Origin of the sequence: Hymenobacter sp. BT559 (assembly GCF_017571525.1) — a bacterium.
Classification (GTDB): domain Bacteria; phylum Bacteroidota; class Bacteroidia; order Cytophagales; family Hymenobacteraceae; genus Hymenobacter; species Hymenobacter ginsengisoli.
On the sequence record NZ_JAGETY010000016.1, the window covers coordinates 1 to 57671 of the forward strand.

43 protein-coding genes and 1 pseudogene (1 of these 44 running past the window's edge) are annotated in these 57671 nt (G+C 56.1%); 20 read left to right on the forward strand and 24 right to left on the reverse strand.

Features of this window, described 5'->3' with window-relative positions; genetic code table 11:
- The 5 genes and pseudogenes from J4D99_RS18475 to J4D99_RS18495 form a co-directional block, all read left to right on the forward strand.
- A pseudogene (locus tag J4D99_RS18475) lies at positions 1-418 on the forward strand (hypothetical protein); the annotation flags it as partial.
- Between the two features lie 433 nt (positions 419-851).
- Positions 852-3377 (forward strand): TonB-dependent receptor, encoded by a 2526-nt coding sequence (locus J4D99_RS18480; protein WP_208133223.1) that lies wholly within the window; start codon positions 852-854, stop codon positions 3375-3377.
- A 94-nt stretch (positions 3378-3471) separates the two neighbouring features.
- Positions 3472-4608 (forward strand): redoxin domain-containing protein, encoded by a 1137-nt coding sequence (locus J4D99_RS18485; protein ID WP_208133224.1) that lies wholly within the window; start codon positions 3472-3474, stop codon positions 4606-4608.
- A gap of 275 nt (positions 4609-4883) precedes the next feature.
- Complete coding sequence (locus J4D99_RS18490; RefSeq protein WP_208133225.1) at positions 4884-5726, forward strand: alpha/beta hydrolase; 843 nt, start codon at positions 4884-4886, stop codon at positions 5724-5726.
- A 208-nt stretch (positions 5727-5934) separates the two neighbouring features.
- Positions 5935-6270 (forward strand): hypothetical protein, encoded by a 336-nt coding sequence (locus J4D99_RS18495; RefSeq protein WP_208133226.1) that lies wholly within the window; start codon positions 5935-5937, stop codon positions 6268-6270.
- A gap of 859 nt (positions 6271-7129) precedes the next feature.
- Here J4D99_RS18495 and J4D99_RS18500 read toward each other — a convergent pair.
- Positions 7130-8506 carry a hypothetical protein gene (locus tag J4D99_RS18500; protein WP_208133227.1) on the reverse strand — a complete coding sequence of 459 codons (1377 nt, stop codon included), beginning with the start codon at positions 8504-8506 and terminating at the stop codon, positions 7130-7132.
- A 342-nt stretch (positions 8507-8848) separates the two neighbouring features.
- Positions 8849-12769, reverse strand: coding sequence for a PIN domain-containing protein (locus J4D99_RS18505; protein WP_208133228.1), 3921 nt, complete (start codon positions 12767-12769; stop codon positions 8849-8851).
- Between the two features lie 290 nt (positions 12770-13059).
- Here J4D99_RS18505 and J4D99_RS18510 point away from each other — a divergent pair, with 290 nt between their 5' ends.
- The 5 genes from J4D99_RS18510 to J4D99_RS18530 all read left to right on the forward strand — a co-directional run bounded on the left by J4D99_RS18510 (position 13060) and on the right by J4D99_RS18530 (position 18984).
- Positions 13060-13980: a hypothetical protein gene (locus J4D99_RS18510; RefSeq protein WP_208133229.1), complete on the forward strand. Its 921-nt coding sequence runs from the start codon at positions 13060-13062 to the stop codon at positions 13978-13980.
- A complete protein-coding gene (locus J4D99_RS18515) occupies positions 13980-14450 on the forward strand; it encodes a hypothetical protein (RefSeq protein WP_208133230.1) in 471 nt (156 codons plus the stop codon). Before J4D99_RS18510 ends, J4D99_RS18515 begins: the two co-directional genes overlap by 1 nt.
- Positions 14428-16485, forward strand: a complete 2058-nt coding sequence (locus J4D99_RS18520; RefSeq protein ID WP_208133231.1) for a hypothetical protein — start codon at positions 14428-14430, stop codon at positions 16483-16485. Before J4D99_RS18515 ends, J4D99_RS18520 begins: the two co-directional genes overlap by 23 nt.
- Positions 16486-16828: 343 nt before the next feature.
- Positions 16829-18229: an AAA family ATPase gene (locus tag J4D99_RS18525; protein WP_208133232.1), complete on the forward strand. Its 1401-nt coding sequence runs from the start codon at positions 16829-16831 to the stop codon at positions 18227-18229.
- Positions 18226-18984: an HNH endonuclease family protein gene (locus tag J4D99_RS18530; RefSeq protein WP_208133233.1), complete on the forward strand. Its 759-nt coding sequence runs from the start codon at positions 18226-18228 to the stop codon at positions 18982-18984. Before J4D99_RS18525 ends, J4D99_RS18530 begins: the two co-directional genes overlap by 4 nt.
- Here J4D99_RS18530 and yhhC read toward each other — a convergent pair.
- Genes yhhC through yhhA form a run of 3 tightly spaced genes read right to left on the reverse strand, consistent with a single transcriptional unit; the run spans position 18947 to position 21727 of the window.
- Positions 18947-20401, reverse strand: coding sequence for a cyclophane-containing peptide 2OG-Fe(II) oxygenase YhhC (gene yhhC, locus J4D99_RS18535; RefSeq protein WP_208133234.1), 1455 nt, complete (start codon positions 20399-20401; stop codon positions 18947-18949). The two genes, J4D99_RS18530 and yhhC, sit on opposite strands and share 38 nt — an antisense overlap.
- Before the next feature lie 5 nt (positions 20402-20406).
- A complete protein-coding gene (yhhB, locus tag J4D99_RS18540) occupies positions 20407-21543 on the reverse strand; it encodes a cyclophane-forming radical SAM/SPASM peptide maturase YhhB (RefSeq protein ID WP_208133235.1) in 1137 nt (378 codons plus the stop codon).
- Positions 21533-21727 carry a YhhA family cyclophane-containing RiPP gene (gene yhhA, locus J4D99_RS22250; protein WP_370551474.1) on the reverse strand — a complete coding sequence of 65 codons (195 nt, stop codon included), beginning with the start codon at positions 21725-21727 and terminating at the stop codon, positions 21533-21535. The genes yhhB and yhhA overlap by 11 nt, the downstream gene beginning before the upstream one ends.
- A gap of 943 nt (positions 21728-22670) precedes the next feature.
- On the opposite strand from yhhA, the gene J4D99_RS18545 reads away from it, so the two are divergent.
- The 3 genes from J4D99_RS18545 to J4D99_RS18555 all read left to right on the forward strand — a co-directional run bounded on the left by J4D99_RS18545 (position 22671) and on the right by J4D99_RS18555 (position 25890).
- The gene (locus J4D99_RS18545) at positions 22671-23693 is read left to right on the forward strand and encodes a T6SS phospholipase effector Tle1-like catalytic domain-containing protein (RefSeq protein WP_208133236.1); all 1023 of its coding nucleotides are present in this window, start codon (positions 22671-22673) and stop codon (positions 23691-23693) included.
- A gap of 89 nt (positions 23694-23782) precedes the next feature.
- Positions 23783-25045 (forward strand): AAA family ATPase, encoded by a 1263-nt coding sequence (locus J4D99_RS18550; RefSeq protein WP_208133237.1) that lies wholly within the window; start codon positions 23783-23785, stop codon positions 25043-25045.
- 2 nt (positions 25046-25047) lie between these two features.
- The gene (locus J4D99_RS18555; RefSeq protein ID WP_208133238.1) at positions 25048-25890 is read left to right on the forward strand and encodes an HNH endonuclease family protein; all 843 of its coding nucleotides are present in this window, start codon (positions 25048-25050) and stop codon (positions 25888-25890) included.
- A gap of 102 nt (positions 25891-25992) precedes the next feature.
- Here J4D99_RS18555 and J4D99_RS18560 read toward each other — a convergent pair whose 3' ends face one another.
- Both J4D99_RS18560 and J4D99_RS22040 read right to left on the reverse strand, forming a co-directional pair.
- Positions 25993-28017, reverse strand: a complete 2025-nt coding sequence (locus J4D99_RS18560) for a DUF4365 domain-containing protein (protein WP_208133239.1) — start codon at positions 28015-28017, stop codon at positions 25993-25995.
- 86 nt (positions 28018-28103) lie between these two features.
- Positions 28104-28226 carry a hypothetical protein gene (locus J4D99_RS22040; RefSeq protein WP_255555150.1) on the reverse strand — a complete coding sequence of 41 codons (123 nt, stop codon included), beginning with the start codon at positions 28224-28226 and terminating at the stop codon, positions 28104-28106.
- A 192-nt stretch (positions 28227-28418) separates the two neighbouring features.
- Between J4D99_RS22040 and J4D99_RS18565 the strand changes: the two genes are divergently transcribed.
- Entirely contained in the window at positions 28419-29249 is an 831-nt protein-coding gene (locus tag J4D99_RS18565; RefSeq protein WP_208133240.1) for an IS5 family transposase, read from the forward strand.
- Positions 29250-29598: 349 nt separating this feature from the next.
- Here J4D99_RS18565 and J4D99_RS18570 read toward each other — a convergent pair whose 3' ends face one another.
- From J4D99_RS18570 to J4D99_RS18580, 3 genes are all read right to left on the reverse strand, one after another.
- Positions 29599-30447: a hypothetical protein gene (locus J4D99_RS18570; RefSeq protein WP_208133318.1), complete on the reverse strand. Its 849-nt coding sequence runs from the start codon at positions 30445-30447 to the stop codon at positions 29599-29601.
- On the reverse strand, positions 30404-31429 hold the full coding sequence (locus J4D99_RS18575; RefSeq protein ID WP_208133241.1) for a tyrosine-type recombinase/integrase: 1026 nt from the start codon (positions 31427-31429) through the stop codon (positions 30404-30406). Before J4D99_RS18575 ends, J4D99_RS18570 begins: the two co-directional genes overlap by 44 nt.
- A 333-nt stretch (positions 31430-31762) precedes the next feature.
- On the reverse strand, positions 31763-34765 hold the full coding sequence (locus J4D99_RS18580; protein ID WP_208133242.1) for a glycosyltransferase family 117 protein: 3003 nt from the start codon (positions 34763-34765) through the stop codon (positions 31763-31765).
- A 294-nt stretch (positions 34766-35059) separates the two neighbouring features.
- On the opposite strand from J4D99_RS18580, the gene J4D99_RS18585 reads away from it, so the two are divergent.
- Positions 35060-35986: a toxin-antitoxin system YwqK family antitoxin gene (locus tag J4D99_RS18585; protein ID WP_208133243.1), complete on the forward strand. Its 927-nt coding sequence runs from the start codon at positions 35060-35062 to the stop codon at positions 35984-35986.
- A gap of 112 nt (positions 35987-36098) precedes the next feature.
- On the opposite strand, the gene J4D99_RS18590 is transcribed toward J4D99_RS18585, so the two are convergent.
- From J4D99_RS18590 to J4D99_RS18640, 11 genes are all read right to left on the reverse strand, one after another.
- Positions 36099-36308, reverse strand: a complete 210-nt coding sequence (locus J4D99_RS18590) for a heavy-metal-associated domain-containing protein (protein ID WP_208133244.1) — start codon at positions 36306-36308, stop codon at positions 36099-36101.
- A gap of 143 nt (positions 36309-36451) precedes the next feature.
- The gene (locus J4D99_RS18595; protein ID WP_208133245.1) at positions 36452-36790 is read right to left on the reverse strand and encodes a four-helix bundle copper-binding protein; all 339 of its coding nucleotides are present in this window, start codon (positions 36788-36790) and stop codon (positions 36452-36454) included.
- Positions 36791-36967: 177 nt separating this feature from the next.
- Positions 36968-38452: an efflux RND transporter periplasmic adaptor subunit gene (locus tag J4D99_RS18600; protein WP_220235753.1), complete on the reverse strand. Its 1485-nt coding sequence runs from the start codon at positions 38450-38452 to the stop codon at positions 36968-36970.
- Positions 38442-39806 carry a heavy metal-binding domain-containing protein gene (locus tag J4D99_RS18605; protein WP_208133247.1) on the reverse strand — a complete coding sequence of 455 codons (1365 nt, stop codon included), beginning with the start codon at positions 39804-39806 and terminating at the stop codon, positions 38442-38444. Before J4D99_RS18605 ends, J4D99_RS18600 begins: the two co-directional genes overlap by 11 nt.
- Positions 39784-41100, reverse strand: a complete 1317-nt coding sequence (locus tag J4D99_RS18610) for a TolC family protein (protein WP_208133248.1) — start codon at positions 41098-41100, stop codon at positions 39784-39786. The genes J4D99_RS18605 and J4D99_RS18610 overlap by 23 nt, the downstream gene beginning before the upstream one ends.
- A 37-nt stretch (positions 41101-41137) precedes the next feature.
- The gene (locus J4D99_RS18615; protein ID WP_208133249.1) at positions 41138-43030 is read right to left on the reverse strand and encodes an efflux RND transporter permease subunit; all 1893 of its coding nucleotides are present in this window, start codon (positions 43028-43030) and stop codon (positions 41138-41140) included.
- Positions 43023-44384, reverse strand: coding sequence for an efflux RND transporter permease subunit (locus tag J4D99_RS18620; RefSeq protein WP_208133250.1), 1362 nt, complete (start codon positions 44382-44384; stop codon positions 43023-43025). The genes J4D99_RS18615 and J4D99_RS18620 overlap by 8 nt, the downstream gene beginning before the upstream one ends.
- A gap of 160 nt (positions 44385-44544) precedes the next feature.
- Complete coding sequence (locus J4D99_RS18625; protein ID WP_208133251.1) at positions 44545-44937, reverse strand: HYC_CC_PP family protein; 393 nt, start codon at positions 44935-44937, stop codon at positions 44545-44547.
- Positions 44938-45100: 163 nt separating this feature from the next.
- Positions 45101-45694, reverse strand: coding sequence for a helix-turn-helix transcriptional regulator (locus J4D99_RS18630; RefSeq protein ID WP_208133252.1), 594 nt, complete (start codon positions 45692-45694; stop codon positions 45101-45103).
- 71 nt (positions 45695-45765) lie between these two features.
- The gene (locus tag J4D99_RS18635) at positions 45766-46320 is read right to left on the reverse strand and encodes a heavy metal-binding domain-containing protein (protein WP_208133319.1); all 555 of its coding nucleotides are present in this window, start codon (positions 46318-46320) and stop codon (positions 45766-45768) included.
- A 241-nt stretch (positions 46321-46561) separates the two neighbouring features.
- Complete coding sequence (locus J4D99_RS18640; protein ID WP_208133253.1) at positions 46562-47032, reverse strand: hypothetical protein; 471 nt, start codon at positions 47030-47032, stop codon at positions 46562-46564.
- Between the two features lie 349 nt (positions 47033-47381).
- Between J4D99_RS18640 and J4D99_RS18645 the strand changes: the two genes are divergently transcribed.
- The 4 genes from J4D99_RS18645 to J4D99_RS18660 all read left to right on the forward strand — a co-directional run bounded on the left by J4D99_RS18645 (position 47382) and on the right by J4D99_RS18660 (position 52349).
- Entirely contained in the window at positions 47382-49733 is a 2352-nt protein-coding gene (locus J4D99_RS18645) for a heavy metal translocating P-type ATPase (RefSeq protein WP_208133254.1), read from the forward strand.
- A gap of 5 nt (positions 49734-49738) precedes the next feature.
- The gene (locus J4D99_RS18650; RefSeq protein WP_208133255.1) at positions 49739-50116 is read left to right on the forward strand and encodes a cupredoxin domain-containing protein; all 378 of its coding nucleotides are present in this window, start codon (positions 49739-49741) and stop codon (positions 50114-50116) included.
- Entirely contained in the window at positions 50113-50721 is a 609-nt protein-coding gene (locus tag J4D99_RS18655) for a helix-turn-helix domain-containing protein (RefSeq protein ID WP_236018737.1), read from the forward strand. The genes J4D99_RS18650 and J4D99_RS18655 overlap by 4 nt, the downstream gene beginning before the upstream one ends.
- Positions 50722-50828: 107 nt before the next feature.
- Complete coding sequence (locus J4D99_RS18660) at positions 50829-52349, forward strand: hypothetical protein (RefSeq protein ID WP_208133256.1); 1521 nt, start codon at positions 50829-50831, stop codon at positions 52347-52349.
- A 1151-nt stretch (positions 52350-53500) separates the two neighbouring features.
- On the opposite strand, the gene J4D99_RS18670 is transcribed toward J4D99_RS18660, so the two are convergent.
- A complete protein-coding gene (locus tag J4D99_RS18670; RefSeq protein WP_208133257.1) occupies positions 53501-53827 on the reverse strand; it encodes a thioredoxin family protein in 327 nt (108 codons plus the stop codon).
- 408 nt (positions 53828-54235) lie between these two features.
- On the opposite strand from J4D99_RS18670, the gene J4D99_RS18675 reads away from it, so the two are divergent.
- The gene (locus J4D99_RS18675) at positions 54236-55099 is read left to right on the forward strand and encodes a sigma-70 family RNA polymerase sigma factor (protein ID WP_208133258.1); all 864 of its coding nucleotides are present in this window, start codon (positions 54236-54238) and stop codon (positions 55097-55099) included.
- A gap of 74 nt (positions 55100-55173) precedes the next feature.
- Here J4D99_RS18675 and J4D99_RS18680 read toward each other — a convergent pair whose 3' ends face one another.
- Both J4D99_RS18680 and J4D99_RS18685 read right to left on the reverse strand, forming a co-directional pair.
- Entirely contained in the window at positions 55174-56163 is a 990-nt protein-coding gene (locus tag J4D99_RS18680; protein WP_208133259.1) for an IS110 family RNA-guided transposase, read from the reverse strand.
- Between the two features lie 387 nt (positions 56164-56550).
- Positions 56551-57671, reverse strand: partial view of an alpha/beta hydrolase gene (locus tag J4D99_RS18685; RefSeq protein WP_208133260.1) — the 3' portion only. The gene runs 34 nt beyond the window's last position; the window shows 1121 of its 1155 coding nt (coding positions 35-1155); its start codon lies off the right edge, out of view — the gene reads right to left on this strand; it ends in the stop codon at positions 56551-56553.

Sequence of the window (57671 nt, forward strand, 5' to 3'; positions counted from 1 at the left end):
CGTGGCTTTTTATCGCCAACCTAACCATGTCCCTGCGACGATCTACCAGCCTCTAATTCCCAAACACGCTCTTAGAGTCGGCAATCGAGCTAAAGCAGCAGCAGTAGCTAATTTCTGCCTGCATGTGATGCCGAATGCTGCCCTTCCCTATGATTTTTACTCACCGCAACTGGTCCCCGCACTGGTGGCAGGCGGCGAGCGGGCGCGAGCCAACGAAATAATGGATACGACTGCCCGTCAAGCGCAAGAAGTGCTTACCTATGCGGCGACGCATTCGGACGGCAGCATAACAGAAGATACCCAAGCCACTAGTTACCTAAACCTACAAAGCGTCTACCAAGCGGCGGTGCAAGTGGGCGATACGGCACGGGCCGCGCGCGCGCTGGCTGTGCTACGGCCCTACTTGCCCACCCGCTAGAGGGGTTGGGCTAGCAAGAGCGCTGGGCACAACAGATAGGATATTGTAGACTGGTAGTAGAAGGCCACAGCGGGTTCAGAAAGGAGGTCGTCACTCTAGTAGCTGTTGAACCCATTTCTTGACCCTACTAAAACAAGATTTTCCAGCTAGTGGCTGGGGTAGGAGAGGAGCCCTCACTATGGTGCACCTTTCGGAACAGTTGGGCTAGCGTTAGACGCTTTGCTCAACTCGACAAGCCTGTTTGGCAAACGATAGACCCACTTGCCGATTTACAGCGTCCATCTTCTGCTAAAATAGATTTTTAATGGCAACAATATTCAACTGAAAACCTAGTTGATTTCGTCGTGATGGCTACCTTTAGCGGGCCGTAGCGAGCGATTGATAACCAATTGCTTAAGAAGCGCTTCTCGTCATTCTTCCATTTTCCTTTTTCATGAAGCACGTTGTCGCCCTGGCTTACCGGTTACTGCTCTTGGTATTCCTCTCAGTACTCAGCCAGCGGGCGGCCGCACAAGCGTCTGTTACGGGTAGTGGCTCGTTGACGGGTACTGTACTCGACTCGCTTACCCAGCAGCCGGTGCCGTTTGCCACGGTAGTGCTCCTGCCACCGGCGCCTTCCGAAAAAGCCGCGGCGGGGCAATCAGCCGACGAGCAGGGACATTTTGAGTTAACCAAACTAAAAGCCGGTGCTTACCGCTTGCGCATCAGCTTTGTGGGCTATGGCGTGCGTACCCAGGCCGTCACCGTGACCGACGGGCGGCTGGCCCTGGGTCCCCTTCGGCTGCCCGCTACGGCGCAAAAGCTAGGCGAAGCGGTCGTGGTTGGCCAAAAGCCCCTCATGGAAGTCAAGCCGGACCGCCTCGTCTACAACGCCGACCAGGACGTGACCAACGCCGGCGGCACGGCTCAGGATGTGCTGCGCAAGGCCCCCCTACTGGCCATCGACGGCGATGACAACGTGACGATGCGCGGCAACAGCAACTTCAAGGTGCTCATTAACAACAAGCCCTCGCCCACGCTGGCCGCCAATTTAAAGGAAGCGCTCAAGAGTATCCCGGCTGACCAGATTAAATCGGTGGAAGTGATAACTACTCCGCCCGCCAAATATGACGGCGAGGGTACGGCCGGCATCATCAACATTGTGCTGAAGAAAGGGGCTAAGCAAGGCCTCAACGGCACGGTGGGCGCCAACGCCGGTACCCGCGGCAGCAATGGCAACGGCTCGCTCAATTTCCGCCAGGGCAAGTTCAATTTCACCTCCTCGCTCAACGGCGGGCTGAATTACAACAACCACAGCTCGTCGAGCAGCGAGCAGGTGACCTACCGCAGCACCCGCAACGACACCCTGCGCCAGGAGGGCACCGGGAGCAACACGGGCTACTACGGCTCCGGCTCGCTCGGCCTTGACTACGACCCCGCCGAGCACCACAGCTTGTCGCTCAACGGCTCCTTTTTTAGCTACGGCGGCGCTAACCAATCGGCCAACCTGAACCGCTACTCCACGCCGCTACCGGGCTTTGGCGCTCTGTTTCTGCGCGATACGCGCTCGACCTACAACGGCGGTAACGCCGAGGTGACCGGCACCTACACCCGCACCTATAAGCAGGAGCGGCGCGAGTGGAGTACCATCTTGCAGTACGCCTACAACAGCAACCGCAACGGCTATGAGTTCAGCCAGTTCAACAACTCCGACCGGCCGCTCGACCTGAGCCTGGCCAGCTACCGCGAGCGCAGCCTGACGCGCCTGCCGGGCCACGAGTACACGCTGCAAAGCGACTATACCCTACCCCTGGGGGAGAAAAAGACGTTGGAGTTCGGCCTCAAGGGCATCGTGCGCCTCACGGGCTCGCAGGCGCAGGTTGACACGCTGTTTCCGGCCCTGGCCACCGAGTATGCCACTTCGCGCTACCGCGGCACCGCCTTCGACTACCGCCAGGATGTGGAAGCGGCGTATGCCACGTACAACTTCAACGCCACGCCGAAGCTGCACTTAGGTCTAGGCGGGCGCGTGGAGCGCACGGGGCTCTGGGCCGAGTTTGCCAACACCAATACCGGCATCCCGTACCGCAGCTACCTAACCCCGCTACCCAATGCCAACCTGAGCTACGAGCTCAGCAAAACCAGCAGCCTGCGCCTGGCCTACAGCCGCCGCATCAGCCGGCCCTACATCTACTACCTGAATCCCTACGTCAACCGCAGCAACCCCATCAGCTACTCCTACGGCAACCCCAATTTGGACCCCGAGCTGACGCACTCGGTGGAGCTGAGCTACAACAACTTCATCAAAACGACGTCCTTCAACGTGGCGCTCTCGGTGCTGCGCACCGGTAATTCTATCGAGCAAGTCAGCTTTGTGAGCACCCAGCCGCTGCTCCCGGTGCCCGAGGAGATTGTGCCTAGTCCCAACCTAATCCTGACGACCAGCGCCAATGTGGCCAGCAATACCGCCTTTCAGCTCAACGGCTATGTCTCAGCCAAGCCCACGGAGAAGTGGAGCCTCAGCGTGGGAGGTAACGTGCAGTACCTGGTCCTGCGCAGCACAGCCTTGGAGTTGACGCGGAGCGGCTTCGCCGGCAATTACAATATTAATACCTCCTACAAAGCGACCAAGACGCTGACACTGCAGGGCAATCTGTTTCAGAACCTGGCCCGGCCGACGCTGCAGGGGCGCAGCAGCGGCTTTGTCTACTACGGGTTGGGCTTGCGCCAAACCCTGCTCAAGGGCCGAGCTGACCTCTCGTTCAATGCGCAGTACCCCTTCACGGCGCAACGCACGTTTTCGTACGCGACGGCCACGCCTACCTTCTCGCAGGATAGCCGCTTCACTAGCCAGCAGCGCCAGTTTCGGGTCGGCTTCACCTACCGCTTTGGCCAGCAGCAGCAAACTATGCGCCAGCGCAAAAGCATCCGCAACGACGACATCAAGGGTGGTGGAGGCGGCCAGGGCAGTGGGGGGTAGTGCGACCACTGCAGACGGGTATAGTGGCCACTACACTGCAGACGGGTGTGATAGTGGCCCAGCGCGGTTACTTCCTGAACAAAGCCCCTACTACGTGAAACAGCTCATACTCCTGCTAGGGCTTCTACCTGGCTTAGCCGCTGCGCAGCAGCCGTTTAACTACACGATTACGGGCCAGCTCGGGCCGCTACCCGCAACCGCCAGCGTGTACCTGCGCCAGCACGGACGCTTGGTGGATTCCGCCCGGGTGCGCAGCGGCCACTTTGTGCTGCGCGGCACGAGCCAACGCCCGGAGCTAGTACACCTGCTACTAGCCCCCGAGGGAGTACTTGCCGCCGGGTACCGCACTAGCCCGTACCTGCCCGCGGACGCTCGCGAGCTATTGCTGGAGCCTACTCCTCTCGTGCTCACCAGCGCTACGGGGCTGCGACAGGCCAAGCTGCGCGCCGGACCAGTCAACCAGGACTACCAACTCTTTACTGCCCAGTGCGGGGCGCTGACTGAGCAACTGCGCGGGAAGTGGCACCCAGGCGACGGCGTTCACCTAGAAACGCTGGCCAGCTACCAGCGCGAGCGACCATTCTATCAACACGTGATTCGCACGTTCATCCAGCAACATCCTGCTTCCTGGGTTAGTCTGGTGCTGCTGGAGCAGCGGCGCCTCGGCCCCGCCCAGTACGACCAGATTGCTCCGCTCTACGCGGGGCTGAGTCCCACGCTGCGCGCCACGCCAGCCGGGCGCGCCTATGGCCAACTCGTCGACAGTCTGCGCCTGGTGGCCCTGGGTGCCGTGGCCCCCGATCTGACGCTGACCACTTCCACCGGCAAACGCGTTTCCATACGGGACTACCGCGGCCAGTACCTGCTACTCTCGTTTTGGTCCTCGCACTGCGCATGCGGCTTCGAATTGCAGCCCACGCAAGCCGTGCTTCGCCGCTACACCGACCGTCCCTTGGCGGTGCTTAACGTGTCGCTTGATGACCAGGCGCACCGCAAGCAGTGGCTACGGGCGATTACGGACTATCAGCTGCTCGGCACAGCGGCATCCGATTTAGAAGGGCCGAGCGGGCGCGCCGTCCAACGGTATCACCTCGATGCGCCGTTGCAGAACTTCTTGCTGGACCCCACGGGCCATATCGTTGCCATTAATCTCTATGGCGAAGAGCTCGCTGCCGAGTTAACCAAGTGTCTACCCACTGCGCACCCTAAGCCAACGGCAGAGGCCAAGTAAGAGGCGGAAGTAGGATTCTGGGCAAGGTAACGGCCGTACCTCTCTTCTCCCATTTCTAAGAAAAACCACTTTACATAAGGGAGCTACCCGGACAAACCTCGGAAAAGTGGTGGTTTTCGGCCCGCTCGGCCTTTACGCCCGGCGTGGCACTTTTTCGCTAGTGGAAGCTTTACAAATGCTTATAGCCTATTGATGCAACTAGTTATTATAAGCTTCAGTCTATTGGATAGATTCTAGCTTAGCACTTTGGCTGGGTTATTTAATTATTTTTCCCTATGCTACGCATTTGCTTACTTGGATGGCTTCTTTTTCAAACAGGCTCCGCTTGGGCACTTCGACCGGTAGCAAAATGGTGGGCAAAGCCAGATACCCTCGGCTTGAAGTATGAACCGCTTACGTTGACTACCCCAGACCAGTACCAGTTGGCCTCTTGGCTTATTGCGCCTGCTTCAACAGCTACCGACCAGCATACTACCATGGTACTAGCGTGTGGCGATGCCGGCAATATGGCTTCCAACCTATTTGAAGCTAATGCTTTATCAAGGGCTGGTTACCGCGTCCTGCTCTTTGACTATCGTGGCTTTGGGCATAGCCAAGCCTTCCCCATTGACCCGAATAGACTTTACTATCAAGAGTTTGTCACCGACCTGCGTACTGCTTTAGCAGCAGCGCGGCAGCGTTTTCCCCATCAGCGGACAGGTATTATTGGCTACTCCATGGGCACTTTATTGGGTGCGGAAGTTGCGGCTACTACCCGGTGTGATTTTCTGATTACTGACGGCTATGTAGGGAACCCGCAAGCTACTGTAACGCGCATCTTGGCCAAATCTCACCAGGTAGTGACCATACCTGCTGAAGCGGCCGCTTACAGCCAGGCAGCTGCGAGAATAAACTGTCCGTGGTTGCTGATTGCTGGTACGGAAGACCAGAATACCCCGCTCGCTGATTCTATTGCGGCCGTAAAAGCAGCGAAACGCCGGCAGCAGCGGCAACTCCTAACTGTGAAATGCGGCCATTTACGGGCTGCGGAAACCTTAACGGATAAAGAGTACGGAGACCTTTACGCACGTGCTATCAGTCAGTTTCTCGCGGGGGAACAAGTAGTAAGCAAAAGCTAATTCACAGTAATGGCTGCCGTTTCAAGTAGTGCAAACTGCCTTTTGCAGCACGTAAATGGCCGCGGTAGGGGATAGGCTCCAAAATGTGACAGAAAGCTCTGCCAACTAGAGCAGCTTGTCACAGTAGTTAAACGCTGGTTTCTAAAATGACTTGCCAACTGGTGCCGAAAGCAAACAAGGAAGAAGAACGCCTACTTATTTGTTAGCTATGCCCCATCGAACCAAGCGCTTACTGCTGTGTCTACTGCTGCTGCCTACTTTGGCGTTTGCGCATGGCGAAGAGATCCTGCTGACGGTGGCCATTTTAGTGATTTCGCCGATTTTATTCTCGCTGGTGATTCTCTGCATCCCCTTCGTTCCGGCTGAACGAAGCAGGGTAATCGTGGTCTACTTAGTAGCCATTGCCTTAACGTTCTTCTTGACGAGCCTGCTCCCGTATGGGACGTATAACACCTGGATCAACTGGCTGCTCGTACTGGTACCAATTGCAGCAGCAATAGCCGCTTCTCACCGCCTGCGCGCGAAGCGAAACAGAAGCGAGTAATCCTAAGCGAAAGATGAGGTTGGCGTGGTCGCAAAAGCGAATGCCTTGTGTAGCTTGTTGGCTTGCATCCCTTGGCACAAAACGGCTTACCGGAATTACCCATCTTCCTTGCTAATTTGGGACTTTCAGCTATTCTTACCTTCTTCCGCTAGCATGACAAAAGCGCAACGCCACGCCCTGGCCCAAACGCCTATTATCTGGCAGGGCGACCTCGCGGACGATTGTAGCGCCGAATGGGCTGGCTTGTTACTGCGGGCCGAATGGATGGATCGCGAATCGTGGTGGTGGTGCGTCTATGACAGGCAGCAGATAAACGAACCCCAAATTGACAGCGTTAATCACTACGACGCGCGTTGTATTGGAGGGGAGGCCGCTAGAGCCCGCGCGGAACACGCCGCTCGGACGTACCTCTCAGCGGGTGGGTAGGTGCTTAACACATAGCTGATGCACGCTTTTTACACCCGTCTCGACCAGTTTCTTGTGGCAGCTGGGCTAGAGCGTTCTACGCTGGGCCTGGGCTGCTCCGAAGCCGAAATAGTCGCCCAGGAGCAGACGTATGGGGTCCGATTTCCCTTGGCCTACTGGACCCTTATTGGATGGTTTTCGAGAGGGCGTTTCCAGCGCCTAAAGGCACTTTTTTCAAGCGTTTCTAGCTGACCCTTATTGGAGTACCTTCAGGGCATGACAATCGTCTCCCTCTAAACTCGCGTTTTGACCGGTGACAAGGTGAGCTCAATTGCAGAAGTGGCCATGCGCAGATTAATAGAAGCTACTGCGCAGCTTAGGCAAGAAATAGATTTGCTATCCTTCACCGCTGATTAAGTCCTCTAGAGCAGCGAACGTAAATGTTTTGAGTAGTTTATTTGAGTGAAGCTCCAGATGGCTTTTGCGCTGTTAAAAATGACAGAGCAACATTAGTCGGTTTTATGTTGTCGTACAGAATTCTTGATATGACACCCCAGCCCATTACACTCTTCTCAGAGTCAGGTTCGGTCATTAAAATCCCTTGATTATGAAATACAACCAGGGACTTCGGGGTGTAGGCATCATTAGCTTTGACTTTAGCGGTTTCTTTAGTCGTCATCCAACGCGTTTGCAGACCAACATCATTGAACCGCTGAATTAGCCCATTTATATCTAGCGCCATAATAACCTTAACTTTGCCAGTCATAATATCAATAATAAAGTCTGGCTCAAGTGGCTTTGCAAATAAAGGCTGAGATACCTGCTCTATTATAGAGGTCCAATCTATTAAAATATATTCTTTTGTCTTCTCTTTTACTAGTAATTCTATAAGAAATGGACCTTTGGCAATTGCTTCATCACGGTATGCGCCAATATAGAGACAATCTTCTACTAAAAGGTAAGCCCAAGATTGCGTTTTTAGTTGCTTCTGCAGTTGTATTAGCTCGTCGAAGTAACGTTCTGTAAGCGTGGTTGGGGTGCTTACAACTATCGGCTTTTGTGTACCAGGGTCAATTCCTATATCTGTGTTCATTACCTGCACAGCTTGAGACATTCGCGTCTTTTGCCGTTGCATTCGCTCGACCTGTTTAACTGTTTTGGAGTCAAAGCGACTGCTCAAATCAACTTCTTCCAGCGGTTTGTTTTCACGCTCAAGCTCGGCAAAGAACTCTGTTAATTGGTCATTAATATTGCCTTCCTTCAGTTCCATGATGCCGACTGAAGTTAAGTGTTTTATTAATAAGTCACCAATGCCAACATAGCCTGTGATATCAGAGATAAGTGCGAAATCCAGTGGATTCTCATTTATCTTATCTGCAGCGGCAATAGCGTGTTCAATATTAGAGTTTACTAGAAATTTAGTAGTAGCACTGGGTAGTACTAATCGACGGGCTAGGTGCAGTTGCCCGCGCAACAATTGCCATGCAATGCTATCAGCTATATGAGACAACGTGAGTAAGCGATGCTCAATAAGAGCCTTTTGGCCTGTAGCTTCTTTTACTTCTTTCTTTAGTCGCTGAGTTTTGTAAGATTTGAGTTGAGTTTCCACCTCTCGCTGCAATTCCTGATAATATAATATTTCTTCTATCAGAAGCTTTTGAGCAAGCTTAAACCCGTCTTGGCATTTTATTAAAAAGTCGAGCTTCGTTTCTCGCGACCAAGCGGCAAACTCCATAGGTATGCCTGCCTGCTCCATAGCTGTCCTGCCGTGGTCAAACGCGTAGTCAGCAATTTCTCTAAGCTTAGCCCTGTGTTCGTCGCGCGTCTTCATTGGACTAGTATTTTTAATTATTGAGTAGGCTCATCCTACTTTGAAATAGCCCTTGGATTCTCATCTTCTGCTTCTATTTGCTATAATAGTGGCTGCCACTGGGACTAGAACTTGGGCAGCTTGCTGGCGTAGATGCAGTTTTCAATGATTGATTTGGACCGGGGCCAGCAGGCAGTGAGCGGCCAACTCAGCTAAAGGCTGGTGCTTGGTGAGGGTGGCCAGCGCCACCTCAGCCTTATAGCGACGGCGTATATGTTTGGTCATCAATATGCTGAATAAGGTATCCCGCCTTAACTGTCCAATTATCTGGGAGTATTATAGATAAATAATAATCATCACAAATTATTCAGTCGGTTTTTGCTCGGTTCTACGTTGGTAGCGCTCGGCGCGGAGCCACGCATTGCTAAGCAACTCTATTACATCAGCCTGGTAAGCTGGTAAGAAGCAAAAGGCTTGACTAAGGTGCTTTACAACCATGCTAAGGGTAGTTTCGGTTAGCTCTAGGTAGCATAGCCCCAAGGCTAGTGCGAAGCTGCCCGCCTGCTGCTTTTGCATTACTGATAAATTGGGGAGCAGGAAGAGCTCGCGCAAAAAATGCGCTAGCGCCCAAATACGCTCAGGTTGATAGCGTATTTGCAAGCCAGCATTACATAATGCCTGGTGAGCCCGCCCAGTAAAGAGATAGCCTGCGGCAATAAATTCTTGAAGCAGCGTATAGGCTTCTACCTGAATTCCCCAATAGTGCCGGTTTAGTAGCTCCGGGAGTAGGCTGGGCAAGTATTGCGTCGGGTAAAAGGCGCGCAGAAAGGCTTCTACGCTGAGCACTCGGCCGCCGCCCTGCAAAGTGAATTGTAGCAGCGTCGCATCATCCGTCACAACAACTGCCTGATTGTGGGCCACTAGGAAGGCGGCATCTATTACGCCACCCAGTGGAGGCTCAACTAAGCGATTGGGACTGAGCTTAGTTTGACGGACTATATCAAGCTTTTCTTCCACAAACCTCGTTTGGCAATTAGCAACTACCCATTCTAGCAAGTCGCTTAGGTAATCTAGCTGCCGGGCGTGCATCTCGGGCGGGTAGAAGTGCGGGCGTACTTCATCGTCTATTATCTCGATGCTCATTTCTACGGGCTTGCTGCGACGCTTTTCCTGCACTAGTTCCCGCAACTCATCCAGCAGGTGATACGAAACCCACAGGGAGGCTGGCAGCGGCAGCACATACTGCCGCACTAAGGCAAACAGCAGGGGCAGCGACGTCCAATCCAGTACAATGGGCTGCTGGGCTAAATCGGGTATCGTGGGGAACAGCCAGCCTGGTAGTACCCTCACGCCGGGCGAATCGTCGCGACCAGAAATCAGCCAGTGATAGGCCTCCAAGCCGCTGCCATGGTGCAGGGCCGCCGCTAGCTGCGTGAAGGTAGTATCGCCCGATTCATAGGCTACCCGCGTGGCGACGGTGTGCGCCCTGGTTTCCTGTTGCTGCTCGCCCAACACTTCCAGAAAAGTCTGGTTGATTTCTTCCAGTGTGGGAGTAGCCGAACCAAAATCAAATGCTCGTATAGTCATAACTGCCTCATTCTGGCCGATTTCCTGCATAATCTCCCGTACTAGGCCCGTGTAGCAATCTACTATTTCCACTACCTCAATATGCTGGGGCCGGCGGCGCATGGGATGCGGATGGTCGAACTGCTCCCCAGTCTGCTTGCCCAGCAGGCCGCTAACTACCGCATTCGCGCCACTTTTCAAGAGTGGCTCGGTAATGGTTAGCCAGGCTTGCGGCCGGCCATCGACTTGATAACGAACACTTGTACCTACCGCTACAGTCGTAGGTTGAGTTCTTTCTTCCGAATGATGCAGCATTAGGGCTAGGTAACGACTGCGGGCTACAATATTACCCGGCTGGATAGCTAGGGGGTAGGCTAAGCGCAAAGCCAGCGCTGGGTGGCCTTCCTGCATAGCCATAGCAGCGGCTCGCAACTGCTGGTCGGGGGTAAGTGCTTCAGGCTTAGCCAACACCGCCTCTAAAGCAGGCAGCAGTTGCGCGCTACGCTGGAGCCGATACAGCGCTAATAGGTACGTCCAATAAACACCAGTTTCGGCCGAAACCTGGTCCTTTATGGCATCCGTTACTTCCAGAATACGCTCCCAGTCCAGCATCAGGTGCGCCAACTCCACTTCCCAATTGCAAAATTCGGGAAAAAAGCCATGCTGCTGTCTCCATTCTCTTAGGCCGGCCCGGAGGTCCTTACCGTCTTGGTAGAGATGATATTGATTGCGCAAGCGAATGAGCTCGATGCCGGAATGCTGTACGCCTGGGGCTTCGGCGCAGCTGGCTAGTACCCGTGCCGACCGTTCATACTCTGTTAACTGCTGCAACAGGCGCGCTATCTCCAGCCGCATAATGGAAGGTGTGGTTTCGTCCAGCAGGTTTTCGGCCTGCGCCAACCAATCGAGCGCCTGCTCGAGTTGCGTAGGCTCGTCTACTACTGCTGAGCTCCGCAGTAATAACTCCGGTAAACCTGGGGCAACCAGCTGGCGAGCCAGGCACTCTTCGACAAAAGCCAGCCGTTCCACCGCGCCTTCACAATGCCCGGTCAGGTAACGAAGCAGGCGGTCGAAGGTATCGGCGTGCAGTGGCTCGCTACGTAGTAAGTGCCGCGCCAGCGCTGCCTTGGCTAAGGCGAACTCGTTGAGCTGAAGCAGTGCGTGGTAGCGCACGTAGTCTAATTCGGCCGGCGCACCGGGGCCAAGCTCATCGATAATGTGTAGCGACTGCTGATAGTCGCCACTCTGAAACAACGCACACGCCCATTCCCATGCATACTCCTGCTTTTCGGCTAGCGGCAAAGTTGCGTAACGCCGCCCAAATTCAGCTAGCTCTCGAATATCACCGCTCAGCTTGAGGCCAGCGATGCCTTGCACGTAGTAGTGGTACGTGAGCAGAGGAGCCTTTTCAGTGGGTTGCAGTAGAGTAGTGTAGCGTTGAAGCAACTGATGTGCCGCTCGCAGGCGAGCTGACTCGCGTAGTGCCGCCGGCTGGTCGAGCCGCGTCAGCTTAGGTAGCGTGTCAAATTCTATCTGTACCACCATCAACGCCAGGGTTACTTGAAAACGACGGTTTTCGAACGTAAGCGTTGTAGCCGGTGCGTAATCTTCTAGGTCTGCTTTCAGTACAGCTTCTATTTTGCTTAAGTCGAGCGGTTTAGTTACCAGTAGCAAGTCTACCAGCGCCAGCTTGAATTTCTCCTGTCTCCGCACTGGCGCCGGCACTTTCGCCAACCACTCGTCAAATTCAGCCCGGTGCAGAAACGTATTTACAGCGTGAGCAACTCCGTTTAAGGGATTCAATAATTTGATTTTCCCAGTAACTTCCTCCGCTTCACCTATCATGTCTAGGCGAGCATAAGCCAGGGCGGCTTGCTCGGCGTAAAGCGCCATAGTAGGCTCCAGATAATAAGCCTGAAAGAAATAATCATGCGCCGGGTCAACCTCACCCGTTTCTTGCTGAGCACGGCCTAGCAAGTAGTTCAGCCGCGCCTGGACGTTCCCGTTGGCAGCCTGCTGCACCTGGGGGGCTAATCCCTGCAAGATGCGCAGAGTAGTAAAGGGTTTGAACTGCTCTAGCTCGGTTTTTTCGAGCATATCCAGCACTAGGTGAAAGGGGCCGCTCTGCAAGTGAATAAGCTGCTGCTCGGTACGTTGCAACGACTCACTAGACAACGCTACCTGCTGAGCTAGCCCGCCGCTACCAACAACGGCTTGGTGCAACTCGGCAATCTTTAACGAGTCTTCCACTTTAAAGACATGATTATAGATGCCCACGAGCTTCATCTTGTGAATGAGCTCACTGCCGTTTATCAACTGAATAACAATGTTGTGCCTCGCTTCCTGTTTGGATTTCCAGGCCACCCACCACTTATTCTCTTCTAGGTCAAGGTCATCTAACGGGGCACACAGCACCCATTTATTAACCGCAAAGTTGGTAGAAGTAATTGCCCGGTCGAATGATTCGCGAATTTGACTTTTCTGGGATTTGCCCAGTCCGTTCAAGAAAAACTTGCACTGGTAGACGGCAATAGGCTTTACCCCAATATCACCCACATATACATCGATGCCCCCGTCTCCTGGGTTGGCACGAACAACCCGTACTGTTTCTTCGGGGTGTAAAGCTTGCAGTAATGCCTCACAATCCTTTTCAAAAGCGGCACGAGCGCTTTCTACGTTAGAATGTGATTGGACGTAGTCATGCCAGTTTTTTTCCATTACGAGCAAGTTTTATGCTTAAGCGTCTCCACGAGCACAGTTTGGAAGGGCTTGTCTAATGCAGAGTCGTATCGCGGACTGTTTATGTGCACTCAGTCTATTGACAACAGACTTATGTGCTGAGTCCAAGGTAGCGTGAAAAACGGCTTGCTAACGTTTTTAGTTGCACGTCATTATTCCGCGGTACTACCCGATGATTAACCAGGAAAAGCTAGTTCATTGGCTTAGCTTTATGGTTTACTTACTTGTAAATCATTCCGGTCTGGACCGTTCTTTTCTTCCATTTAAGCATGTATAAAACAGACCTAGGTCCTTTTGACGGCAACTCCTGGGAGATGCTTTGCCAGATGTGTTTTAAGCAGAAATATGGGGGAGACGGCTATCAGGAGATGCTAGCATCCCCCGGCGATTTCGGAATAGAAGGCTTTACGGCCACTGGAAAAGTATTTCAGTGCTACTGCCCTAACGATAACTATGACCCCGCGCTGCTGTATGAAAAACAGCGCGATAAAATAACGACCGACCTAGAAAAGCTGGTGGCTTATGAGGAAGAAATTCGGCAGCGGGTAGGCCCCATGCAAATCCGGGAATGGATTTTTGTTACGCCAAACTATAGTTCGAATAACATCCTAAAACATTGCCGTACCAAGCAGAGCGAGTATCGGGCGCGTAAGCGGCCGCTGTTGCACCCCGAGTTCACGGTGCTCGTGCACGACATCCACTTTCTGCACCCCTTCATTCAGCACTGTTTAAATCTGATACATAGCAAGTTGCTCATCACGACTTCTGGGGTGCTTGCTACGGAGGTAGAGAGCTACAAGAGCGGCCAAAGCCAGCTAATTGACCATGCGCTACGCAAAAATCGTATTCGGCTGGCCCAGGCCCCCAATCTGGAGGTTAGACTCGAAAAGCTGACGGCAATGACAATTCAGCAATTTTTAGATGGTAATAACATCTTGACTACCTGGCGCAATGGGTTTCCAACAGCCTATGAACGGTTTGTATCGTTGACCAGCCAACTAGAGGCTGAGGTGATGGAAAAATGCCTGCTGCCGTGCGATGACTACAATAAGTTATATGAGGAAATCAAGGTCATGGTTGCTAACGGCATTGGAACTACTTTTGACAACTTAGATGTCAGCATGGTGCGAAGCTTAGCCTCCCAAGTAATGGCCGACTGGATTTTGCGTTGCCCTATTGACTTTGAATAATGGAGAAAATTGCCTTTTCGCGCCGGCCAGTACCCATTCCGGCCGATTACCGGCCGCTGTACCGAATTGGGCAAATTCTGCTTATCCTGAAGCTCAATTGTCGCGCTAGCACTAGCTCTTTACTCAAGCTGCACCTCTTTCACTGGGGGCTTAAAAATGAGCGCAATCGGGTGGTGCTACAAGAGTTGGTAGCCGGTGGCCGTACTTCCTCGTTGGTTATCTGGGGGTTTGACCCTGCGCTGAATAGAGCCCTGCAATTTGCGGTTTCGGAAGAAGTGTGCTCGCTACGCGACGGTAAATACGTACTGACCGATAAAGGCAGCCGACTGGCCAGTGCATTTTTGTTGGAGGATGTCTACCAGGCCGAGAAGGAGTTTCTGCTTAGCCTAGGCAAAAATGTGTCTGAAAAGGACATTAATATTCTTACCCACACGTGGATTAAGCCCGATGTTGAAAATCAGAGCAATTAAGCTGGTTGTTCATTCCACCAACGACCAGGTATTTGGAGCCGAATACACGTTTGCCAGTGGCCTCAATATCGTGCGGGGCGATAACTCTGCTGGCAAAAGCACCCTGTATCACTCCTTGCTCTATGGCCTGGGAGTGGAGGAATTGCTTGACGGACGCAATGAGAAGGTTTTGCAGTCTGTACTCAAAGAAAGCATTCAGTACGACCAGCAGATTTACGAAGTGCTGGAATCCTATGTCTGCCTGGAAATTGAGTCAAGCAGCATTGTCACGGTAAAGCGGAGCATCAAAAGCCGCAACCGCAATCCCAAGCTGGTAGAAGTTTATTTCGGTGCCTTGCTAACGGGAGCCATGCCCGTAGAGCGCGTAGAGCCTATGTATGTGCACGACAAGGGAGCGGCTTCGGATGCGCTCTACGGGTTTCATGCCTTCCTACAGAAGTTTATGGCTTGGCAACTTCCCGATGTGGTGGGCTCACTGGGTGATACACGAAGCTTGTATATCCAATCCGTTTTTCCCGCTTTCGTGATAGAGCAGAAGCGGGGATGGTCTGACTTTCTAGCCACCATGCCGTACTTCGGCGTGAAAGATTCGGAAAGCCGGGTTATTGAGTTCCTGCTTGGGCTCGATGTCATTGCCAATCGTAAGAAAAAGCAAGAGTTGATTCAAGCTCGTCAAAATATTACAGCCCGGTGGCAACTCGCCCACCAAGACTTGATAGGTACGGCCAAGCGCGGCAATATTGAAGTGCAAGGCTTCGCGGAGTTGCCAGAGATACTTGCTGACAATGCTACAATTGTGTTTAATGCCAGGTACCAGGGGGAGCGTACCAGCGCCACAGCGCTGGTGGGGAAAATGCGGGAAGAACTTGCTTATCTTGCCACCATGCCCATCGAAACGAGTGGCACTAAAGTGGGTGATAATCAGCGATTGTTGAAAGAATTAACTCAGCAGCTGAATGAGTTTTCGCTCAACAATACGGTACTGGCAAATCGTATCACGATGACTAAACTACAGGTTGAACAATACCAAACCCAACTTTTAGAACTGACTGAGGATCTGGAGAAGAACAAGGGCGCTCGCAAAATATATGACTTAGGGGCCACTGAGCAGCTTAGCATTGCCACTAGTCATTGCCCCACCTGCCACCAAGATATCAAAGACACCTTGATGCCGCAGGCTGTGACGCAGACGCCGATGCGCATCGAGGAAAACATTGCGTATCTGGATGCGCAACGCAAGATGATGGAGCTACAACTCTCCATTCAAACCAAGGTGCTGGCCGAGGACGTTGATTTGTATGAAACGCATAGCGAATACGTAGATGAAACCCGGGGCCGCATTCGGACTTTGCAAAGTGAGTTGGTGGCGGATAGTCGCGCCCCGTCAGAGGCTGACATCGAGAAGCGCGTAAAGCTGAAAGCCAATATTGGCTTTTACGTGAAGCTAATTGATGAATTGACAATTAAAGCCAACGCCTTAAACACGCTTTCGGAGGAGTGGAAACAATATTTGGCCGCTGAGCGAGCGTTACCAACTGACTTCTTCTCAGTAAACGATCGCAAAAAGCTGAAGGAATTCGAGAATACTTTTAAGACGTTGCTGAGTCGTTTTGGTTATAGTAGTGCGTTGCTAGCAAATGTGCAGATTTCTCAGGATAAGTACACCCCAGTCATCCAATCAGAAACTGCTCGTTATAGTATCAGTACAGTCCGGTATAACATTCGGTCCGACTCTTCGGCTACTGACCTTGTGCGCGCTATTTGGGCCTATACGTGCTCTTTACGCCGAGTGTCTGACCAATTTGGTAGTAATCATCCCAAATTACTTATGTTTGACGAACCCGCTCAGCATTCTATGTCGGACGAAAACTTTCGTACTTTCTTGCAGGAATTAGCTTCTTATAAAGATGGCCAATCGCTGGTTTTCGCTTCGTTTAATAATTCTGACCAAGAGTTTGAAAGTATTACGCAAGATAATAATTTTTCACTTACTCGGATACAAGGTAAATTAATTAAGCCTGTTGCCGAGCAATGATTTTTTTTTAAGATATGTATTAGATAGCTTATCATAAATAGTTTTTGGCTCTCATATAAATAAAAGTATTTCTCTAACATTAAATTAAATTTATTAATTGGGTTTGGTGCCTTCAATTTATTTTCGGCTTATGGCTAAGATTAAATAAGTGATGTGTCCCACCCATATTTGATTCAGGGCGGTGTCTATGGGCCAGCTAGCTAATCTACACAGCAGAAGTTGTGCCCTTGCACTGTCCGTTTCAACTAGACTTCCCCCAGTCACTAGCAATTTTATCTAGTATATTTCCGCCTATTGGATGTACTAGGTGCCCGCTCCAATTCTTGAAAAACCGCCCTATTTTATGAAAACTATTTCCATTTACATCCAGCAACTGGAAGTAGAAAATATTAAGACGTTTGAGAGTTGCACAACGCTACAGCTTACCCGACCGGAAGGTGACATACCGCAATGGACACTGTTGCTCGGCGACAATGGAATAGGTAAGTCTACTTTGTTGCAACTCATTGCTTGGATGAAACCAGTACTTCCTTACGATGCGGATGACGTACCGGAAGACTTTGTTCCGGCTCCTATGATAAACGATGAGGAAAATGAGGTGCTGGAGCGGCTAGTACATAAAACAACCAAACGACACCAAGTTGCTACAGTTAAAGCCGTATTTGTAGCCAATCAGCATTTGGGCAAAACCTTGCGTACCCCGCTGACGACCTGCGAGACCAAGATGACCATCGAGCTTAATACTGTAGGTAAACTCAAAGAAGTATTGCCAGAGTTCACTTCGGAAAAAGAGAGCATATTTTACCGAGATGAAGTGGCGCTGTATGCATACAGCGCATCTCGTCAACTTGGTCGGCTCAACTTAAATAATCAAAAGTTGCTTGATACCATACCCGGATTCATTCAAGAAAAAACGGAGCTATATGATGCAGAAGAAATTTTGCATACGTTGAACTACGCAGCCCTAGGTGCAAAATCTGATGCGGAAAGGGAAAAGTACGGCCGATTTACAGAGCGAGTGAAATCTATGTTGGCCTCGCTATTACCTGATTGTGAGTTAATAGAAGATATTGAAATTACACCTCCCAATCCCTTAGGCCGTGATACAGAAGGAGGTATTGCCATTAGTACCAAGCATGGCAAGAAAATAGCGTTTAGTGACTTCAGCCTCGGTTATAGAACGGTTACTTCGTGGACTATTGATTTAGCCTGGCGGCTCTTTAGCAAGCACCACCAGCGTTCGGAAAATCCATTAGAGGAGCCCGCAATCGTCTTAATTGATGAAATTGACCTGCACCTGCACCCTTTATGGCAGCGGGAAATCATGGCTAATCTATCCCAGCATTTCCCCAATGTTCAGTTTATCGCTTCTGCCCATAGCCCTCTGATGGTACAAGCAGCGGTTAATTCTAACTATGCAGTGCTCAAATTCAACGACGATGGCGTAAAGATTGAGAATGAACCGGAGGGAATAGACGGCTGGCGCATTGACCAGATTCTGACCAGCGAATTATTTGGGTTAGTGTCCGCTAGGGGGGTAGAGTATGAGGAGTTGCTGGCTCGGCGCAAAGTGCTACTTCAGCAGGCAGACCTTACCGCAGAAGAGCAGGAGGAATTGGATAAAGTCACCCGACGGCTAACCAATCTTCCAACCGGAGAAACAACCAAAGAAATGCAAGACCGTCAACTAATTGCCGATGTCGTGCAGAAAATGAAAGACAATAAGGTTAAGCTCAAGCTATGATTCGCGTTCGTCGACCAGCCACAGTGCCAGCTAAGTTGTTGACTGACGGGGCATTGGAGAATCAAACAAACCTGACGGCATATGCTTCATGCCCGCATGACTATGACAATGGCATTAAAAAGATAAAAATAGAAGGTCGTATTTACAACCACTCCTCCGTTAAACCTGTGCTTAAGCAAGCTCAACACGACAAATGTTGTTATTGCGAGAAGAACCAGCGTGATGCATTTGGAGCAGTTGAGCACTTCCGCCCTAAGAGTGGTTATAAGCCTACCATTAAGAAGAAGCAGAAGTTACAATGGCCAGGTTATTATTGGCTGGGCTATGAGTGGACTAATTTCTATTTTTCCTGCAGTTTATGCAATAACCGGAAGAGCAGTTATTTTCCGCTGGTTGATGAGAAGAAACGGGCAAAGAAGCACACTGACGCTATTGCCAAGGAAAAACCTTGGTTATTGGAGCCAGGAGGCAGTAAAAACCCAAGAAGCCATATTTCCTTTACTAACCAGCTTATCCAGGGTACTACGCCTTATGGGTGGAAAACCATTGAAATATGTGGTCTGGACCGGGAAACTCTGGATGATGACCGTAAGGAGCGCATGGCGCTGATAGAAGCTAATATAATTATCTTTCAAAACCAATACAGTAGTCCTGCAGAAACACAAGCGGCTCGCCGCTTTCTCTTGGATTGCCAAAAGCCAAAAGCTCCTTTCTCGGCTATGGCACAAGATTTTTTACGCCCACTGCTGACATGAGTAGGTTATTCACTAATAAGCTTCCTGCTTCTGTCAGGTCGGGCACGTTCGGAAAGTAGGCCAATGAGCCTAACTCTTCACTGATTGCTTTTTCCCGGCTGGCACTAAAGTCTTGCCCTAGCTCTGGCAACCCATACCGCTGTATTGTCTGATAAAACTCGCGCACAGCAGCAAAAACAAACATTCCGTGCAGCACTCCGCGCACGGGCCTCTTTTCGTCACGCCAAGGTGAATAATACATGCCCTGACTATCCGGCTGTATCATCTCGACCTCCTGTTCCAATAATGTCAGCTTGAGGTGCATGGCTTCGTGCAACAGTGACTCGGCTACCCGCAGCGAGGAGATAAGAGAGGTGTCCTCGCCGACCGATACGAACACGGAGAATGGGATGTCCGGGTGGCTATAGCTAACGTCAATTTCCGGGTCGGGTGAGCGGACTACCTGAATGGTTTTGACCAGCGCCTGCATACAGGCATGTATGGTAGGTGCTCTTGCCAGCAGTTGCCAAGCCGCGTGCAATTTTTCGCCAGCCCGATTGGTGATTAGCTCGTCATAGCTTATGGGTTCCAAGTCATGCTCTTTATAAAAGCTGGCTAGCCGGTCTAGTTCCGGTACTTCCACTAAGGTTAGATCAATACCTGCTGCGAAGCCTTTGGCACCGGTGGTAGTCGGATACAAGCAATTGGCAATGCTATAATGCTCCTCGGTGACACCCGTAGTATCACAAAGCCGCTGCTGGCCCGACTTGGCCAACGCGACGGACAGTTCTGCGTCGCACACCGCAAAAGGAGACGCTAGATAAGCAGTAAATTGTTCTGCTAAGTGCTGCTTAGCACGTTGCTTGAAAGTGTAGACGAGCGTATAGCGTGCAAAATCTCTTACGGTAGAGACAGCGTGGTACGAAGCCGGTGATATCTCAAAGCCAAAGGCAGAATTGCTGGCCGGCAGCACCAGTTGATGCACATCCTGCGCGCTGGCCGAATTAAATAGCATCAGGTAGCCGCCGTGGGCAGGTGTCCAGCCTTCGTTTATTTGGATGATGAGCCGGTGACTTTCAGCGTCTTCGATGAAATCATTGTGCACGCCGATACGCTGGCCATCGGTAAGCTTATGGATGGTCGCGCCTACTAGTTCCAGTGACTCAGTCTGGAACATGGCAGCCATGTCGGCTTCCAATTTGCAAATAGTAGCCGGACTGATTAGCTCACGCAACTGCGGGGGCACGTCCAGATGGAGTAAGCTGAATTCGTACTGCTCGTAGAAATCGGTGCGAGTAAACTCCCAAGTCTGCGTTTCTTCCAGCCACGCCCGCACCTCGTGCTCAAATTCCGGGGTGAACATGGCCGGCGTGCAGAAATAGGGGAACGGCTGCTTGGTAAGCGGGCAAGCCGTAAAGTCGAGCAAGTGCGGTGACATAGCAATTAGACTAGCTGGTAAGTATAAAGCAGCTGGCGCATTGCTCCAATGAGGTGCAACTGGTCGGCGCAGTATATCGACTCGTTATCAAACCCGTTGGCATCGTGCCACCGGTGCAGCAGCATGCCGCCGCCGCACACGTGTAGTTGCGGGCAGGCGAGACATTTGGCGCTAGTAGGCTGTTGCATTGCCCGGTAGCTGGCAAATTCTGCCGATGCCAGAAAAGTCAGCAGGTCCGTCTCCCGAATATTGACCGGGCGGGTAAATTGGTCGGCTCCGTTATAAGTGCTTTTCAGGGTGTCGTTTTTCATGAGCGTCCCATCCGTATCGATGATGAGGATACCAAAGTCAGTAACGCCCAACCCCTCTTTGGAAACGCTTCCCCCCAGCAATACCTTCAGCATGTCATCGATTACGCGAATCGGCAGCGGCGCGGGGTCAGCGGCATAAACGGCTAGCAGCTCCGCCATCCACTGCCCATATTCCAGGGAATTAAAGGTGGCTTTGCCTTCGGGTAGCTTAGAGTGGTTGCCGTCGCGGTAAAGAAAGTCCACGCTGGGGGCTCCCACCGTTTTGAAAAAATGGTACACCTCAGCCGGGTCAGAAGTTGGGTCAATGACAGCCAGCAGCCCCGCGTTCAAGAAACTAGCGGCCGGATGGGCCTGCAGCTGAGTAATACCCGCCATGACCTGCGCAAATGTGCCACCACCCGCGTGCGTGAGGCGGAATCGGTCGTGCACTTCTGCGGGACCGTCCAGGCTCACTGCCACGCTCACCCGATGAGTGGCGCAACAATCCAGTAATTGCTCGCTGAGCAGGATGCCATTGCTTTGCAGGCTTATCGGGTACTCCTCCGGTAGCACGGTCCGAAGTTGCCCAAGCAGTTCCGCGAGGCGACGAGGTCCGAGCAGGAGCGGCTCACCACCATGCAATACCACGCTGAAAGGCATCGGCTGATGAGCGGCTAGGGTCGCCAAAGCGGTGCAGACAGCGGCGATAGTTTCCGTAGAAATGAACTTCGACTGCCGGGCCCAATTGTCATCGCCCATGTTGTATACGTAGCAGTAACTGCAATTAATGTTGCAGCGGCTTGCTACCTTAATGAGCACGGTGTCGAGGCTGACGACCGGACTAGCGGCCACGATTGTGCCTGTTATGGGTCCGATTGTAAGCTGTCAGTGTGGAATGGGATTCGTTTTGAACTTCCTGTATCAAGCGGGCCAGTAGGGCACTAGGAGCCTGCTGGGCATCAATCAACAAAGCTCCATCCGCAAATCGGTCAGGATGGTGCAGCGGATTGTTCGACAGCGGAGGGTTTTGCATCATGAGATAATAGCGGAGAGCTTGTGGGATACAAAGGTATGTACAAAAATAGGAGGCATTTTTATTTCCTATTAAGTGCTGACATTTAATAACTTATCATGATTACCTCATTTATTGCTACAATGCCAAATCTTATTTACTACAACTTATAAATTACTGTTTATCAGCAATTTATATCTAAATAAAACCTTCTAAACAGACCTCGAATAGCTGTGTTCTATCTCAAAAAATAGAAATCTGATCATTTCAAGCCTGGAAGCTAGAGTAACAAGGAGTGCTATTTATTATAAAACCCCGAATAATATTCAATTATACGCTGATGATACGGACGATAAAATTCTGATAATCAGATAATAATGCAACAAGCTTGATTTATTAAGTCGCAATGCAAAGCCGCAGGCTTAGTCCCGAATTTGAGCCAGCTGGCATGTTGGGGCCACGATGGCTACCACTAGGGCTGTTGCGAAATAGCAGTAAAGCCCGTTTTGGGTCGTGCCGCTGCCCTTCTACTAACCGAGACGAAGACCGGGTAGTAGCTGCCTCCTTGGCCCGGTACACTTCCACCGGGCACCCCTCCTGAATAGCGCGATGACACACGCCCCGCATGTAGAAGGCATTGAATTCTCCCGCCGCGAACGTGCTGGCAGCGCTACCGGGCACCCGTCGGGTACCCGCGCCATAGGGCTCCCGCTCCGCGAAACACTGCTGCTGTTCCATAGCGGTGGTTAGGCTACCTTCATTGCCTGCGCGCACGGCCTCGCGCAACAGGTCTGGGTACCGCGCTCGGCCATGGGCGGTAAAGCGCCGGCTCAAGTGTAATTGGCTGGTTTTGATTGCTTCTTCCACCTCCATGAGCATGTAGCGGCGGGTAACCTCGTCAAGATTTTCGAAGCGAAACATAGAAGTGATTATCTTGGCTTGGCGGTCCAGCCGCCACAGACCTGTTATGAGCAAACGACTGATTGTGTTATGCGACGGCACCTGGAACAAAGCCGAAAACCTGGACCGGCGTAAGCGTAAGCCCACCAACGTGATGAAGATGGTGCGGGCTATTCAACCCGTGACGCTAGATGGCACTGTGCAAGTTACCTACTACGATGAAGGCGTGGGCAACAATCCTGGTCTGGACCGATGGCTAGGGGGTGGGGTCGGGGCCGGGCTCGACCGCAACATCCGCGAGGCCTACCGCTTTCTGCTTTACAACTACACGGCAGGCGACGCAGTTTTTTTCTTCGGCTTCAGCCGGGGGGCGTACACCGTGCGTAGCTTGGCGGGCTTTATCCAGCACCTGGGCCTGCTGCCAAAGACGCGCGATTTCTTTGTGCCCGAGGCGTATGCCCTCTATCGCCAGCGGCCACCCGCCGAGGAAGACCAAACGGCCTGGCAACAGCAAGTGGCTGCTTTCCGGGCCACCCATCAGGTCCAGACTATCGCGGTTGATTTCGTGGGAGTGTGGGATACAGTCGGGGCACTGGGCTTACCGCTAAGCTGGTTCACGCTCTTCAACCGCCGACGCTACCAGTTTCACGATGCCCGCCTCAGCCCTATTATTCGCCACGCCTACCACGCCTTGGCCATCGATGAGCAGCGGCGCCCGTTTCAGCCCTCCCTTTGGGAAAACCCAGGCCCGGAGCAGGTGCTGGAGCAGCGCTGGTTTGCTGGCGTGCATACCAACGTGGGGGGCGGCTACGAGCATGATGGCTTGGCCAACTGCACCTTGCATTGGATGAAGAATAAAGCCGTCGCGCAGGGCTTGGGTGTAGACGAAGAATTTCTACGCTTCTACAAGCCTTGGTTTGGCGATGAACTCCGCAACTCCATGACCTGGTTTTACCGCCTATTGGGGCGGTACCTGCGGCCCATCGGGGCGGGCCAACACAGCTACGAGGTGGTGGACGAGAGCGTGGAACGGCGGCGGCGACACACACCGGTTGCTTATAGGCCCGCGAATGTGCCCCCAGGCACGTAATACCAGAAAAATTTGCCAATGCCCAGATGGTATGGCCGCTTAATGGCGCGGCCACAATCCGATGTCGGGTTCATTTTTAACGCTCGTATATGTTTCTGCGCAAGCTCGTCCTACAAAACTTTAAGTGCCTGGCCAAGCTGGAACTAGACTTTGAAGTGACTCCCACCCAAAATCGGCAGTGGACGCTATTGCTGGGCGAGAACGGCACAGGTAAAAGTAACTTACTCAAAGCCATTGCCCTGATTACGTGCGGTAGCAACGCGCTGGGCGAAATAGTGGGTAACACCGATAGCTGGATTGCGCTGGGCAAAGCCTCGTGCACCGTGCGGGCTTGGCTCACGACCAAGAAGGGCGAGGAGCGCGAGTTGACACTGAAAATCCGGCGCGGCGATTCGCTCTCGAAGCTGGTTTCCGCCAACCGCAGTGCGCTCCAGCTCATTGATGACGCCATCGATAATGCCGAGCGTAACTACTTTGTGGTGGGCTATGGGGCCAGCCGCCGCCTAGTGAGCGAAGCCACCGGCGCGATGAGCTACGCGGAAGCCGGCCGCTTCGGCAACCGGGCAGGCAACATCCGCAACCTTTTCGATGCCGGAGCCACCCTGAACCCGCTGGCATCCTGGATTATGGACCTGGACTACCGGGGCGGCAAAAATGGGCTAACTGTTATCCGGGAAGCGCTAAATAGCTTTCTGCCGGGCATCTCGTTTCACTCTATTGACAAACGACAGAAGCAGGTGATGTTTGAAACTAGTGACGGGCTGGTGCCATTGGAAAATCTCAGCGACGGCTACCAGAACATGGCCGCTTGGATTGGCGATTTGCTATTCCGCGTTACCGAGACCTTCCGCGACCACCGCAGGCCCCTACACGCTCGCGGCCTGCTGCTGCTCGATGAGATTGACCTTCATCTGCACCCGAAGTGGCAGCGGCTGCTCTATGACTTTATCAGTACGAAGCTGCCCAACTTTCAGGTGGTGGCCACCACACACTCTGCCCTGACTGCGCAGCAGGCCGGTGAAGGCGAACTATTTGCGCTGCGGCGCAATCCCCGGCAGGCAGTGGAGCTGGTGCCTTTCATCGGCTCGCCGCAGCAGTTGCTGATAAACCAGTTGCTTATGTCGCCCGTCTTCGGCTTGGCCACCGACGAGAGCCGGGAAGTAGAAACGGCCAAGCAGGAATACAAGGAACTCAAAGTGCGGGAAGCAGTACTAACCCCCGCCGAGCGCCGGCAGTTGACTAAAGTGAGCAATCAGCTGGCCGACACCCGGCCGCAGCGCGATACGCCCTTGGTAAGCGACCCCGAAATGGCCCTATTGCAGCGCATTGAAGCCAGCCTTAACGCCCGCTAAACATGATTTCACTGCACCGCGACCGAAGCAGCCAAGCGATTGCTGCCAAATACCGGGGAGTTAAAAAGCTGGCCCAAGACCTCGTGCTACTGCAAGCGCAGCGGGAGGTGCTACGAGGCACAATGGCCCAGCACACATTTCTGGCCACCTACTGGAAAACTGCCAAAAGTCAGTTAAAAAAGGAAAGCAATGGCAAATGCGCCTATTGCGAAGCCACTACCGACATAGTGGCGCACGGCGATGTGGAACACTATCGGCCCAAAGGCATTTATTGGTGGCTAGCCTACACCTACGACAACTACTTGTACGCCTGCCAGATTTGCAACCAGGTTTATAAGAGCGACCACTTCCCGTTGCCCGGAACTACCCGGCTGCCCGCGCCGGCCGTCACCGCCCAGCTCTCTGATGCCGAACTGGCGCAGCTGGCGGGCTTTTTGTCACCTGACCCATTGGGCGGGGCCACCAGCTATAGTTTAAGCCAATACGCACAGGCTCACCGGCAGGAGCGGGCGTTGCTACTCGACCCGTATGCCGACGATCCAGCGCAGTATTTTGCTTACGAAGCCGATGCGGTGATGCAGGAAGTGATGTTGGTGGCAGCCACCCCGCACTACCAGGCGCACCTGCAAGCCGCCGAAGATTATTACGGTCTGAACCGAGTGGAGTTGAAAAGCAACCGCTACAAAGTTTATAAGCTGTTTCAGCTGCTGCGGCGCTCGCTGGCCGCCACTACAGATGCGCAATTACAACGCGATATTCAGCAGCAACTACTGGACATGCAGGCAGATGACTACTTGTTTGCGGGCATGAATCGCTATTTTGCCAGGCAGCCTATCAAAGCTTAGGCCTCTACTTTCGCTTTTTCCAGTAAAGTCATAGTCACGCGTGCCTTATGCTGCTATATATTACACTAGTAATTGACAGGAACTTGAGTGGAGAATATAATGCTACTTATGTCCCTTATCCTGTAGCAGATGTTTATGAGTTGCCAACAACTGTTTGATATTCGAGTTTGGTGGCGTCGCGTAACCAGTCGAGGTGTTATGTAAGAAATAGCTTGACGGCTGTGCATACGCTGCTTCTGCTACTGGTGCCAGTAGTGTACGCAACTGGAGGTGCTTGTTATAGCAGGTAGCTTCAAAGAGCAAAAAGGCCTCTATCTCTGCCTGAAGATTAGGCAACTGCTTCTCCGGTAGTCCACTGTCGCGCAAGATGCTTTGCGTATAGGCCGCAATACCGCCGTGCTGGCTTACTCTTTCTACCAGCGGAGTCACTGGTCTCAACGTTGCAAGTAGCTCGGTGTGAGCCTGCGCGACGAGTGAATGGAAGGCTGGCAGGTTAAACCGTTCTTCTAAATGGCGAAGCTGTTCAGTACTTTCCGCCAGCGTCACAGTACCAAGTGGTTCGTGATACGTTAACTGATAAGCCTGCTGCAGCTCAACAAGGGTGCTTAACGCTTGGTGAGCATCTTTCCACAGACTCAACTCCTGAAATAAGTTATAAGCCTCGCCAGCTAGGTCCCAATGGGTTATAAACCACTGTTTCCGGTTTGGTGTCAGGGCCGGTGGGTCGTTCACGCGTAGTAACATCGCCTCGAATACTGAATTCAGCATGTAGCGACTCAAGTAATACGCGGCTGTCGCCCGTAGGTGCTTGTGCTGGTGAGCAACAGCGTGATTATAGGCTAGGCTGACATACCGGGTAGCGGCGTGCTGGCGGGCCAAGCCTACCTGCAAAACCACTAGTTCTTCGGGTGAGTAAATGGGGCCTCCCAATAACTGGCGCAGCCGACCGGCTGTCGCAGCTGAGTCAAGCAGGCGGCTGCCAAGCAGCTGCAGGCTTTCGGAGTGATAGACACTTAGCAGCAGTTGTTCTTCCCGCGCCAGGGCCGAAGTTTCGATGGCAGCGAACAGATTTTGTGTCCGCCCAGCAAGTTCCTCTTCTTTGGCTTGTAAAGCGACCGTCGGACTTCCTGCCATTTCGAAGAACAACGCATTAAGTTGTAGGGTTAGGCGGTTCAACTCGTTAGTCGACTTTGCCGCCAGTTCCGTCAGACGAGCTGCGTAGGTGGGCAGGTCAACGTCTCCCTGCAGAAAGTCCAAGCGGACTTGCGTCAGGTCAAGTATCAAATTTGACTCCGCATCCAGTTCCCGGCGGTGCGGCCGGCATTTAGCCATAAAATAATTACCTTCCACGTAATCACCCACTTGCGCGTGCGTGATGGCAGCCAGAAAAGAGAGAGTGGCTGACGCGGAAATAATGGGAGTTGGTAAGCGGCCGAGCAGGTCGAGCAACTGCGGCATTTCCCGCTGACTAAACAGGGCACCTCCATATCGTTCCAGTTGCTGCGCTAGCTGCTGCACATTGCTGAGGTCCAGAATATCAGTATTCTCGGTGGGTGGTTGTCTAAACAGCGGAAGGTTAACTTCGGCTCCGCGGTCCTGTAGTAGCATTTCCATGCGCTGAAAGGCGGCATTAATGGTGGCATGGATAGAGGCAGCTGCTACATCAGTCAATACTTGGTCAGTGCTCAGGTATACCGTTGCTTTGTGCTGCGTGCGCCAACTGCCTTCCGAGTCAGCTATCTCTAATCGCTGCAGCAATGCGCCCGCATAATCGTAGTAACACTGTTGTGTATGCTCGTCATAGAGCACCAGTAAGCCTCCCCCTGTCGGCTGTCGCCGATACAGGTATCGTAGGCGGGAAGTTTCAAAGGGGAAAGCAAAATACTGTTGCTTGTCTCTGGTCACCGTTTTCAGTTGCACGGCGCTTTTTATCTGCACGGCAAACAGCTGGGAGCTTGCCTGCCGACCACTTTCCAGTAATTCCACATTCAGGTCGACCCCGTAATCGGGGTTTTCCGGTCGGCAGCTGAATCCGTTGCGTAGGCTCAGTATGGACAATACCCGCAGCACGGATTCCTCGCTGCGCTTTGCATTGTCATCTATCAGGGGGCTATCATCGTACGCCATACGGTGGTGGTAACGTAGTTAATCAGCCAGGATGGTAAATAACTCCTGGTTGAAGTAATAGTACTGAAGCCGACCAATCTACTTTTTCAGCACTGCAGCTTGTTCAACCGGTTGAGGTGGGCGTGAGTTGTGTTGATAACGTAGGTGCGGTCCTCAGTCAGGTGGTAAATGCGGGTTGAACTGCGTGAAAACTTCCCAGAGATAGTCATCGGGTAGCCGAATGGAAGGTGAACAGACTCGCAGAAATTTGGTCGGATTGTGTAAACACAAAGAAGCCTCCGTGAATTGCGGAGGCTTCTTTTTATGTAGAAGCTGTTTAGGAAGTAGGCTGGAAACAAAAAAGACTCCCACGGCGGGGAGAAATTTGGGGTGCGACCCAACCAAATTTCTTACGCCTGCCCGTGGAAGTCCTCTCCAAAGCTATTATCGTGACCTGGCTACTGCCCCATTTGCCCTTTCCCACGCACGGCCGTCGGCGGCGCGTGGCCCCGGCCGAGGTGGTGGGCGCCATTCTCTACAAACTCAAAACCGGTTGTCAGTGGCGCTGGCTGCCGGTGGCCGCCCTGTTCAGCGGCCCGCCCCTGAGTTGGCAGGGGGTGTACTATCATTTCCACACCTGGAGCAAACAAGGAGCCTGGAAAAAGCTGTGGCTGACGCTCTTGCGCCTACACCGCCGCTTGCTCGACCTCTCCAGCGTGCAGCTCGACAGCAGCCACACACCGGCCAAGAACGGCGGGGTGGCCGTGGGCTACCAGGGCCGCAAGGCCGCCCGCACGACCAACGCCCTGTTTCTGGCCGACAACCAGGGCCAGCCGCTGGCCCTAGCCACGCCTCAGGCCGGGCAGCACCACGATACGGTTGAGCTGGAAGCCGTCTTTGGCGAGCTTTGCCAAACGTTGGCGCAGGCGGACCTGTGCCTGCAAGGCTTGTTTCTGAACGCCGACAAAGCCTTTGATGTCAACAGCTTACGCCAGGCCTGTGCCCACCGCGATATTGAGGTCAACATCCCGCGCAACCGGCGTTCGGCCGACTGGCAAATCGACGATGATACCCTGTTTGACCCCGAACTCTACCGCCGCCGACAGGTTATCGAGCAACTCAACGCTTGGCTCGACGGCTTCAAAACGCTACTCGTGCGCTTTGAAACCTGCCTGCATACCTGGCTGGCGTTTCACTGGCTGGCCTTTACCGTGCTACTGCTGCGCAGAATTGGTCGCTCGCCTACTTCCTAAACAGCTTCGTAGTAAGATGGCGAAGTAACAGGATGAATTGGGAAGTTAATAAGCTTTTACACTCTGGCTACTTACTGCCAGCACAAGGTGAGACCCTATTAGACACTGGTTTGCCCTGGCAGGACTGCAGAGGCTGCTATTGCTACGCTAATGGCCTATTACTAAACAGCAATCAAATCGCGAGCACTAGCTGGAATCTTTAGTGATTGGTAACTAGTGCCGAATAGTCGACGGGCATATGTAGCCTCAAGGCCGTCCTTAGACTGTCGATACTCCACATACTCTTCTTCTGACAGAGTACGGGACTCGTATTTCGCTTTTAGTTCAGCCAAGCGCGTGGGAGAAATTGTTAGCGTAGCCATCCTTTAGTCTGAAATAAGGTATCAATTGCTTGCCGGATTGGCATAAAATCAGTAGTTGACCAGTGCTCGGGCAGTTGACTGTAAGCAGTAGTCGCTTGTTCCTTAACTGCTGCGAGCAAGTTTTCGTTGCCTGATTTCTCTGCAATATACTGCGCATAGGCCCGCGCCCAAATTTCTTCCGGCCGGCTAAGGTAAAGGGCATCATCGTCAAATGAGTCGAGATTCAGTCTGCCTTGGTATTGCTGCCAAGCTCTGGTTGATTGGGCAGCACTCAGAACCGGTTCTAGCTCATTCTTCGTAATATCTGAGTGCGTCAGCACGTTTACCGGTTCAAAAAATAGCAGGTCAATCAAGTGGCCTAACTCATGGAGAATAGTCAGGCCTAGTTGCTCAGGCGCTATATCTCGCTTGAATGTCAGCAGAATATGACCGGTTTCTCGTTTGCTTTGTGCATCAATTTGACCAAAGGCTGCTTGATTTCTGAAAGACGATTCAACCTTTTTATAACGTTCCGTCTCTAGTGGAGGCAGGCTGTGCACCTCTTCAACAGCCCGCAAAGCTTGTTGAACAGCTTGGTTTTGCACAAAAAAAGGTGCTTGCTTGACTTTGAGGCGTTGATAGAGATTGCGGTCACGTTGTTCGGCTAATAGCCTACTCTCATCCATATAGTTTCCTGCTTGATCCGTCGACTGGACGGTCCAGCAAAGTACGGCTGACCATGAACAATAATCAGTAACGACACAGCCATTACGGAGCAGGGATGCTAAAATACAAGCCTGCTTAATCTTAGCATCAGAGTCCCAGATGTTGAGCTGCGTTGAAGGTTTCCACATCATTGAGCCGGGCATAGCGCTCAATCATGGCGTCGGTCTTCTGCTTGGTCTGGTTCTTAATGGCCTTGTTGGACTGGCCTTTCTGCACGGCGACCGTCACGAAAGCCGCCCGCAGCGAGTGCGCAGTGAAATGGATGCCAAAGTGCTTCTGCACCAGTTCATTCATTCCTTTGGCGGTTAGCCGGTGCTTGCTGAGGCGAGAGGGTTCGCCCGCCGCCCCCCGGGATAAGCGCACAAATAGGGGCCCGGTGGTGCGCCCGAGCAGTTCTTTCCATTCCAGCACCGCCCGCACGGGGCAGAATAATTCATCGGGCGCGTAGAACACGGCCTTATTCTCCAACTCCCCGTGCTGGTTGGTTTTGCTGCCCTCCATGTCTATCAGCAGGGACTTCGACGTCAGGCGGACGTGGTCCACGTCCAGCGCTGCTAGCTCCGAGCGGCGGAAAGCTCCGGCAAAGCCGAGCAGCAGTAACGCGCGGTCACGCAGACCGCCTGGCGTGGTGCGGTCTAAGCCGCGGATGACTTCTTTCAGGTGTTCAACCGTAAAGGCCGGCGCCTGCTTTTGGCGCTTGCCCTTCAGGCGGGCGATGCCGTCGAGCACTGCCGCCAGTTCGGGCGCGGCCACAGCTGAGGGGTAGCCGCGCAGCTGGTGATTTTTCTGGATGGCCGACAAGTGCCGTTTGAGGGTGGCAAACTTGCGCGGAGGCCGGGGCGGCGCGTCGGCCCGGGCGTTGGCTCGCGGCACAGGCGGCGTGTCGGCCAAGTGCGTGACGTACTCAATGAGCGTGGCTACATCGGCCGGCAGCGGGCAATAGTTACGCTTGGCGCAGAACTGGTCGAAGCTGCGCAAGTCCGACAGATATGCTCGCCGCGTGTTGTCGGCCCCATGCAGGCCGGCGTCCAGATAAGCCGAGGCCGCCGAGGAAACAGTCGTCGCTAAACTCGCCCCGAAGGGCTGCGGAACAGTGGCGGGAAGTTGCGCCATATATATAACGGAGTAGCCGATGGAAAAAGCAGTTGGTCAGCCCAAAAATTGCCAGCACACAAAACTATGTAATTACCGTCGATAACGCTTAATTATCGGCGCTAATTATTCCCAAACACGGAGAGGCAAAAACGGGGTGCTCTCAGGCCTTATTATAGGTAATAGGTAGTGACGCGGTTTACTTATCGCTACCTATCAGAGCAAAGAAAAAACCACCGTACTGGATGGCGTTTGATTTTAAGTTATGATAAGTAAACATTATCATAACTTAAAATAAAGGTAGCAAATGAAGCTAGGATAATGTCCAGAAGAAAGGTGATTTCCCTCTTGTTCCTAATTGGTGGGCAAGAAAGGACGTAGTACAGCAAGCGTGCGTGCTGCCCGCGCAGTGTCGCCCACTTGCACGGCCGCGCGGTAGACACTTTGCAGCGTTAGGTAACTGGTGGCCTGGGTATCTTCGGAGATACTGCCATCCGGATGGGCTGCCGCATAGGTGAGTACCTGTTGGGCTTGCCGGGCCGTCGTATCCAGGATTTCGTTGGCCCGTGCCCGCTCGCCGCCCGCGACCAGCGCGGGAACTAGCTGAGGCGAGTAAAAATCATACTGAATGGCCGCATTCGGCAGCACCTGCAGGCAGAAGGTGGCCACTGCTGCCGCCTGCTGCCGGTTGCCGGCGGCCAGATACGCCGCCGCGAGCCGGGCAAACTTTTCGCGGTAATTCGTCGGGAAATGCAGGTTGTTTTCGTCGTAGAAAATGGTGTCGTCACGCAATCCCCGGTAAGCGAACGTATTAATCAACTTCTGGTAGTTGAGGTCCAACTCCACGTAGCCGACCTGCTCTGGCGTGGACGGAGCGGGGTTACGTAAGGGCAGCAAGCGATAGGCCAGGCCTTCGAGCTGGAAGTAGGGCTGCAAGTTCAGGAAATCATCGGGGTTGACGGTGCTGCTGAAGTACAGCGGCCGTTGCCAGTTATTGGTAGCAATCAGGTCTAATAGCACTAAGCTTTTCTTTTCTATTCCGCTCTCCCCCATGTGCCAGTCTAGGTGGGATACCAGTTGCCGGTGCCGGTCAGCGGGGATAATGCCCAGACGCTTGACGGCGGCCGTGTCGACGGGCAAAAAGAAGGAGGAAGCGGGTAGGGCAAGCAGGCGCGCCCCGCCCGCTGGAGCCTGTGCCTGGAGCAATGGGTTCTGGTCTTTCACCAGCCCCAGAAACTCCCGTAAGTTCATCCGTTGCACGGCTGGGTTGGCGACGTAGGGCAGAAAGTCATTCGTGCCCGATGCATACGCCGTAGCCGGCAGTGCTAACGGAAAGGGCGCCGACCGATACGCGCGGCGTCTCATTTGCTGGATATACCAGTCCGTATTTAGATACGAGAGCACGGCCACGCGCACGTCGGTGCGATAGCCCTCTACCTCTTGTACATACCAGAGTGGGAAGGTGTCGTTATCGCCGTTAGTAAACAAGATGGCATTAGGCGCGCAGCTGTCGAGCAGGTTTTTGGCGAAATCCTCGGACAGGTAGCGGTGGCTGCGGTCGTGGTCATTCCAGCCCTGGACCACCAGAATACCTGGAATGACGAGGGCCAGCGCGAGAGCTAGCCCTACCCGGAGCCGCTCGGCCCGGACCACTTTGCCTAGCACCGCTGCCAAGCCCAGCACGCCGAGCCCTATCCAAATCGCAAAGGCGAAGGTGGCCCCCGTGTAGGTATAGTCGCGCTCGCGCGGCTCGAAGGGCGGCTGATTCAGGTACAACACGATGGCCAGGCCGGTCATGAAGAACAGCCAGCCCGCAACCCAGGCATCCTGGCGGGCCCGGCGCACCTGGTACCAAAGGCCAAGTAAGCCCAAGAGCAGCGGCAAAGCCAGAAAGTTGTTGTGAGCGAAGCTCTGACCGATGCGCGTGGGGAGGGTGCTTCGGGCGGGCCCAAACGGCGTCACCACGCCCGCCTGTTGGATATCCGAGTCTCGGCCCACGTAGTTCCAGCCGAAGTAGCGCCAAAACATGTGGCCCAGTTGATACTTCACCAAAAAGGTCAGGTTCTGGGCCAGGGTGGGCCGAACGCCGGCCTGTAAGTCCGGGACCCATTTCTGGTATTCCTGCAAATTGCTACTGTAGAGGCGGGGCAAGAAGACCTTGTCTTCGGGGCGGTACATGGGCTCTTGCTCGCGGGGCAGGATTTCCTGATAGGTTTTGCTTTTTAGGTCACGGCGGTAACGGGGGGCCAGGTCTTGGTAGCCGATGGGCTGCGCGTCAAACTGCGGGCCATAGAGCAGGGGGTGCGCACCGTACTGTTCGCGCCTGAGGTAGCTCACGAAGCTGAGCACATCGGAAGGGTTATTCTCGTTGATAGTTGGCTGGAACGAGCTGCGAATGGGCACCACCAAATAGCTGGAATAACCAATAAGTAGGAAGACGAAGCCGAGCATAAGCGTGTTCAGCCGAGGGCTTTGCAGTCGGAAGGATACCCGGAACCCCGCATAGATAAAGCCAGCTAAAAGCACCAGGAAGAGGACAATACCCGTGTTAAAGGGCACCCCGAGGGAGTTGACGAGTGCTACCTCCAGCTGGCCCGCCAGCGCGGGTAGTCCGGGAATGATGCCGACCAGCACGAGGCCCAGCAAGGCAAAACTGCCTCCCAGGGTCAGCAGGCTGCCTGCTAGCGTCGGCTTGGGGGTGCGACGATAGTAGTAGATAAGACCTAGGGCCGGCAGGGTAAGCAGATTCAGTAAGTGCACCCCGATGCTCAGGCCAATGATATAGGCAATAAGCAGCAGCCACCTAGCTGAATCAGGCTCATCGGCGTGGGATTCCCATTGCAGCATTATCCAAACTACGGCGGCCGTACACAGGGTGGACAAAGCATAGACTTCCCCTTCCACGGCGTTGAACCAAAAGGAATCGGAAAAGGCGAAGGCCAACGCACCCACTGCACCAGCACTTAAAATCAAGCAAGTCTGCGCGCCAGACGGTGGCAGACTTGCTGGAGGTAGGTTTCCAGCCTTCGCATCGCTGGGGACCACCAGTTTGCGCGCTAGGTGCGTAATAATCCAAAATAAAAACAGGACCGTAAAGCCACTGCTCAGAGCGGACAAGCCGTTGATGAGCACTGCGACTTTGGTCACGTTGCCAAACGAAAGGAGCGAAAATAATCGACCCAGCAGCAGGAAGGCGGGGGCGCCCGGCGGGTGTGGTACCTGTAATTTGTAGGAGCTAGCAATAAACTCCCCGCAGTCCCAGAAGGAAGCGGTAGGTTCCAGCGTAAGCAAATAGATGGTAGTTGCCGTGGCAAATATGAGCCAGCCAACGAGGGTATTCCACTTGTGAAAAGGCATACGGGTTAGCGGAAGTTAGGAAAAGTGTACCCGTAGCCCGGCAGCACCAAGGCGGGAGAGCATGCTGGGGAAGAGAACGGCCGTCAGGCATTTATTGACCCACGAAGACTATAGAAGTTGCACTTGCCTTCACTAAGCCTCGAAACATATGCATTCGGTTGCTACATAACCTGCTGATACCAGTAGGCAAGTAGTAGATTCTAGTAGTAGAGCGCTAAGCCTGTTTAGTATAGGATATTGTAAGCAAGTATATTTGCCAGTCGTTTTTCAGCTTGACCCCTCCGCTTTCACTTTATGGTAAAACGTTACATTCTGCACGTACTAATATTTATTATCAGTATCCCCGCGCTGGCTCAGCGGCCCAAGCCTGCCGCCCTTTCCTTACCCCCGGCTGATACTATATATTTTGACCGCGACTGGACGCGTACTCAGACGTTGGAAGAGGTCGCCTACGCGCGGATTGCTCATCGGACGCCCGACGGCAAAATCGTAGGTACAGTGCGTGATTACTTTTATCCTTCCTGGAAGAAACAAGGCGAGGGTAAACTGCTCAGTGAGTCTCCCGATGTGCTTAGCGGCCTCTGCACGGGCTGGAACGAAAACGGTAAGATGAGCTTTCACGGCACTTTTGTGAACGGCCAGCGGCAAGCTGACTTCCAAAGCTGGCGCGAAGACGGCCGCGAGATAAAGTGCGGCTATGTCACGCAGGATGCGCTGCCCTTGAGTAAGGCCACCCTACACTGCTCGACCTGCATGTATTTAAGCCGTAAGGTATTTGAAGTCGATGTGCCGGCCGGTACGGTGGGTATCGTGTATAAGCTGGATGTGCGCGACGAGGATGAGCAGTCCATCTCCTGGTCGACGGCGCTCAGCCTGGCAGGGTCATTAAGCAATCCAGGAACTGCCCCTATGGCCATACTATCCATGTTTACCTCCTCGCTAAACAAGCAGACTGCCGGCAGCCAGACCACCAAAACCACTAAATGCCGCTGGTACATCACGGCTGATGCCGAAGCCGCGCAGCAGTTTTATGATACTAAAGGGTTCATTACGAAACCCAGCGTCTGCTACCGGGTGGAGGAGAACACGCCTACTGAAACGGCTCCCCTTGCGCTACCTGCGGGAACGCGCCGACTTTTCGTGTGTGTCAACAATGATAACATCCGGACCGACGCAACGGCTACGCTCAGTGTTACCGCCCTGGTGCAAGCTTGTAACTAAGCAGAGAGTTGAGGCTACGCTGCCGGCTACTGCTGCGCATCTTGGCAAGCAGGCAAACAAAAAAGGCCCGGCAATACCGGGCCTTTTTTATAAGAATGTTGAATTAGCAAGCTTAGGCAGTCTGAATGGCAAAGCCGGCTTTCGCAACGGCTTGCACAATTTGGTCGGCCGTGAGGGTGTCAGAAGTGACCGTCAGAATTTTATTAGGATTAGCCGTATCGACCTGCCAATTGCCAGCCCCGGCTTCCTGGTTGAGAGTGGGCGTAACGGCCTTGATGCAGCCGCCGCAGTTGATGTTGGTTTTAAATTGAAGCGTTTTCATGACGAGTTAAGTTAAGGAACCCGTATCGGGCCCGTGCAACTACAACACACAAAGCTGTGGCTAAGGTGGCACCCAAAGGGTACAGAATTGCGCAGGAGGCTTGTATGATTTCGCGTCGCCCTGCCTTCAGCCGTAAGGCGGGCTTAAGCGGCGCTGATGCCGGCCCGGCAGGCTTCCTCGCAGCGGCGGCACGCCTCAGCGCACTCTTTGCAGTGCTCCATATGGGTACCGTGCTTCTCGCATTCATCCCCGCAGGCCTTGCAGATTTCGGCGCACTCGCGCAGCAGGTGCTGGGCGTGCTCGGAACCACGAGCCAGGAAGCGGGCCGTCAGCGCGCAGATGTCAGCGCAGTCGCGGTCGAGGCTGATGCAACGGGCCATCATCTTGACGTCCTGCTCGCCCAGGCAAGCGGTTGCACAGTGTTCGCAGGCATTGACGCAGGCGTAGAGCGCGGCGAGCAGGCTTTGATTTTGAGAATGCATGGTTTGTGGAATTAAGTGGAAACGATTGGTTGGTTTTTTACTGGAAACGGCGGGGGTTGTTTGGCACAATTGCCGAGTATTTATTACATAATTAGCAGGTAGGGCAACTGCCTTCCAGGAGGGTTGCTTCGTGGGTTAGCCACCTAACTTTCTGACTAGTAAGCTTACCCCACTCCCCTACATCTTCCTGGTAGGGTCCATCGCCGCTGCCTGCCCAGCCGTACCCGACGGAGGGGCGCTCCCACCGGCGGCAGCGTCGCCCGGATAAAGCGCATACTCGCTTTCCAGCAGGTAAGCCCCGCTCACCACCACCTGCGCGCCGGCCGGCAGCCCCGCAGTAATGGCCACGGTCTGGTCGTTTTCGGGACCAGTTGTGACGGTAAGACGGCGAAAGCGGCCGGTGGCGACTTGTTGCCACACGTAGCTGCCCCGGCTGTCGTGCAGCACGGCAGCTTGCGGCAGCCGCTGTGTTTGGGCAGCCGCGCCGGGCGCGGCCAGGCGCACGTTGGCCTGCATGCCGGGCTGCAGGCTGCCGGTCGGGTTGGCCAGCTGCACGCGCAGCAGGGTTACCCGGCTGTTGGCTTCCAGCTCCGGACTCAGGAATATGACCTTGCCAGAAAAGCTGGCCGCAAATCCCGCTACCTGCACCCGGACCGCTTGCCCCAGGTGAATGCCCGCCACTTCTTCGGGATAGAGCTGCGCTTCCACCCACAGGGAGGCAAGGTTGGTCAGCAACACCAGCGGGGTCCCCTCGCTGACGTACTGCCCTTCCGTGACGCCCACCGTCTGCACTAAACCGGTCTGCGGGCTGTAGAAAGTCAACGAGGGGGTCGGGCGGCCTGTCGCCGCCAACGTGCGCAGCTGCCCGGCCGACATGCCGAGCAGGCGCAGCCGCTGCCGCGCCCCTTCCACGAGCCGCCCGTACTGGTTCACATCCGGGCCCCCAAGCCGCTGCTGCGCCAGGCTAAGCAGGTAGTCCTGTTGCAAGGCCTGCAGCTCCTCGCTGTAGATGGAAACCAGGGGTGCCCCCTGGCGAACAGACTCGCCGGTCTGGCGCACAAACAGCTGCTCGATGCGGCCGCTCACCCGGCTGCTGACCAAGCGGGACTGATTGGCGTTGGTGGTGAGCGTGCCGGTCAGCACGGGGCCATTGCTTTCGGCGCTGGTACTGCCGAACGTTGCCACCTGGATATTCGCCAGCTGTAGCTGCTGCGCGCTCAGCTTTACCTCGGCCGACGGGCGGGCATCATGTCCGAGCGCCCGGGTGCCGGTAGTCTGGCTGGCCACTTTTACGAGCGTCATGCCGCATATCGGACAATCTCCCGGCTTCTCCCGGTTAATTTGGGGATGCATCGGGCAGGTATAGTGCGCGCCTGCCGCGGCCGGAGTCGCCCCGGCAGGGGGGGGCGCGGAGTTGGACTGTCGGGATGCTTTTATCAGGTCCATTCCGCAGATGGGGCAGTTGCCCGGCTCGGTGCGCACTACTTGCGGGTGCATCGAACAAGTATAATACGTGCTGGCGCCCGCCTTCTCCGGGGGGTGGGCCGCCTCCCGCTTGTTTGGCTGGCAGGCAGTGGCCCCCCAGGCTAGGAGCATGGCCAGCAGCGCGCGCGCCAGCCTACGCCTGCCGGGGGCGCCGAATAAAAGCAGGCTAGTTATCATGGTAAGCAGAAGTTGAGGGTTGGAGGAAGCCTTCGCTATCCACTAAAAACTGGCCGTTGGCAGCCACGGCATCCTGCTGGTTAAGGCCCCGCAGCACCTGTACCCGGTCCGCGGTCCGCTGCCCGGTTTGCACCGGCACGGCATGAAAAGCCCCGCCAGTACGAATGAAGGCCACCTGCTGATTGCCCAGGTCGACCACGGCCGTGCGCGGCAGCCACAGTCCCCCCGAAGCTGACCCCTTGACGGTACCCGTGAGCAGGGTGCCGCTGCGCAGCCGGCCGCCGGGGTTGGCCAGGTGCACCCGCACGGCGCCCGTGCTGGCTCCGTTTCGGAAGAGTGGCTCTACCAGGTCGATGCGGGCCGTCAGCGTCCGGGTCGGGTTATCCTCCGGCACCACGCGAATGGTTTGCCCCACCCGCAGCCCCGCCAGCTCGTCGGGCTGCGGCTCGAATACGCCCCACACCTGCTGGGTATTGACCACCCGAAACAAGGGCTGACGGGCTGTGACGTAGGACCCTTCCGTGAGCGTCAGCCCCGTTTCTAACGGGGTAGCGGAGACTGTCGCCGGGGTCGGGCTGCCCATCGCGGGGGTGCTGCCTCCCATTGCGCCGCCCCCGGCTTCCGGGGCTGGCGCCGCAGCTGGCTGGCCCGGTCCGGCCTGGGCGGGCTGCGCTACTATGTAGCCCGTGTAGGGACTGTAAACGGCTACCTGGTACTGGGGCTGGCGGGTGGCGACCGTGCGATTGATTTGCGCGTCAGTAAGCCCCAGCAGGCGTAGTTTCTGGCGGGCACCCTGCAGGAGCGTGCGGTTCTGCGCGTCATTCGTGAGAATGAAAATCAACTCTTCCTGCGCCGTGACCAGCTGGGGGCTGTAGAGTTCGAGCAGCTTCTGGCCCTTCGTGACGGGCTGGTAGTTGGAGCGAACCAGCAGCTTCTCTACCCGTCCCCCGATGCGGGCCGCGATGATGTCGGTGCGGCGCACATCGTACTCGACCCGGCCCGGCAGCGTGAGGGTCAGGTCGGCCGCATCGGGGCTGGGGTGTACCGTGGCCACCGTCGAGACAACTGTCGCATTGGGCGCCTGGAGTAGGTTGGGTAGCCCGGCGCTGGCGGGGGCCGGGGCGGCATTGGCGCTAACTTTTTTCACCAGGGTCATGCCGCAAATCGGGCAGGCACCGGGTTGGTCCCGCACAATTTGCGGGTGCATAGGGCAGGTGTACCGGTCGGCTACCGCCGCCGGGGGAGCAGTCACGGTGGCCGTTGGGGCATTTGACTGCGGCTGCGACTGGCAGGCGCCGAGCAAGCTGACCAGCAGCAGGTACCACCAGGGGCTATTGTTCCAGCTCTTTTTCATAGGCTATCTGCTGGGTGAGTTGTTGCTGCAGCACGTCCAGGTACTGGAGGCGCGTGAGCTTGAGAGTGGTCCAGGCTTCAAGTACCTGAAACAGCTGCCCCGTATTCTGCTCGTAGGCGAGCCGCGTAGCCTGGTAGCTGCGGCGCAGGGCCGGCAAGATGTGCTGCTCATAGGTTAGCACCTGCTCGTGGCGCAGGCTCAGGTCGGCGCGCAGGCTGGCCAGGCGCCCGGCCGCTTCGTTAAGCACCGTTTCCCGCTGCTTGCGCAGGGCCTGCCTTTCATAGCCCAGCGCGGCCACGTTGGCCCGGTATTCCCGCGCCGCCCACGGAACTAGGGGCAAGCTGACGGAGCCCATCAGGGTAAACTGCGCCGCACCCGTACCCAGAAACGGCATGTGCTCGAACTGCACCCCGAAGTCGGGCCGGCGGCGGCTGGCTTCCAACTGCTGGTTGAGCTGTACCGAAGCCAGCGAGCGGTCTAGGCTGCGCACGTCGCTGCGCCGGCTGGCCAGCGTCGCAGTATCTCCTAGCGAAAGGGGGCGCAGAGGGGTAGCTAAAATCGTGGTGTCCACCGCAAATTCCTGGGTGGCCGGCCGGTTCATGAGCGTGTTGAGGGCAATCGTATGCTGCTCGGCCAGCGCTTCGGCCTGCCGGTGCTCGTTAAGGTGCATTTCCAGCCGGGCCTTGGCATCGTAGATGCTGGGCAGCGTGGCCTGGTTATAGGGGTAGCGAGCTTCGGCCAGCTTGATGAGAAAGCGCAGCAACTCCTCGGTGTTATCCAGCACGGCCAGCTTTTTGGTCAGCACGGCCTGCTGGTAGTACAGTGTTTTGGCCGCCGCGCGCAGCTCCACGACCTTGAATTGCTGGTCGGCCTGCACCATGGCTGCCTGGCTGCTCAGGTAGTCGCGCTTGGCGCGCTGCTTCGCTGGGTTGGGAATCATCTGCTCGACCGAAAAGACGGCCTGGCCCTGGAGCTGGCTGGTGCCGCCCTGCCCGGCCAGCTCGCGCGCTTTGGCCTGGTTGTAAGGCGTCATCCAGAGGCCTGCCCCGACCTTGGGGGCCTCCCAGCTGCTGGAACCCGCCATGGCGGCCTGCTTGGCTTGGGCCTGGTAGGTAAATTGCTGCACGGCCGGGTTGCGGCGCTCCACCTGGCGCAGCACTGAGTCGAGGGGGAGAACCTGGGCGCGCGGCCGGGCCGCGTGCATGGGCTGCATCCGCTGCTGCGCCTGGGCCGGCTGCCAGCCAACGGCCGGCAGCCCGAACAGGAGTAGGGAAATTTTAAGCCAGTACTTCATAGGTCGAAAAGGGCGAGGCCAGGGCCTCAGCCACTTGTTAGTGGGTGACGGCCAGGACGTCGATTTTTCCGAATTTGCGCAGCTCGTACTCTTTGGTCATCAGGAAGATGAGCGGCGTGACGAGCAGAATGTGGGTGGCCGAGGTGAACACCCCGCCAATCATGGGCAGCACGATGGGCAGCATTACATCGGAGCCCGTGCCGGTGGCCCAAAGCACCGGTACCAGCCCAAAGAGCGACACCGACACGGTCATTAGCTTAGGTCGCAGGCGCTTGGCCGCGCCGTGAAACACGGCTTCCTGCAGGTCCTGGCGGGTAATGGTGGCGGCCGAGTTGCCCTTGGCGGCCACGAGCTGCTGCATGGCATCGTTGAGGTAAATCACCATGATGACGCCCGTTTCCACGGCTAGCCCGAATAGGGCAATGAAGCCCACGGCCACCGCCACCGAGAGGTTCACGCCGTAGAAGTACACCATATAGGCCCCGCCAATCAGGGCGAAGGGAATGGTGATGAGGCTCATAAACGCCTCTCGCAGCGAGTGAAAGGCGAAGTAGAGCGCCCCGAAAATGACGAGCAGCACCAGCGGTAAAATGAGCTTAAGCGTGCGCTGCGAGCTAATCAGGTTCTCGTACTGGCCGCTCCACTCCAGGTAGTAGCCCTGGGGCAGGTGGCTTTCCACGCCTTGCAGGCGCTTCATAGCGTCGTTGACGGTGCTGCCTAAATCGCGGCCCCGCACGTTGAAGAGCACCGCCCCGCGCAGTTGGGCATTTTCCGAGTTAATCATGGGCGGCCCCTCCGCGTAGCGAATGGTGGTCACGGCCGAGAGCGGCACCGGCCCGTAGCTGGTGGTTTGGATGGGAATGCGCCGAATGGCCGGCAGGCTGTTGCGGTAGTCTTCGGCCAGGCGCACGTTGATGGCGAAGCGCCGGCGGCCCTCCACGGTGCTGGCAATGGGCGTGCCGCCAATGGCCGTTTCCACAACCTGGTTCACGTCGTCCACGGTGAGGCCGTAGCGGGCGAGCTGCGCGCGGTCCACGTCGATTTGTAGGTATTTGCCGCCCGTGACGGGTTCCACGTACAGGTCGGCCACGCCGGGCACGCCTTTCAGGGCCGCGTTAACCTGGCCGGCCACCTCGTTGATGGTGCTCAGGTTCTGGCCGTACACCTTCACGCCCACGTCGGTGCGGATGCCGGTGCTCAGCATGTTGATGCGGTTGATGATGGGCTGGGTCCAGCCGTTGACTACCCCCGGGATTTGCAGCTTGCCGTTCAGCTCCTCAATCAGCTTAGGCTTGGTCAGGCCCGCACGCCACTGCTGCTGAGGCTTGAGCAGGATGATGGTTTCAATCATGTTGATGGGCGAGTTGTCGGTGGCCGTGCTGGCCCGGCCAGCCTTACCGAGCACGCTCAGCACTTCGGGCACCTGCCTGATAATCTTGTTCTGCACTTGCAGGATGCGCTTCATCTCCGTGTTCGACACGTCGGGCTGGGCCACGGGCATGAACAGGATGGAGCCCTCGTTGAGCGGGGGCATGAACTCGGTGCCCAGGCTCAGCACCAGCGGGATGCTCACCAGCAGCAGGGCCAGGTTAATGGCCAGCGTCGTTTTGCGCCAGCGCATCACCCAGTGCAGCATGGGCGAGTATACGCGCTCCAGCAAGCGGTTCAGCGGGTTTTGCTCCTCGGTTTTAAACTTGCCCTTCATGAAGAAGGAAATCAGCACCGGGGCCAGTGTGACGGCTAGTATGGCGTCGATAATCAGAATGAAGCTCTTGGTGTAAGCCAGGGGGTGGAAGAGCTTGCCCTCCTGCCCGGTAAGCAGAAATACCGGGAAAAAGGAGGTGACGATGATGATGGTCGAGAAGAAGATGCCCCGCGACACCTGCTTGCTCGATTGCTCGATGATGGCGAGCCGTTCGGTGTTATTCATGGTAAGCCGGCAGGGTTGAGGTGGAAGGGACCGCCACGGGGGCGGAATCTGCGGGCGGCGGTCCGCCGGGTCCCCCGCCCTGCTCCTCAGCTGCCTGGCGCAGGGCCAGGTTGCGGTAAGAGTTCTCCGTCATCACGATGCCGTTGTCGACGATGACGCCGATAGCCAGGGCGATGCCGGTAAGGGACATGATGTTGGAGGAAATGCCGAACGCGTTGAGCAGAATGAAGCTCGTGGCGATGGTAATCGGAATCTGCACCAGGATGCTCAGCGCGCTGCGCCAGTGAAAGAGAAAGAGCAGTACCACCAGTGACACAGTCGCCATCTCTTCCAGCAGGGTGTGCTCGATGGAGCCGACCGCTTCCTCAATTAGGCCGCTGCGGTCGTACACCAGCTGAAACGACACGCCCTTGGGCAGGCCCTTGCTGATTTCCTGCATCTTGGCTTTCACCCGTTTAATCAGGGCGTCGGCGTTCTCGCCGTAGCGCATCACCACGATGCCGCCCACGGCCTCGCCCTCCCCGTTGAGGTCCATGATGCCCAGGCGGCTTTCGCCGCTCATCTGCACGGTGCCGATGTCCTTGATGAGCAGGGGCACTCCGCCGGGGCGGGTCAGCACCGGGACGTTTTCCAGGGTGGCCATATCCTGGATGTAGCCCGACGTTTTGATGATGTAGCCCACGCCCGACTGCTCAAACTTGCGCCCGCCGGCCTCGTTGTTGTTGCTGCGCACGGCGGCCAGCACCTGCGGCAGCGACACTTTGTAGTACGTCAGCTTGGTAGGGTCTACCGTCACCTGGTACTCCTTTTGGAAGCCACCGAAGGAGGCTACTTCACTCACGCCAGGCACGTTTTGCAGACCGAACTTGACGTACCAGTCCTGCAAGGCGCGCTGCTCACCCAGGTCCAGGCCGGGCGCCTTGAGCACGTACCAGAGTACGTGGCCCACGCCCGTGCCGTCGGGCCCCAGGGTGGGCGTAACACCAGTGGGCAGCAGGCGCTGGGCGTAGTTGAGGCGCTCCAGCACCCGCTCGCGGGCCCAGTAGATGTCGGCGTTATCCTCGAAAATCAGGAACACGAAGCTCATGCCGAACATGGAGGCGCCGCGCACCGACTTGACTTTGGGCAGGCCCTGCATGTTAGTTACCAGGGGGTAGGTAACCTGGTCTTCCATGATTTGCGGGCTGCGGCCCATCCACTCGGTGAAGACGATGACCTGGTTTTCGGACAGGTCGGGGATGGCATCAATTTTACTTTCGCGCACCGAATACGCGCCCCAGATGAACAGGCTGGCTGCCAGCAGCAGCACGAGGTACCGGTTCCGCAGGGAAAGGGCAATAAGTTGCTCAATCATGTGATTAGCACGTAAAGTGGGAGGCGCGTCAGCAGCCGGAAACCCAAGTCGGGACATCGGCGGGCCGCACAGCCCGGACGTGGGGCGCCGAGCCGAAAAACAGCCGACGCCCGAAAGCCCCACGGCCGAACGACCTGGGGAGCGAGGAGAACCCGAAAAGCTAAATCAGGAAGGCATGCCCGCGCACGTAGGCCGGACAGTCGGGCGGCGGGGCCGCCTCGACGAGGCTGAAGGCCGTCGGCTCAGCTGAGGGGTAAGTAGTGGCTAGCCGCCACACTATGCGCAAGACCGCCGGGGCGGGCACCGTAGCAGGGGCTTGCAGCCGAAACTGCGCAGCCGTCAGCTTCACGTCCTTGAGGGTGCTAGTCACCTTCTGGTCGTGGCAGCAGCCGGAAGACGGCTTGCCAGCCGGTAGGCAGCAGCAAGGAATGTCGCCGCGCTGCGTTACCGCAACCGCCGTTAGCGCCTGCCCGCAGAAGTGCATGCTGTACACCAGCCCGGGGCTGGACAGCAGGTAGCTCAGGAGTAGAAATAAGCTAACGAAGCGTTTCACGCGGTTACCGAAGAGTCTGTTTTTAGGCGCCACAAAATTACCAGTTGTGGCGACGGCTGTATGTACAGCCTGGTGAGGTATAAACTGTAAGATTTGTCAACGGGTTCTGCCGACCCTATTCCATCTGGCTTGCGAGTAGTCGCTGGTTTGGCACGGGCAGGCGTTACCTCCGCTGCGCTTCAGCCGCTGCACCCAGCGCGTGTTGCTGGCGGTAAACGGTCGGGGTCAACCCGGTATAGCGACGAAACTGCCGGGAGAGGTGCCCCAGGCTGCTAAACCCCTGCTGCTGGGCAATGCGGCTGATGGTCAACTGGGTGTCCGCCAAGAGCTCCCTTACGCGGGCGATTCGCTGTGCCATAATGAAGTGTTCGAGGCTACTACCTTCCACCACCCGAAACAGGTGGCTGAGGTGACCGTAAGAGCGGCCCAGGCGCTGGCTGAGAAATGGCGGAAAAATACCCGCCCGCAGCTGGTCTGGGTTCTGGCTCAAGAGCTCCATAACGAGTGCTTTGATGTCGGCGGCCACTCGCTGTCTGGGTAGGTAGAGCAGCGCAAAGCCCATTTCCAGCAGGCGCTGCTCCAGCTCCGGCCAGTCAATGGTATCAGTTGCCTCCGCTACCTCGGCCTCACCCAGTTCGACCCGGATAGGGGTGAGACTGAAGCTAACCAGCAGCTCGCGCAGTACGCGGATGCCGCGGCGGCAGACGACGTGCTTCACGTAGAAGACGGTTCCGGAGTTTAAGCGTACCTGTTCCATAGCAAGTAGGAGCCAAAGTGACTAGCCCCAGTTAGCACCTGCCCCCGGCAGAACCAGGGGCAGGTGGCTACTTAGGACTTTTTAACCAGTGTCATGCCGCACTTGGGGCACTTGCCGGGCTTGGTGCTGCTCACCTCAGGATGCATGGTGCAGGTGTAGTGAACGCCGACAGTCTTACCCGAAGTCAGCGCCGCGCCAAGCTTCTCAAAGCGCACGCTCAGGTCCTGGTCGGCTACTTTCAGCTTCACCGTGGCCGCTTCCAGCTTGGTGCCGGCGGGCAGCTTCGCACTGAACTGGTTCGAGCCAATCGGGGTGAGCGTGACCGTCGAGGTGGCCTTCGTCGCTGACTCTACCAGCACGGTGCCGGTCGCGCTTTGCTTAGGCAGGACGCTCATCTTAGGACCGTACAGGTATACCTCGAGGCTGGTCGAATGGGGTACCAGTTCCAGGTGATAGCTGCCGGAAGAGTGGACTACCCCGCCGTGGGGCGCTACGTGCGCATGCGTTTCGCCGGGCATAATCTCCCCGTGCTGGTTGGCCGAGGCGGGGGCCTGCTGCGCGTGAGACGTGAGGGCGCCCATCGCCAGCAGCGTGAGGAGGACGAGGGAAATGCGGGAAGTTGTCATGGTTACTTAAAAAAGCGGGGGTTAAATTTTTAGTTGTAAGTGCTTAATTATCAGCACGATGTACCAGAAAGCACTCAAGCTTTAGAGCAGTGGATACCGGCCCGCAGGGAGTATAAAGGCAGCCGCTGGGTGAAGACCCGGCAAGGCGGCAGTGGGAGGCTCCGTAGCGCCTTAGGCAAGCAAAAAGGCCCGGCCCCTCCCGACATACGGGAGAAGCGCGGACCTTACAGGGCGCGAAGAATTAGACGGTCAGCGACCGCAGGTATACCCGAATGTCGGGTATTTTAGGGGGCAGGTGCTGGGGCGGCACCAGCATCACGGCTTGCTCACGACTCCAAGCGGTGAAGCGCGGGAAAGTGAAGCCCAGCACTGGGGGGAGGGCCAGCAGCATGGGCCCAGCCAGCGCCAGCTTGGCAGCGGGCGGGGTCGAGAGGGCTTTGAGAATGGCTGCCGACTTGTCTTTGCAGCAGTCGTGCGACTGCTTAGCCGGCCCGTGTTGGTGCTTGCCGGCGGCAGTATGCTCGGCCATATCGTGCCCGTGGCAGCCCGGATGCGTGTAGCGCATTGCGGCGGGTGCGGGCTTAGGCACGGCCATATGTGCCCAGGGACCAACGGCCGCCGCGCACAGACACTGTCCTGCCGTTACCTGAAGGAACAGCAGAAGCAGCGTGAGGGCCGTGAAGCGTTGGGTAAAGGGCGAAAGGCGGAGCATTGGGACTCAGGAACGACAAAATTAAGGGGTTAGGTTTCGGCGCCCTAACCCACCGACTCTGGTAGTCAAGCGGCTAAATCAGGTAGGAAGAAGGGTGTAAGTAGGGTTTTAAGCCACTGAAGCGCTGATAACAAAGCATAAAGACTAAGAAGCCGGCGGGTGGACCGACCAAAATTTTACAAGCTAGCCGCTGAATTATGCACACCTTCTAAAGCAGTAGCTAAGGCAGTCCTAAATCTTACAAGTCTGGGTATGAATTGCGCACCAAAATGGCAGCACCCAGCCAGTTGCTTTGTCGTTAAGTAGACCAATCAGGGTACCCCTATCCCGGTTGCCGAATTACGTTGCCATGCATTCTCACCCCACCGCCCCCGAACCCGTCGTTAGCCCGCCTGCCGGGCCAGTAAACACGGAAACGGCCACCCTCGACATTGAGGGCATGACCTGCGCCTCGTGCTCCAACTTTGTGGAGCGCGCCCTCAGCCGCACGCCCGGCGTGCAGCGCGCCGTCGTAAACCTGGCCACCGAGAAGGCCACCATTGACTTTCTGCCTACTCAGATAGACCGCGCCGGCCTGAAGGCCGCCGTAGAGCAGGCTGGCTACGGGGTAGCCGAAACTGCCGCCAACGCCACTACTGCGCCTGCCAGCCCGCTTGCTACCGATGACGAGCTGGAAGCGCGCAAAGCTGCGGCGTACGCCAAGCTGCGCCGCCGCTTTGGGGTAGCCGTGGCCCTGGCCGTTGTGGTGATGGCCCTGAGCATGGTCATGTTCTGGCCCGCGCTCATGGCCCGCATCAATACGCCGCTGCTCAACTATGTGCAGCTAGCCCTGACGCTGCCGGTTATTTTCTACTGCGGGCGCGAGTTCTACGTCTCTGCCTGGAACGGGCTGCAGCACCGCACGGCCAGCATGGACACGCTCATTGCCGTGGGCACGGGAGCGGCATTTTTGTTCAGCCTGGTGGCAACGCTGCTGCCGGGCTGGCTGACCAACCAGGGCATCATGCCCCATGTCTATTATGACACGACGGCCACCATCATCGCCTTGATTCTACTAGGCAAGGTATTGGAGGCGCGGGCCAAGCAGCGCACCTCGGCGGCTATTAAAGCCCTGCTGGGCTTGCAAGCGCGCACAGCCCGCGTGGTGCGCGACGGCAAAGAGGTAGCTGTACCCATTGAGCAAGTGCAGTTCGGCGAGGTGGTAGTGGTCCGCCCCGGCGAGAAGGTGGCTACCGATGGCGTTATCACGGAAGGCCAATCGGCCGTGGACGAGGCCATGCTCACCGGCGAGAGCTTGCCCGTCAGTAAGAAAGCCGGCGACGCGGTATTTGGCGCCACGATTAACAAGACAGGTTCCTTCCGCTTTCGGGTAACGAAAGTAGGCGCTGATACGATGCTGGCGCAGATTGTGAAGCTGGTGAGCGAAGCGCAGGGCAGCCGCGCGCCTATCCAGCGGCTGGCCGACAAGGTCAGCGCCGTGTTCGTGCCCACAGTGGTGCTAATTGCCCTAGCCACGTTCGTGCTGTGGTTTGACTTTGCCCCCGAAGCCACGCGCCTGCCGTTGGCGCTGGTCAACTTTGTGGCCGTGCTCATCATTGCCTGCCCCTGCGCGCTGGGGCTGGCCACCCCCACGGCTATTATGGTCGGCACAGGCAAAGGGGCTGAGTATGGCGTGCTCATTCGCAACGCTGAGGCGCTGGAAAAAGCCTACCAGGTAGACACCGTACTGCTCGATAAAACTGGCACTATCACGAAGGGCGAGCCCGCCGTAACCGACGTGATAACCGTACCCGGTTACCAAGCCGGCGAGCTGCTACCGCTGGTAGCTGCCGTGGAGCGGCAGAGCGAGCACCCGCTAGCCGCCGCCGTGGTGCGCTACGCCGATGCTCCTGAAAACCGGTCTGGTAATTCGACTGTTGCGCCTCTCGCCACCGCTGACTTCCGAGCTATTGAGGGGCAGGGTGCGGCCGCTACCGTGGACGGTCGGGCCGTGCTCATCGGTAACCAACGCCTGCTGCGTGAAGCGGGGGTAACCCTAACTCCTGTGTTGGAGCAAGCGGCGGCTGGCCTGTTAGCGCAAGCCAAAACGGTGCTGTATGTCGCAATGGACGGTCAGCCCACCGCTGTACTAGGGGTAGCCGATACTCTGCGCGAGACTTCCGTTAGCGCTATTAAGGAGTTGCAGCGACAAGGGCTGGAAGTGGTGATGATGACCGGCGATAATCCTCAAACCGCCGCTGAGGTAGCCCATCAAGTAGGCATCACGCGCTTTTTCGCCGAAGTACTGCCCGCCGACAAAGCCGGCAAGGTGCAAGAGCTACAAGCTGAAGGACGGACGGTAGCCATGGTGGGCGACGGCATCAACGATGCGCCGGCCCTAGCCCGCGCTGATGTGGGCCTGGCGATGGCTACCGGCACCGACGTGGCCATGGAAGCCGCCCCTATTACGCTCATGCGCGCCGACCTGAATGGGGTCGTCACGGCCATTAGCCTCTCGCGCCAAACCATGCGCACGATTAAGCAGAACCTGTTTTTTGCGTTCATTTACAACACGCTCGGCATTCCTATCGCGGCCGGGTTGCTCTATCCCTTCACCGGTTGGACGCTCTCCCCCATGATTGCCGCCGGGGCCATGGCCCTCAGCTCGGTGTCGGTGCTCACCAACTCGCTGCGGCTACGCGGCTTCACGCCTAATTCGTAAGTGCTATGGATACTTCGCAAGTGCTCGTTACCCTCATCGGTCTAGGCCTGATGGGGTTCGTGGGCTGGTTTTTCTTTCTGGCGCCGCACCAGGTGGGGGCCGCCACCACGACAACGGCCGGCGTGCAGCAGGTCGATATTCGGGTGAAGGGCGGTTACTCGCCCGACGTAATAGAGGTCAAGCGCGGGCAGCCCGTGCAGCTCAACTTCTACCGCGACGAGGAAAGCAGCTGCTCGGAAGAGCTGCTCATACCCGACTTCAGCATCCGCCGCGAGTTGCCGGCTTTCCAGACCACGGCCGTAGAGTTTCTGCCGCAGCAAGCGGGCCGTTTTGAGTTCACCTGTGGCATGCACATGCTGCGCGGCAGCCTGGTGGTCGTATGAGCCCGACCGCCATGCTACCCCCGCCGGTGCCCGGTACGACGCGCCTCTATATCCGCAACATGGTGTGCCCGCAGTGCCTGCGCGTGGTGCGCCGCGAGTTGGAAGAGCTGGGCCTGCCCGTGACGCAAATAGCCCTGGGCGCGGCCGACGTAGCCGGCGAGGTGCCCGATACAACTGAGGTGCGCGAAGCGTTGCAAGCTGCGGGCTTCGACCTGGTGGAAGACCCGGCCCGGCAGCTCGTGGAGCAAATGAAGGCGCTGGTAGTGGAGCTGATTCACTACACGCCGGCCACGGAGGTGCGACACAACTTATCGCACTACCTGACCGAGCGCCTGGGCCGTGACTACGCCTACCTCTCGCACTTATTCTCCGCGCACGAAGGGCTGACGCTGGAAAAGTATGTCATCCGCCAGAAGGTGGAACGCGCGAAGGAGCTGCTGAGCTACCAGGAGGCTACCGTGGCCGAGGTAGCCCAGAAGCTGGGCTATAGCAGCGCAGCTTACCTCACCAACCAGTTCCGGCAGGTTACCGGCCTCTCGCCCACCGAGTTTCAGCGCCTGGGGCCGGGCAGCGCCGGCCGCCGCAGCCTGGATGACGTGAAGTAAGGCTGAAAATCTTGTAAGAACCCGACTGCTATTTGGCAAAACGGCCGGGCCGGTTAGCAGTATAAGTAGCGGGTGGCTTTGCTAACTAGTGAGCCGCCCCCTTATTAATGAAGACACTTATTCTTACGGCACTTGCCCTGCTAGCCGGTACGGCCGCGCTGGCGCAGCAGCCCATGCCGGGCATGTCGATGCCTACCGCTACCCCCACCAAAAAGCCCACGAGAAGGTCGGCTATGCCCGACATGACCATGCCCACTGACACGGCCAGAAAGAAGCCGGTGAGCAGTAAGCCCCCTCAACCAATGAGTGGTATGAGCGGCATGGAAATGGACAGCGCCGGCGGCATGGGCATGAAGGAAATGCGTAACTCATTTTCTAAAAACCTGCCCATGACCCGCCAGGGCTCGGGTACGAGCTGGCACCCCGACAACTCGCCGATGTACATGCAAATGTATCAGCCGGGCGGCTGGGACGTGATGCTAATGTATTCGGCGTTTCTGCGCTACACGAGCCAGAATTTCAATCATCGCGACCTGCGCGGCGACGCCGACTTTCGGGCCAACACCTACGTGATGGCGATGGCCAACCACCTGGTAGGACAGCACGGACTGTTTACCATTCACGCTATGCTCTCGGCCGACCCGCTCACGGTAGGCGGCAGTGGCTACCCGCTGCTGTTCCAGACCGGCGAGTCGTGGCAGGGCGTGAAGCTGCACGACCACCAGCATCCCCACGACTTGGTGAGCGCGCTGGGACTGGCCTACACCTACGAAGTGAGTCACGACGTGGACCTGACGGCCTACGTGGGCTACCCCGGCGAGCCGGCTATTGGGCCGCCCGTGTTTATGCACCGGCCCTCAGCGGCCAACCTGCCCTCGGCCCCGCTCGGGCACCACTGGCAGGATGCCACGCACATTCAGTTTGGGGTCGCCACCTTGGGCGTGCGCTACCGCAACGCCAAGCTGGAAGGCTCCCTCTTCACGGGCCGCGAGCCCAACGAGAACCGCTACAGCTTCGACCCCATTCGCTTCGACTCATACAGCGCCCGGCTCTCGGTGAACCCAGCCAGCAGCCTGGCCCTGCAAGCTTCTTATGCCCACATCAAAGGTCCAGAGGAGCTGGAGCCGGACCGCAACGTGGACCGCACCACGGCCTCGGTGCTGCACAATGCTACGCTAGGGGGCGAAACCATCCTGTCGTCAGCCTTCGTCTGGGGCATGAATCGCAACAGCGGCGGCACGGCGGGGGTAGACTACTCGCACTCGTTCCTGCTCGAAAGCAACTTGCAGGCGCGGCAGTTCAACGTGTTTACCCGCCTTGAAACCTTGCAGCTCAACTACGACGAGTTGCTGCTGCCCGCCACCACGGAGCAGGCGCTGAACGCTAACCGCCAGGTAGCGGCCTTCACGCTGGGGGCCTCCAAGTACCTGGTGAAGACTAGCGCTGCCTGGGTGGACCTGGGCGCTACGGGCACCCTCAATGCGTTTAATACCAGCGATGCTACCTTAGTCAATGCGTATGGTAAGACGCCGCTTTCGTTCGAGGTGTTCGTGCGAATTATCGCCCCGCGTATGTTGATGCACATGGGCGGCATGGGGAGGCAGCAGGGGGGAATGTCGAGACGCTAACCTACGCTACCAACTACCTAGTGAAGCCGGAAATTGACCCCTACCTGTTGAAGTCGAAACCGGGCGGCGCTTCCTTACGGCCGAACAGCCGCCAAACGTGGCCCTAATGGTAGGCGTTTCCTTTTTAGCCCTGTTGGGCAATTGGGCCACCCTTCGCCTGCTACGACAAGCCAACACGGACCAGGTGCACATCAAAGCCAGTCAAATATTTGCCTCCAACGGCATACTGGTGAACCTCGGCGTGCTGGTGGCGGCCGTGCTGGTGTACGTCGCCCGTTCCCCCCTCCCGGACTTAGTGATTGGCCTCGTAGTCTTTGCGCTGGTCGCTCGGGGAGCTTGGCAGATTTTTGCCCTATCCAAGTCTAGCGCATAGCCGCAGGAAAGGTCTCATAAGAAGCCCTGACAGGAAACGCAGCCTACGTACAACTGCTGAAAAAACGCAAAATCTGCTATGCACTCACTGCCCAAACAAAGAAGTAGTAATGCCAATGCCGCTCCCGGCTTACGGCTTTTTACTGGTCCACAACGTGCTTAACTGCTGTTCGGCCTTCTCGTAGAGGCGTTGCAAGACCTTGTGTTTGCGCTGCAAGGCTAGGTAACGCCGGTGGACGACCAGGACCAGCCCGACCGCTGCCAGTAGGAGCCCGCACAGCACTACTTCAAGCCACGTCATATAGTAGTCGATAAACCGGCCCGCTCTAAATAGTCGAAGGAGAACAGCCCAGTAAGGGCCATTCTCCTTCTATTGCTAGGAAATGGCAACCCACAGCCTGGCAGGTAATCAAAGATAACGCAAGCCGTCCAAAGGGCCGCAACTTTTCCCCGGACTACGCAGTACACCCCCGCATCTGCTCCCAAGCTGGAACTCGCCACCCAGTCGTTTGCCATGAGTTTGTGTATACTATTCGGTTTGCTTTTCTGCTGCCTTGCCTTTTTTCGGGAGGGCGTCTGGACAGCTTACACTCCGCAAGACGTGGCCCGCTGGCATGCCCAGGGCGACCCGGGACGGAATGAATCGATGGCTCTCCTCCCCTCCCTGGCAAAAACGTCGGTTTCCGCGTCGGGCGACTTGGTGAAATCGGTCAGTTTGACTCCCCATCCCCAGCAGACCGAAGCACCCGCGCTACAAGAAGTTGCCTAGGAAGACCGTATTAGGCGTGTTGGTGTAGGGCGTGCAGCATGGCCCGGACCTGCTGCTCGGTGTGCAAGGTGTCGCAGTGCAGCAAGCGGCCCTGGTCGTAGGAGACGAAAAACGGCGCGCTCTGCTGCTGAAGGGATTGCTTGGCTACGGGGTTCTGGTCGGCATTCAGGTGCAAAAACGCAATGCCCGCGTAGGCTTGGTTGGTGGCAAATAGCGCAAAAATGGGCCGCAGCTGCTCACAAGTTGCGCAGTTAGCGGCGGTGAATATGGCAATCGCTTTCGGGTGCTCGTGGACGAGCAGTCGCAGGCCTGCGTCGTCGGTCTCGATAATTCCCATGGAAGCAAGGGATGGTATGCGCCGGTGTACGGCAATGCGCGCTGCGCAGTCGGTTCAGCTAGTGCCAGACTTCTTGCGGCCGAATAATAAGCTATAAAGAAAGCAAGTTTTTTAGTCTAGCCTATTACCAATTCGAACGCGATTTTCAAACGGACCATCTTAGCTCACTGTCCGTTTTTACTCGACCACTTCATTCCGGCTCCTTATGCCCGGCGAATTGCCCCTGCGCACTCCCGCTGACTTCGGGGCCTACCGGCACTGGCAGCTGCCAGCAAGAATCAAGGTTTTACCCTCGGCGTGAACCTTTCAGTAGGGCGACATCTTACTACCCCTTGGACCAGGCCGAATCGCCAAGAGCCCAGGCTGCTTCTTACCTCCTGAACCCAACATACGTAGAACCGTTCCTGTATGAGACAACTCAAAATCAGCAAGCAGATTACCAATCGCGAAAGCCAGTCGCTGGACAAGTACCTGCAGGAGATTGGCAAAGTGAGCTTGGTATCCATCGACGAGGAAGTAGAGCTGACTCAACGCATCCGCGAAGGCGACCAGCTGGCCCTCGAAAAGCTGACCAAAGCCAACCTACGCTTTGTGGTCTCGGTGTCCAAGCAATACCAGAACCAGGGCCTGACGCTGGGCGACCTCATCAACGAGGGCAACCTGGGGTTGATTAAAGCGGCCAAGCGTTTTGATGAAACGAAGGGGTTCAAGTTTATTTCCTACGCCGTGTGGTGGATTCGCCAGAGCATCCTGCAAGCCCTGGCTGAGCAGAGCCGCATTGTGCGCCTGCCGCTGAACCGGGTGGGCTCGCTCAATAAAATCAGCCGCTCGTTTGCCGAGCTGGAGCAGCAGTTTGAACGCGAGCCCTCGCCCGATGAGATTGCCGAGCTGTTGGACTTATCTACCGCGGAAGTAGTAGACACGCTCAAAATCGCGGGCCGCCACGTCTCGATGGATGCGCCCTTCGTGCAGGGCGAGGAAAACCGCTTGCTCGACGTGCTGCAAGATGAGGAAGGAGAAACGCCGGATGCGGGCTTGCTGCATGATTCCTTGCGCAAGGAGGTGCAGCGCGCGCTCTCGACCCTGACTCGGCGCGAGGCGGACGTGGTGACGCTGCACTTCGGGCTCAATGGGCACGTAGCGCTGGCGTTGGAAGAGATTGGCGAGCAGTTCAACTTGACCCGCGAGCGGGTCCGGCAGATTAAGGAGAAGGCTATTCGCCGCCTCAAGCACACCTCGCGCTCGCAGTCGCTCAAATCGTACCTGGGCTAGGGCCGGTTTGCCTATCAACTGCCTCTGGGGTCAACCGAATGGCACGTAAACGTTAACAAGAACTATGTTAAAAGTCAAGCGGTAAGGGCGAGTTTCGAGCTAAAATCAGCTTGGTAGGGCACCCCCGATTTGACGATGGCAAAGGCTTGCTTGAGGAGCTTATTGCAGACAGCAATTAGGGCTAGTTTCTTATTCTTGCCTTTGGCCACGAGACGGTCAAAAAGCGCAGCGCAGGCCGTGTTCGTTTTCTTGGCCGAGAAGCTGCACATGAAGAGCTTGCCGCGAATCAAGCCACCGCCCATTTTCGTGATGCGTACTTTGCCGCGGATGCTCGTACCCGAGGTGTGTTCGCGGGGGGAGAGACCCGCGAGGGCAATGACTTGTCGGTAGTTATCGAAGTGGGTGAAGCCACCGGCAAAAAGCAGAAGCATGCCCGCTGTTTTGCGCCCAATGCCAGGAATTGAGCAGAGCAGCGTCATTTCCGTCGCAAAGCGCCGTTCGAGCAGTGCTAGGAGTTCGAGTTCGACGGCGGCAACCTGCTGGGTCAAGCTTTTGAGCAGCTGTTGCAGGCGTTTCAAGGCGAGCTTGCTAATGATAGGTTGGCGCTGCAAGGCTTCCAGCGAATTGCTAATCATCGTTTTTTGTTTGACTAGCTGCTCCGTTACCTGCTCAAGTTGGCGGCATTCCACTAGTATCTTCTCGTCCGGTTGCCAGCTTTTCAGCGCTTGTTGCTGGCCATAGCGCAGGAGCCACTGGGCATCTTTGCGGTCGCTTTTGCCTTTGCTCAAATGCATCTGAATGAAGCGTTTGATGACCAGCGGATTGAGCACTGCCACTTGGCCGCCTTGTTCGTGCAAGTAGTAGGCCAGGGCCAGGTTATAGGTGCCGGTGGCCTCCATTACAAATTGGCAGTGCGCACCGCACGTCTTGACCAGCTGCTGAAAGCCAGCTTTGGTATTGCTGACTTCCAGGTGTTTGACCTGCTCATCAACTTGGTAGCAGACCGCCAGCGTAGCTTTGCTCACATCCAGGCCGACCACGGGTAACGAAGAGGCAACAACCATTTACTGTAAGTATGAAAGGGTGGAGAAAAAGCACTAAAAAAGATTTCTAGGGAGTCTTTTGCTATCCTGATACAGGCTCTGCGGCCTCGTGGAACTGTCCAAAGTGACCCTAGAAAAGAGCGGGGATTGTCATGTTAAACGGGCTCCGACGCCCCATAAGACTAGAATCTTACTCCGCTCTTTTCCTTTTATTAGCCCCAAATTAGAGGCCGTGCCTGAACATAGGATAACTTATACTGAAATTGACTTGCTGCTGTACGCGGTACTGGTAGCCAGGGGTTAGGCCCTCAGCGGCCCCTCCCGGATAACCTCCAGTTTGGGCATAGAAAAGCCCCAAATCTTTCGATTCGGGGCTTTTCTATGCCTAGCTGACCTTCCTGAGACCGGCTATTTTAGGGCACTTTTCAAGTCAGTCGTTGCCACACCTTGCGCCTGCTTTGCTTCGGGCACGACGGCCGCCATGCCGAAGAACTCGTGGGTGGTGCCCGCGTAAAGCTTGTAGTTTACTTTGACCCCCGCGGCCTGTAGTTTATCGGCCAGGTCCTTGCCTTCGCTTTTTAGCGGGTCATAGTCGGCGCCAATGATGGTCGTGGGCGGCAATCCTTTTAGGTTGGCGGCCACCAGGTTAATGCGCGGGTCTTTGCCATCGGCGGGCGTGCGCAGGTAATTCTTGAAAAACCACTCCATGCCGCCCTTATTCAAGGGCATGGTTTGCGTATTAGCCAGATACGACGGGGTAGTAGTGGAAGAACCGGCAATGGGGTATACCAGCAGCTGATACTTAGGCAGCGGCACTTTTTTATCCCGGGCCATCAGGCTCACGGCACAGGCTAGCCCGCCCCCGGCGCTCTCCCCCGCTACGGCCACCTTGGCCGGGTCTGCTTTAAGACTCGCCGCATTTTTCAACGTCCACTGATAGGCGGCAAAGGCATCCTCATGGGCGGTGGGAAACTTGTGCTCGGGGCCTTTCCGGTACTCCACGGCCACCACCACGGCCCCGGTCTGCTCACAGAGTGCCTGGGCCGAAGCCTGGTAGGTATCGATAGTCGCAATGACCCAGCCGCCGCCGTGATAATACACGATTACCGGGTAAGGGGCTGCCCCGCCCTTCGGCGTATAGATGCGGGCTTTTACGCCGGGCATCAAGGTTTTGGTGAGCGTGTCACACTGCAGGGGCGGCGCGGTTATGTTGCTCACCTGCATCTGTTTCAGGGCCGCATCGGCCGCGCTGGGCTGCTGGCGCGCCTGCTTCGCCGTGAGTTGGGGCAGGGGCTTATTGTGGAAGCTCATGAATCGCTCAATGACGGCCTGCATCTCGGGCCGGATGGCCGGGCCCCAAATTGGTTTCGGGCCAGTAGGCTTCACCACGCCGGCGGCAGTTGCTTTCGGGGAAGCGCCGGTTCCGGTGCTGTCGGTGCGGGTAGCCGTGCCATCGGAGCCGGTCGCGGTGGGCTTGGAATCACAACTGCTAAGTAGTAGGCCACCGGCTAAGGCAGGAACCAGCAGCT

Coding starts and splice junctions, on each gene's coding strand:
- J4D99_RS18480 (WP_208133223.1), top strand. CDS start 852: ATGAAGCACGTTGTCGCCCTGGCTTACCGGTTACTGCTCTTGGTATTC.
- J4D99_RS18490 (WP_208133225.1), top strand. CDS start 4,884: ATGCTACGCATTTGCTTACTTGGATGGCTTCTTTTTCAAACAGGCTCC.
- J4D99_RS18495 (WP_208133226.1), top strand. CDS start 5,935: ATGCCCCATCGAACCAAGCGCTTACTGCTGTGTCTACTGCTGCTGCCT.
- J4D99_RS18500 (WP_208133227.1), bottom strand. CDS start 8,506: ATGAAGACGCGCGACGAACACAGGGCTAAGCTTAGAGAAATTGCTGAC.
- J4D99_RS18505 (WP_208133228.1), bottom strand. CDS start 12,769: ATGGAAAAAAACTGGCATGACTACGTCCAATCACATTCTAACGTAGAA.
- J4D99_RS18510 (WP_208133229.1), top strand. CDS start 13,060: ATGTATAAAACAGACCTAGGTCCTTTTGACGGCAACTCCTGGGAGATG.
- J4D99_RS18515 (WP_208133230.1), top strand. CDS start 13,980: ATGGAGAAAATTGCCTTTTCGCGCCGGCCAGTACCCATTCCGGCCGAT.
- J4D99_RS18520 (WP_208133231.1), top strand. CDS start 14,428: ATGTTGAAAATCAGAGCAATTAAGCTGGTTGTTCATTCCACCAACGAC.
- J4D99_RS18525 (WP_208133232.1), top strand. CDS start 16,829: ATGAAAACTATTTCCATTTACATCCAGCAACTGGAAGTAGAAAATATT.
- J4D99_RS18530 (WP_208133233.1), top strand. CDS start 18,226: ATGATTCGCGTTCGTCGACCAGCCACAGTGCCAGCTAAGTTGTTGACT.
- yhhC (WP_208133234.1), bottom strand. CDS start 20,401: ATGTCACCGCACTTGCTCGACTTTACGGCTTGCCCGCTTACCAAGCAG.
- yhhA (WP_370551474.1), bottom strand. CDS start 21,727: ATGATGCAAAACCCTCCGCTGTCGAACAATCCGCTGCACCATCCTGAC.
- J4D99_RS18545 (WP_208133236.1), top strand. CDS start 22,671: ATGAGCAAACGACTGATTGTGTTATGCGACGGCACCTGGAACAAAGCC.
- J4D99_RS18550 (WP_208133237.1), top strand. CDS start 23,783: ATGTTTCTGCGCAAGCTCGTCCTACAAAACTTTAAGTGCCTGGCCAAG.
- J4D99_RS18555 (WP_208133238.1), top strand. CDS start 25,048: ATGATTTCACTGCACCGCGACCGAAGCAGCCAAGCGATTGCTGCCAAA.
- J4D99_RS18560 (WP_208133239.1), bottom strand. CDS start 28,017: ATGGCGTACGATGATAGCCCCCTGATAGATGACAATGCAAAGCGCAGC.
- J4D99_RS22040 (WP_255555150.1), bottom strand. CDS start 28,226: ATGACTATCTCTGGGAAGTTTTCACGCAGTTCAACCCGCATTTACCAC.
- J4D99_RS18570 (WP_208133318.1), bottom strand. CDS start 30,447: ATGATGTGGAAACCTTCAACGCAGCTCAACATCTGGGACTCTGATGCT.
- J4D99_RS18575 (WP_208133241.1), bottom strand. CDS start 31,429: ATGGCGCAACTTCCCGCCACTGTTCCGCAGCCCTTCGGGGCGAGTTTA.
- J4D99_RS18580 (WP_208133242.1), bottom strand. CDS start 34,765: ATGCCTTTTCACAAGTGGAATACCCTCGTTGGCTGGCTCATATTTGCC.
- J4D99_RS18585 (WP_208133243.1), top strand. CDS start 35,060: ATGGTAAAACGTTACATTCTGCACGTACTAATATTTATTATCAGTATC.
- J4D99_RS18590 (WP_208133244.1), bottom strand. CDS start 36,308: ATGAAAACGCTTCAATTTAAAACCAACATCAACTGCGGCGGCTGCATC.
- J4D99_RS18595 (WP_208133245.1), bottom strand. CDS start 36,790: ATGCATTCTCAAAATCAAAGCCTGCTCGCCGCGCTCTACGCCTGCGTC.
- J4D99_RS18600 (WP_220235753.1), bottom strand. CDS start 38,452: ATGATAACTAGCCTGCTTTTATTCGGCGCCCCCGGCAGGCGTAGGCTG.
- J4D99_RS18605 (WP_208133247.1), bottom strand. CDS start 39,806: ATGAAAAAGAGCTGGAACAATAGCCCCTGGTGGTACCTGCTGCTGGTC.
- J4D99_RS18610 (WP_208133248.1), bottom strand. CDS start 41,100: ATGAAGTACTGGCTTAAAATTTCCCTACTCCTGTTCGGGCTGCCGGCC.
- J4D99_RS18615 (WP_208133249.1), bottom strand. CDS start 43,030: ATGAATAACACCGAACGGCTCGCCATCATCGAGCAATCGAGCAAGCAG.
- J4D99_RS18620 (WP_208133250.1), bottom strand. CDS start 44,384: ATGATTGAGCAACTTATTGCCCTTTCCCTGCGGAACCGGTACCTCGTG.
- J4D99_RS18630 (WP_208133252.1), bottom strand. CDS start 45,694: ATGGAACAGGTACGCTTAAACTCCGGAACCGTCTTCTACGTGAAGCAC.
- J4D99_RS18635 (WP_208133319.1), bottom strand. CDS start 46,320: ATGACAACTTCCCGCATTTCCCTCGTCCTCCTCACGCTGCTGGCGATG.
- J4D99_RS18640 (WP_208133253.1), bottom strand. CDS start 47,032: ATGCTCCGCCTTTCGCCCTTTACCCAACGCTTCACGGCCCTCACGCTG.
- J4D99_RS18645 (WP_208133254.1), top strand. CDS start 47,382: ATGCATTCTCACCCCACCGCCCCCGAACCCGTCGTTAGCCCGCCTGCC.
- J4D99_RS18650 (WP_208133255.1), top strand. CDS start 49,739: ATGGATACTTCGCAAGTGCTCGTTACCCTCATCGGTCTAGGCCTGATG.
- J4D99_RS18655 (WP_236018737.1), top strand. CDS start 50,113: ATGAGCCCGACCGCCATGCTACCCCCGCCGGTGCCCGGTACGACGCGC.
- J4D99_RS18660 (WP_208133256.1), top strand. CDS start 50,829: ATGAAGACACTTATTCTTACGGCACTTGCCCTGCTAGCCGGTACGGCC.
- J4D99_RS18670 (WP_208133257.1), bottom strand. CDS start 53,827: ATGGGAATTATCGAGACCGACGACGCAGGCCTGCGACTGCTCGTCCAC.
- J4D99_RS18675 (WP_208133258.1), top strand. CDS start 54,236: ATGAGACAACTCAAAATCAGCAAGCAGATTACCAATCGCGAAAGCCAG.
- J4D99_RS18680 (WP_208133259.1), bottom strand. CDS start 56,163: ATGGTTGTTGCCTCTTCGTTACCCGTGGTCGGCCTGGATGTGAGCAAA.